The following is a 56956-nucleotide window of genomic DNA, read 5'->3' on the forward strand; positions in this document are numbered from 1 at the left end:
GGCGGCTCCCGTTTCCGTGTCCGACGCCAACGTCGATGTCACCACGGACGGCGGCGCCACGTGGAAGAGCGCCTGGCACCGGGCGAACGACCTGCGCGGCCCGGCACACGTCGACGTACCGCTGCCGATGGCCGCTCACCAGTCCGCCGTGCAGGTGCGGTTCCACCTCACCAACGGTTATCAAGCGTGGTGGCAGGTGGACGACGTCTTCCTCGGCAACCACACATGTGACCCGATCCCGGGCGGTCTGGTGGCCGGAACGGTCACCGACGCCAATACGGACAAGCCTGTTGTCGGCGCGACCGTCGCGAGCGCCGAGAAACCGGCCGAGCACGCGACAACCGCCGCCACGCCGGACGACCCGAATGTGTCCGACGGCTACTACTGGATGTTCTCGTCGCTGACCGGTACGCACGACTTCACGGCGGCGCGGCGGAACTACGCCACGACCACAGCCCACGTCGATGTGGTGGCGGACGCGGTGACCCGGACGCCGCTCACGCTCAAGGCCGGCAGGATCACCATCACGACGGCCGACATCGGCTTGACCGTGCCCTGGCAGGGGAAGGCCGGCCAGGCCGTCACCGTCAAGAACACCGGCACCGCACCGGCCAAGGTGACGTTCGGCGAGAAGGCCGGCGGCACGACACCGTTGACCGCGCACGGCGCGCCCACCATGCGGATCAAGGGCACGTACTCGCCGCTGTTCCTGCCTGACAAGAACGGCTCGAGCCACACGGCGACCAGTGCAGTACCGAACACCTCGGTACCGGCCGACGCGCCGTGGACCTCGATCGCCGACTACTCGGCGGGACCGGTCACGGACAACGGCGTCGTCTCGCTCGGCGGCAAGATCTACTCGGTGTTCGGGACGTCAGGCGCCGATTTCTACCACGGGATGTACGCCTATGACCCGGCCGCGGGCAGCTGGTCTCGGACGGCGGGCCCCGCGGACGGACGCGCGAAGCCGGCGATGGCGGTACTGAACGGGAAGATCTACGCAACAGGCGGCTGGGGAGGCACCGGAAACCCCGACGGCAAGACCGAGGTCTACGACCCCGCGACGAATGCGTGGACGACCGCGGCGACCAACCCCCACGCGCTCGCGGCCTCCGGTGTCGCGGTTGTCGGCGGCAAGATGTACGTCGTCGGCGGCTGCGCCGCGGATTGTGGCGCCACGGACGTCATGGTGTACGACCCGGCCGGCGACTCGTGGAGCCGCGCCGCCGACTACCCCGAGCCTGTGGCCTGGGAGTCGTGCGGCGCGCTCTCCGGCGAGCTCTACTGCGCCGGCGGCGAAACCTCCACCGGCGGCTCGACGCGCCACACGTACGTCTACGATCCGAATGCCGACTCCTGGTCGCCGGCGGCCGATCTGCCCATCGACCTGTGGGGATCGGGGTACACGACGGCCGAGGGCCGGTTGCTGGTCTCCGGTGGTGTCACGGAGCACGGCGCAGTGGTCACCAACCAGGGCTTCGGCTACGAGCCGGCCAGCGACACCTGGACGACCATCCCGAACTCGAACAACGCGGTGTACCGCGCCGGTAGCGCGTGCGGGTTCTACAAGATCGGTGGTATCTCCAGGAACGAGTTCGGCGATCTCCAGCCGCAGTCCGGCGCCGAGGTGTTGCCGGGCATGGCCGACTGCGACGACACGAAGGACGTGAGCTGGCTGACACCGAACCCGCAGACGCTCACGATCGCGCCGGGTGCCAGCGCCACGGTCACCGTGACCGCCGACGCGAATGTTCCGAGCATCACGCAGCCCGGGACGTACACGGCGGCTTTGGTGATCACGCCGAACACGCCGTACGCGGTGCCGAACATCCCCGTGTCGATGACGGTCAACCCGCCGAAGACCTGGGGCAAGATCACCGGGACGGTCACCGGGCCGTCGGCTCCGATGCCAGGCGCCACGGTCCAGATCACCACGTCGGCGGCGCACTACACACTCAGGACCGATGCGAGCGGCCGCTACCAGCTGTGGCTCGATGCCGGAAACCCGTTGCAGGTGATCTGCGCGAACAACGGCTATCAGTCACAGATGACGACTGTGAAGATCAGAAAGGGAGCGACGACAACGTTGAACTTCGCCTTGCAGAAGGCCTAGTTCCGGCCCACCGAGAGGGTCCGGGCGGTGTCACCGCCCGGACCCTGTCGCGCGCCCCGTCGCGGGCCGCCGTTCAGATCCGGTCGGCAAAGAAGCCCACCCCGCCCTTGCCGGAAACCGCGTCCGCCCAGGTCACGCGGCGTGTTCGTACTCGTGGACGATACTCCCAGGCGTTCACGCCTGCGTACGCAGAGGCGGGCGGCCGGTGCCGACGTGGGAAGCCGGCCGGGCCCGCGTCGGGCGGTCCTCGCTGGAATTGGCCGATGCCCTGCCGGCCAAGTACTCGCAGGTCAGAGCCTCTTGCTGCCGCCGGAGAAGCAATGCGGTGTTCCTCAGTGCGCATCCCGTGGTGCGACGAGACCCGACTCGTAGGCGAAGACCACGAGTTGGGCCCGGTCGCGGGCGCCGAGCTTCGTCATCGCCCGGCTGATGTGGGTCTTCGCGGTGAACGGGCTGATCACCATGTGCGCGGCGATCTCCTCGTTGGTCAGCCCCCGTGCGGCCAGCGCACTGACCTCGCGTTCACGGCGGGTCAGGGTCTCGAAGCCGGGGGCCGTGGCCCGGTCGGGCGGCCGGGAGACGAACTCGCCGATCAGCCGGCGGGTGATGGCGGGCGACAGCAGGGCGTCGCCGCGGGCCGCTACACGGATGGCCTGGAGGAGTTCGGCGGGTTCGGTGTCCTTGAGAAGGAACCCGGCGGCCCCGGCGCGCAGCGCGTCGAAGACGTACGCGTCGAGCCCGTAATTGGTGAGGATGACGACGTGGACACCGGCCAGTAGCGGGTCGGCGGCTATCTCGCGGGTGGCCTCGATGCCGCTCATCAGGGGCATCTGTACGTCGACGAGGGCCACGTCCGGGATGTGGTGGCGGGCCAGTTCCACTCCCTGACGGCCGTCGGCTGCCTCGCCGATCACTTCGATGCCGTCCTCGGCGTCCAGCAGGGCGCGGAACCCGGCACGCATCAGGGCCTGGTCGTCGACGATCAGCACCCGGATCGTGTCCTGATGGTTCATACGGTGGTTCCCGATATCAGCAGGGGCAGTTCGGCACATACGGAGAAGCCGCCGTCCGGGCGTGGTGCCGCGGCGAGGGTGCCACCGAGGGCCCTGACACGTTCGCCCATGCCGGTGAGTCCGGTACCGGCGGTGACGGCGTCGCCGGGAGCACCGGGCCCCTGATCGTCGACGCGTACGGTCAGCACATGTTCGCCGTAGACCAGTTCGATGGTTGTCCTGGCGCGGTCGGCGTGCCGGGCCACGTTGGTGAGTGCTTCCTGCACGATGCGGTACGCGGCCCGGTCGACGTCCGCCGGCAGGGGGCGTTCGACGCCTGCCACGGTGACGGTGAGTTCGATGCCCGCGGTACGGGCCCGCTCGACCAGCTCGTCGATGCGGTCCAGCCCCGTGCCCGGCTCCACCACATCGGTGCGCAGTACCTCCAGTGTCGCCCGCAGCTCCCGCATCGCCTCGCCGCTCGCTTCCTGAATCGCGAGCAGTGCCGGCTCCACCTCGCTGCCCCGCTTGCGCGCCAGGTGGACAGCAACTCCCGCCTGGAGCTTGACGATCGAGATGGAGTGGGTCAGTGAGTCGTGCAGCTCCCGGGCGATCCGCAGCCGCTCCTCACCAGCCCGGCGCAGCGCCGTCTCGTCTCGGTTGCGTTCGGCCTCGAGCGCCCGCTGTTCGGTCTGGCGGAGATACGCCTGCCAGTTCTTGTCGATGAGTCCGGTGACCCCGGCGCAGAGGAACCAGCCGAGCAGCAGCAGCGTCCGCTCGACGGTGTCCTGCGCGCCCGGAGCGGCGACGATCAGGACCGTGAAGTACCCGGCGAGGAAGAGGGTGCCCGCGGCGATACCCCACGCGCGTCGTCCGCCGCGCGCCGCCGTATGCACAGCTGCCAGTACGGGGAACGCCGCCCAGCTGCCGGGGTGCGCGTGCACGACGTACCCCAGCATGGAGACGGTGGTGACGGCGAGCACGGCGCGCGGAGCCCACCGGTGCCCGGCAAGGGCCAGGGTGCCCACTGCGACGAGCAGCAGGTCGAATGGGTCCGGCCTCGATGCGGCACAGGCCGCGGCGAGGACCGCCGCCCCGATGGCGACGGCGAGCGCCGCGTCCAGCAGGCGAATCCGCCGGTCGATGTCCCCCTGCATGAGCCGCACCCTAGCTCCCGCACAACAGGCCCGTCATCATCCTGCTGGACGGGCTCCGCGCTACTCCCGGGGTAGTAGTCGCGGCCGACTCCGGTCGTCCGGCATCACCCTCAACTGCCTTCGGGGGTACGACGACCGAGCACGGTGCGGCGGGCGAGCATCGTCGCCATGACCGAAACCTTCCGATACACCTCACCCGAACCGCCGGGAGCAGCGACCGGAGTGGTCGCCGACGTGTACGCGCAGCTGGCCACCGACTTCGGAATCGATCGCGCCACGACCTTCGTCGTCCTGTCCGCCTCGCCGCCCCTGCTGGCCGGCACCTGGGCCGTCATGCGGGAGTCCCTGCTGGCCGGGCAGGCGTCGCGCACCGGCAAGGAGGTGGTGGCGGCAGGGGTGTCGCTCGCCAACCGGTGCCCGTACTGCGTCACCGCGCACACCGTGCTCCTGCATGCCACCGGCGACCACGCGCTGGCCGAGAGGATCGCTCGCGGCGAGCAGCCCGAGGACCCTGCACACCGTCAACTGCTGGCGTGGGGAAAGGACATGAGTACGTCACAGCCGTTCCCGTCCGGGCAGGCACCGGAGTACATCGGGACGGCGCTCGCCTTCCACTTCATCAACCGAATCGTGTCGTCCCTGCTGACGGAGGACATGCTGCCCGGGGGCGCCCAGAAATACCGCCTGGTACGGAGCGTGGCGGGCCGCTCGCTGGCCCGTACGGTCCGCCGCGAACTCGTTCCCGGCGAGAGCCTCGCCCTGCTGGAGACGGAGGGGGCGGCGCCCGGGTGGGCAGCGGACACCCCGATCGGCACCGCGTTCGGCGCGCTGCGTACGGCGGCTCACCTGGGTGCGGGGCTGCTCGGTGACGAGGACGCGGCGCTGGTACGGACATCGGTGGCGGCCTGGGACGGCGTCGCACCGCTCCCCCTGCAGGGAGAGGGGCTGCCGGACCGGGCGGAGCGGCCGGGTGCACGGCTGGCGCTGCTCGCGGCGCGCGCCCCGTACCGGATCACGGACGAGGATGTGGCGGCCTGGCTGGCGCCGCCGTTCACCGATCACTGTCTGGTTCATCTGATCGCGTTCGGCGCGATCTGTGCCGTCGAGCGCATCGAGGCCACCCTCACCACACGGACCGAGGAGCACGCATGACCGTCACCGACGCGTGGAACGGACAGCTCGGCCGGCACTGGGCCGACCATCCCGACCGCTACAACGCCATGGTGGCCCGCTTCGACGAGCCGCTGTTCGACGCCGCGGCGATCGGCCCGGAGGACCGGGTCGTCGACATCGGCTGCGGCAGCGGATTCTCGACCCGGATCGCGGCGCGGCGCGCCCCACGGGGCCGGGTCACCGGCGTCGACGTCTCCGTGCCGCTCCTCGAACGCGCCAGGGCCCGCACCGACGCCGGAGAGTTCCCCTTCGTCTCCTACGAGTTGGGGGACGCACAGGTCCATCCCTTCGAGCCGGCCGGCTATGACGTGGCGATCAGCCGGGGCGGTGTGATGTTCTTCGCCGACCACATCGCGGCGTTCACCAATATCGCGCGCGCCCTGCGCCCCGGCGGCCGGCTGGCGTTCATCTGCCCGCAGCCCCCGTCGCCGGACGGCGAGGAGCGCAAGGCGCTCGGGCTGCTGGCTTCCCTGCTGGGACAGGAGCACGCGGTGGAGAACACCGTGGCGGTGGCCATGGCCTCGCTCTCCGACCCGGAGCGCGTCCGGAAGGTGCTGGGCGCGGCGGGCTTCGAGGAGATCGGCATCGTCCCCGTGACGGGCACGACCCGCTGGGGGCGGGACGCGGCGGACGCGGTGGACTTCTTCGTCTCCCGTACGCCGGGTCTCACCGTCTCCGACGCCACCCGGGCCTCGATGATGGACACCCTGCTGCCGTACGAGACCGCGGAGGGCGTGCTGTTGAGGGCGGGGGTGTGGGTGGTCGGCGCCCGCCTGCCGCTCTGACCGGCGGTGTGTCAGGAGCCCGCGGAGGCCGGTGGCCGGTGCTCGTACCACCGCTGATCGGCCTCCAGCTGGGCCGCCAGGGAGATCAGCAACTCCTCGCTTCGGGACGGGCCGAGCAACTGGGCGCCGACGGGAAGTCCGTCGGGCGTGAACCCGGCCGGGACATTGATGCCTGGCCAGCCCAGCACGTTCCACGGCCAGGCGTACGGGCACGCCTCGGTGATCGCCATATCGGTACGCCAGGCGCTGAGGCCGTCGAATGCGCCGATCCGGGGTGGGGGCGCGGCGGTCGTCGGGGTCAGCAGCACGTCGTACCCGGCCCCGGCCGGGGAGGTCCGGAAGAGCCTGCCGATCCTGCGGTGCTGGCGCACCTCCCGTGCCCTGGCCGCTCGCACCACCCGGCCACCGAGCCGGGTGCCGGTGCGCAGGGCGCTGCGGGTGCGCGGGTCGAGGAGGGCGGGTTCGGGATGGAGCGCGGCAAGTTCGGCGATCCCGGCGGTGGCGCGGGGAACGAAGCCGAGGCCGATCAGCCCGTAGCGCGGCCTGGCCTCCTCGACATGGTGGCCGAGCCGGGCGAGCGCCTCGGCGAGCGCGGTGACGGCCCGTCGTACGGCCGGGTGGGGGGCCGAGCCGGTGAGGGTGAACGGGGGCCGCCAGGCGAGGGCGATCCGCAGCCTGCCCGGGTCGCGCCCCGCGGCTGCCGAGGCGGCGACGGGCGGAGGCCGGTGCAGGTCGTCGGGGTGCGCTCCGGCGACGGCGTCGAGCAGCAGCGCGGCATCGGCGACGGTCCGGGCCAGCGGGCCGTTGACGGTGAGGCCCTGGAAGGCGTCGTGGTGCGGGTGGACGGAGATCCGGCCGCGCTGCGGTTTGATACCGATGAGATGGGTCCATGCGGCGGGGATCCGGACGGACCCGGCACCGTCCGAACCGAGCGCGGCGGGCACCAGCCCGGCGGCGACGGCCGCCGCCGAACCTCCGGACGAACCGCCGGGGGTGTGCCCGGTGTGCCACGGGTTACGGGTGGCGCCGAAGGCGGGGCCTTCGGTGAAGGGCCACTGGCCGAGCTCGCAGGAGTTGGTCTTCCCGACGATCACGGCCCCGGCGGCGCGCAGTCGGCGCACGACCTCGCTGTCCTCGGCGGCCGCGGGCAGATCACCGCGACAGCCGAAGTGGGTGGGCATCCCCGCGATATCGGTGTCGTCCTTGACCGCGACCGGCACCCCGAGCAACGGCAGCCGCTCACCGGCGGCGAGCCGCCGGTCGGCTTCCGCGGCTTCGGCGAGCGCGGACGTGCCACGCAGATGACGGAAGGCGTTGAGAGTGCTCTGGCTCGCTTCGATCCGTGCGAGGACGGCGGACACCTGCTGTGTCGAGGTGGTCCGGCCGTCGGCCAACGCCCGTGCGGTGTCGACCAGTCCGGTCGAATCGCTCGGCTCGGTGAGTTCCACGGCTTCTGCTGAGGACATGGGGTGCCCGCCTCCCGCATATCGGTGCGCGCCCGCACCTGACGGCCCGTACAGACTTACTGGAGGGTAACGAGTGGGGGCGGTCCACTCAACCGATCCACGCGGAGTGCAGGGCGTGGCGGTGAGTGTCAGTGCCGGTTGCTACGTTCTCCGACAACGGGCCGAGGCGGCGCGCAGCACACAACGGGGCAGGTGGGGCCAGTGGGGACAGTCGTCGAGAGGGCGTTCCGGGGAGAGTTCGAGACGCACCTGACGGTGCGTCCCGATGCCCACACCGTCCGCGGCGCGCGCCTGGAGCGCTGGGCCGATCAGCACGGCCTGAAGCTCACCCGCATCGTCCTGGACCGCGGTGCCATGCCCGACCAGCCCATGCTGACCGAGCACGGCCGGGGCACCCTCACCGAGCAGCGCGCCGCCGCCCGGCTCCGGTCGGCCGAACTGCGGGCGGCGGGCTTCTCGGTCGTACGGGTGAAGATCGAGGCGGCTCCATGGAACGAGGACATACCGCGGACGGCGAACGAGGCGGCCGAGCTGTCGCCGGTCTGCCACTTCGAGCACCACATCAAGCTGCTGCTGTCGGGTGAGCCGGAGGTGGCCTCGGCGCGGGCCGTGGCCGAGCGGCACAGCGCGCACCTCTCCCGCAACGCCCGTCGCACGGCCGGGCACGGGCGCCACGAACGGTTCGTCACCCAGCGCTGCCGGGCGGTCGGCCGCCCGGAGGCCCGTGCCCGGCTCGACGCCCTCCTCGGTGCGCTGGCCGCTGCCGGTCTCGAAGTGATGGAGGTCGAGGAGGAGTTCGTGGTGCACGACGACCATCCGGCAGTGGACGCGGGCTGGATCGACGAACGTACCGAGCGATCGGTCGAGGAACGAGGCGAGCGGCGGCCCGAGGTGACGGTATGAGTGCGGCGGACCGGCCGTTCCCCGGCGAGCCGGCATTCCGCGACCCCACCCTCGCACCGCGCTGGCGGACTGCCCGGCGCACCGTTCAGGATCACCTGCTCCGGGTGATCACCGAGTCGTCGTGGGGCGACGGCCTGATCCTGCGCGGCAGTCTGCCCCTCCAGGCCTGGGTGGGCGCCGCTGCCCGGGAACCGGGCGATCTGGACTGGATCGTGCTGGAGCCGTCGGCGGACGACTTCGTCGACCGCCTCGACCCCTATCCGTACGTCGACGGGATCGACGTCGTCCAGCAGTGGCCCGAAGCCGCGGACGGCGCGGCGGCCCCCGAGCTGTGGACGGACGGCGACTGCCACGCCACCGGCGGGGCCCGGCCCTCGCTCGCACCCGACGGACTGCACTGGCTCGGCTCCGAAGCCCTGGAGCCGAGTCCCGACCCGCAGGACGAGGTCGCCGCAGCGCTCAAGGCGGGTCCGCCGCCGCCAGAGGGCATCCGGATCGATCCGGGCGCGGTGACGTCGGACGGCGTGTGGATGTACCGGACGTACGAGACGCCCGGCGTGCGCGTCGTCGTCCCATGGCAGGCGGACGGGCTGCCGCCGGGCGAGCTGCGGATGGACTTCGCGCAGGACGAGCGGCTGCCCGAAGCCCCGGTGTGGACGGCCTGCCCGCGCATCGACGGCGGGCCGCCCATACCGGTGCGCACGGCGAGTCAGGGGCTCTCGCTCGCCTGGAAGCTGTTGTGGCTCTCCGAGGACCGGCAGGCCGAGGGCCGTTCGGCAGCCAAGGATCTGTACGACGCGGTGCTGCTGGCGGAGCACCCGCGGACCCGGTTGTCGCCGCGGCTGCTGCGCACGGTGCTCGGCCCGCACGCGGCCGGCTTCAGCCCGGAGACGGTGCTGGACTGGCTGGTGGACTGGGCGGCGTTCCACGCGGAACACCGGTGGGTGGACGGCGATCCGGACGGGCTGCGGGCGCGGTTGGCCGGTGCGCTCGCCGCACTCCTGGATCGGGCTCCGGAGTGCTGATGACCCGGTCGTCGGTCGGGGACCGCCTCGGGGCCGGTACCTGCGGCGGCGCACGACATCGGCTACCACAGGTACCGGACGCACCTTACGGCTGGACGCTGATCTCGCCGATCCCGGTGCCGAGGCCGGCGCAGTGCGCGGTGGACTGGCCGGACCGGCCCGGGTTGAGAGTGACGTGTTCGCCGTCCACGTCCGGCGACCAACCGCAGACCAGGTGCACCCAGAAGGTCTGCGCCGTGGTGCCGTTGTTCCGGCACAGCGCGTATCCCGTGTAGTCGTCGATCTCGTGCTTACCGGTCTCGCAGGACAGACCGGGCGGCGTCGCCATGGGCGTGACAGCGGTGGCCGTGGTCGCGGGTACCGCGAGGGCGGCGGTCGCCCCCGCGACCACGGCGCCCCGCAGCACGGCCCTGGACACACTCCCCATGGACATCGACATGAACAGCCTCATGTGTCGTTTTTCCCCTTCGCGGTGACGAACTCGGTGCCCCGACACCGTCCCCCACCGTCCGTGACCAAAAACGAGGCAGGACCTCACCCTGCGTACGCGGATGGAGGTCCCGCGCCGAAATCGCGACCGATCCCGGCGCGGCGTACGCTCAGAAGGTCGGACCGCGGACCTGAACGGTCCGACAGCCCCTGCCGAGGGAGGCGACGTGACCGGCCCACACATCGGCATGCCCGCGACCGCCTGGGCAGCAACCGTCGTGCTCGGTCTCACGAGCGGCGGCGTGCTCGGCGCAGGTACTGCGCAGGCGGACGACCCCATCGACACACTCTCCGCCCGGCAGATCGCCGACCGCTCCAGCGACGCCCTGTTGGGCGCGCGTTCCATGCACCTCAGCACCCGCAGTACGCCGGCCGACGGCGGCGCGCCGACGACCCTGGATCTCACCGTGGACCGGGCCGGCAACTGCACGGGGTCGGTGGGCCTCGGCGGGAAGCAGGGGTCCGTGCGGATCGTGAAGCGGGGCAACACTGTCTGGGTCAAACCGGATGCCGACTTCTGGAAGAACCGGGACCCGAGCGTCGGCTCCGCCCTCGCCGCGATTCTGGCCGGGCGCTATATGAAGGGCTCGGCCTCGGACCCGCGGCTGAGCAGCCTGTCGAGCGCCTGCGACCTGGACACGTTCCAGAAGGTGGTCAGCGACAACGCGAAATCCGACAAGGGGACACTGACCAAGGGAAGGAAGACCACACTCGCGGGCGCTCCTGTCGTCCCGCTGGTCCGGACGTGGCACGGTCAGAAGCTGACGATGTACGTCGCGGCCACGGGCAAGCCGTATCCGTTGAGGATCGATGCGACGGGCGGCTCGCCGAAGGCGGACGCGACCGTGGACTTCTCCGCCTTCGACAAGCCGGTGCCCACGACCACGCCGCCGCCGGACGAAACAGTCGACATCAATGCGCAGATGACCCGTGCGACCTGACGGCCGGCCCGCCGCTGAGCACCACGTACAGCACCAGTGAGGAGGTCAGGCCGACCGCCCAGCCGTAGTCCGCGAGCGGCTTCAGCAACGGGATCAGGCCGTCCGCCGGGAACGGGCCCTTGCCGGGGGCCGAGTGGGAGCCGCCGATCGCGAGGATGCCGCCGACGGCGAAGGCCACGACGGCGCGCCAGTTCCAGCCCTGCGTGTACCAGTAGCGGCCGCCGGGGCGGTAGAGGTCGGCGAGGTCGAGGACGGTGCGTCGGACGATCCAGTAGTCGGCGATCAGGATGCCCGCGACCGTACCGAGCAGGCCTCCGACCAGGCCGAGCCAGGTGAAGATGTACAGCTCGGGGGTCTCGGTGAGCTTCCACGGCATGATCAGGACGCCGACGACACCGGTGACAAGCGCGCCCGTACGGAAGTTGATGAGCTTGGGCGCGAGGTTGGCCAGGTCGTACGCGGGTGACACCACGTTCGCCGCGATGTTGACGGAGATCGTCGCGATCAGCACCGTCACCAGGGCGTAGAGCAGACCGAAGACGTTGTCGGTCCTGGCGACGAGCTGGACCGGGTCCCAGATCGCCTCGCCGTACACGGCCTGCGAGCCGGAGGTGACGAGGACCGAGAGGAGCGCGAAGAGGGTCATCGTGGTCGGCAGGCCCAGCGACTGGCCCCAGACCTGGGCACGTTGGCCGGCGCCGAAGCGGGTGAAGTCGGGAATGTTGAGCGAGAGCGTGGCCCAGAAGGCGATCATGCCCATCAGGGACGGGAAGAAGACCGGCCAGAAGTCCGCGCCCCAGCCGAGCTTCGACGGCTGGTCGAGCAGCGGGCCGAAGCCACCGGCCTTGACGGCGACCCAGATCAGCAGCGCCACGGCGCCGACGATGACGAACGGCGCCGCCCAGTTCTCGAACCGGCGCAGGGTGTCCATCCCCCGGTAGATGATGGCGAGTTCGAGCACCCAGAAGAGGCCGAAGCAGAGCCAGAGCGTCCAGGGCTGCCCGCCGATCTCGGAGGCGCTCGCCCAGCCGCCGAATGCCTTCCCGAGCAGGGTGAAGATGCCGACGCCGCCGATCCAGGTCTGGATGCCGAACCAGGCGCAGGCCACCGCGGCGCGGATCAGCGCGGGCAGATTGGCGCCGCGCAGGCCGAAGGATGCGCGGGCCAGAACGGGGAACGGGATGCCGTACTTGGGGCCGGCGTGGCCGGTGAGCAGCATCGGGCCGAGCACGATCAGGTTGGCCAGCGCGATGGTGAAGACGGCCTGCTTCCAGTCCATGCCGAGGGCGACGAGGCCGGAGGCGAGCAGCCAGGACGGGATGTTGTGGGCCATCCCGACCCAGAGCGCGGCGAAGTTGTACGTCGTCCAGTTGCGCCGTTCCAGGGGAACGGGCAGCAGGTCGTCGTTGGTGAAGCGGTTGTCGGCGGGGAAGGCGCCGGGGGCGAGTTCCACGCGTCCTGACAGGTCGGCTATCAGGTCCTGCGATGGGGGCGGCGGAGTCGGCGGGGTGGGTGGGGTGGGTGGGGCTGTCGATGCCATGGCGGCTGGACCCTTCGCTCGGGAGCGGTGCCGTGCGGGGCTGCGAGGCGCGGGGGGATGGCGACGCGGGGGATACGGAGAGGCGGGTCAGGACAGTGCGGGGATGATCTCGGAGCCGTAGGCGTCGATCGTCGCTTCACGCGCGTCGTGCATGTTGTAGACCGCGAACTGGTCCACGCCCAGGTCGCGCAGTGCCTGAAGCTTCTCGATGTGCGCCTCGGCGGGGCCCAGCAGGCAGAACCGGTCGACGATCTCGTCCGGCACGAAGGCGGTGTCCGGGTTGCCGGTGCGGCCGTGGTGGCTGTAGTCGTAACCGGACCGCCCGGCGATGTACTCGGTGAGGGCCTCCGGGACCAGCCCGGAGTGTGCGCCGTACCGGGACACCAGGTCGGCGACATGATTGCCGACCATTCCGCCGAACCAGCGGCACTGCTCCCGGGCATGGTCGAGGTCGTTGCCGACGTAGGCGGGGGCTGCGACGCAGATGGTCACGGCTTCCGGGTCGCGGCCCGCCTCCGCCGCCGCCTCCCGCACCGCCTTGATCATCCATTCGGTGAGGTACGGGTCGGCGAGCTGGAGGATGAATCCGTCGGCCTTCTGCCCGGCGAGGGCGAGCGCCTTCGGACCGTACGCGGCCATCCAGACAGGCAGTTTGCCGTCCTTGATCCACGGGATCTGGACGCTCTGCCCGTCGACGGTCGCCTCCCGGCCCTCGGCGAGGTCGCGGATGACGTCGATGGCCTCGCCGAGGCGGGCCAGGGTGTTGGGCTTGCGTCCGGCCACCCGCATCGCCGAGTCCCCCCGGCCGATGCCGCAGACGGTGCGGTTGCCGTACATGTCGTTGAGGGTGGCGAAGGTGGAGGCGGTCACCTCCCAGGTGCGGGTGCCCGGGTTGGTGACCATGGGTCCGACGACGAGGCGTTCGGTGTGTTCGAGGATGCGGCTGTAGATGACGAACGGTTCCTGCCAGAGCACCGCCGAGTCGAAGGTCCACCCGTAGCGGAACCCGTTGCGCTCGGCGCGGCGCATCAGGCCGACGACGGCAGAGGCGGGCGGGTCGGTCTGGAGGACGAGTCCGAAGTCCATGACAGGTGCTCCTAGTCCAGATACTGGCTGGTGGCGCGAGGGGTGTACATGCCGTGGCCGGCACGGCCCGTGAACTTCCGCTGGTCGATGACGACTTCGCCGCGCGAGAGGACGGTGTCGACCTGCCCGGTGAGCTGCTTCCCCTCGTACGCCGAGTAGTCGACGTTCATGTGATGGGTCTCGGCCGAGAGGGTCTGCTCGGCGTGCGGATCGTAGATGACGACATCGGCGTCGGCGCCCGGCGCGATGGTGCCCTTCTTCGGGTAGAGACCGAACATCCGGGCCGGGGAGGCGCAGGCGATCTCGATCCAGCGGCGGCGGGAGATCCTGCCTTCCACAACCGCCTGATGCAGCAGGTCCATCCGGTTCTCCACACCAGGCATCCCATTCGGGATCTTGGAGAAGTCGCCACGGCCCATCTCCTTCTGGCCGGAGAAACAGAACGGGCAGTGGTCGGTGGAGACGACCTGGAGCTCGTTGTTCCGCAGGCCCCGCCAGAGCGCCTCCTGGTGCTCCTTGGGCCGCAACGGGGTGGAGCAGACGTACTTGGCGCCCTCGAAGTCCGGCTCGGCGAGGTTGTCGGTGGAGAGGAAGAGGTATTGCGGACAGGTCTCGCCGAAGACCGGAAGTCCCTTGTGGCGGGCGGCCGCCAGTTCGGCGACGGCCTCGTCGGCGGAGACATGCACGACGTACAACGGGGATCCGGCGACGCGGGCGAGCTGGATGGCGCGGTGGGTGGCCTCGGCCTCCAGCGCCACCTTGCGGACGTCGCCGTGGTAGCGCGGGTCGGTGCGGCCCGCGGCCAGCGCCTGCTCGACGAGGACGTCGATAGCGATGCCGTTCTCGGCATGCATCATGATCAGCCCGCCGTTGCCGGCGGCCCGTTGCATGGCCCGCAGAATCTGACCGTCGTCGCTGTAGAAGACACCGGGGTAGGCCATGAACAGCTTGAAGGAGGTGACGCCCTCCGAGACCAGCAGGTCCATCTCCCCCAGCGTGGACTCGTTCACGTCAGAGAGGATCATGTGGAAGGAGTAGTCGATCGCGCAGTTGCCGTCGGCCTTCGCGTACCAGGCGTCGAGCCCCTCACGGACCGCGCGCCCCACGGACTGGATGGCGAAGTCGATGATCGTGGTGGTGCCGCCCCAGGCGGCCGCCCTGGTCCCGGTCTCGAAGGTGTCGGCGGCGTAGGTGCCGCCGAACGGCATCTCCATGTGCGTATGCGCGTCGACGCCGCCGGGGATGACGTACTTGCCGGTGGCGTCGATGGTCCGGTCGGCGGTCCAGCTCTCGGCCGCGTCGGTGCCGTGCGCGGCGAGTGCGGCGATGCGGCCGCCCTCGATGAGTACGTCTGCATGGAGTTCGTCGGACGCGGTGATGACGAGGCCGCCGTGGATGACGGTGCGGCTCATGTACCCCTCCTCACTGTGGCGGAATGGGTCTACGCACGTAGACAAAGTGCGTGGTGAAGAACGTAGAAGCGGGTTACCCACTGTGGCAATACCACTGCGGCTAACCGCTGAAGACGTTTCCGTTTCTGGGCATGGCGTACACCGTCGGCCCAAAGCCGACACCGCGTCACGTCGTATACATCGGTGCGTGGATGTGGCGGCCGGTGAGCCGTCCGGCGCGACCCGGCCGGGTCCGGGTGAGCGAGTCCGCCGTCCCCCACGGGGCGAGGCACGCCGGGGCGCCACGACCGGGAAAGGACGACGGCACCCCCGCTTCGGACCGTGTTCAGAAACGTATTCATCGCCTCGGCCGCGGCGTGCAGCCCCCGGGGGACGCCGGATTCAGGCGTCCCCCTTCGGGGTGTCCGACGGATCGCGGCCGGACACTCGCCGCTCGTGATTCCGGGCCGTGCCGGTCGGTCGGGCACCTCACTCCACCGCGTGCAACGCGTCGGCAAGGATCCTCGCGCCCTCCTCGGCCTCGGCGATGGACAGCGACAGCGGCGGGGCGATCCGCAGCACGCTGGTGTTGTGCCCGCCGCCCTTGCCGATGAGCAGCCCGCCCTCGCGGGCCGCTTCGAGTACGGCGGTCGCCGCCTGCGGGTTGGCCTCGTCGGTGCCGGGCTTCACCAGCTCGATGCCGATCATCAGGCCCCGGCCGCGTACTTCGCGTACGCACTCCACTCCGGCGCCGATCGCCCGTAGCCGCTCGATGAGCAGTCCGCCGACGCGTCGCGCGTTGCGCTGGAGGTCGTGTTCCAGGAGGTACGAAAGGTTAGCCAGGCCCGCCGCCATGGTGACCGGCGAGCCGCCGAACGTCGAAATGGAGTTGGCGTCCAGGCAGTTCATGACGTCGGCGCGGGCCACGACACCGCCGATCGACATGCCGTTGCCGATGCCCTTGGCGAAGGTGAGCATGTCCGGCGGCCCGTTCCGGTCGTGCGCCTGCCAGCCCCAGAAGTGTTCGCCGGTGCGGCCCCAGCCGGTCTGCACCTCGTCGGAGATCCACAGGATGCCGTGCCGGCTGAGCACTTCACGGAACGCCGCGAACAGGCCGTCGGGCGGGGAGGTGAATCCACCGACTCCCTGGATGGGTTCGGCGATCAGCGCGGCGGCGCCACGGGTGTGCCCGAGCAGATCCTCCAGATCGGCCACGCACGCCTTGATGAACTGTGCGTCGCCGAGTTCCGCGTACGGTCCCCGGGTGCGGACGCCGCCGTGGACGTACAGCGTCTGCAGCGGGGACAGACTCGTGGGCGACCAGGCCTTGTTGCCGGTGATGGAGACGGCCGAGAACGACCTGCCGTGGTAGCTGTTGCGCATCGCCAGGATCTGGTTCGAGCTGCGGTACGTGGTGGCGAGCAGCAGGGCCGTGTCGTTGGCCTCGGTGCCGGAGGTGGTGAAGAAGACCCGGGCGTCCGGGATGCCGGAGAGCGTGGCGATGCGCTCGGCGAGTTCGACCATCGGCCGGTTGAGGTAGAGCGTCGAGGAGTGGATCAGCCGCCCGGCCTGCTCGCTGACCGCCTTGGTCACTTCGGGCAGGGCGTGTGCGGTCATCGTGGTGAGGATGCCGCCGAAGAAGTCGAGGTAGCGGTTGCCGTCCGCGTCCCAGACATGGCGGCCCTCGCCGTGGGTGAGCTCCAGGGGGTGCCGGTAGTAGAGCGCGAGCCAGTCGGGGCTGACGGCGAGATGGCGGTGGTGCAGGCTGCTCACGGCTCCACCAGTCCTTCGTACGCGTCGGGGCGGCGGTCCCGGTAGAACGCCCACTGCTGGCGCACCTCCTCGATGAGGCCGAAGTCGAGGTCGCGGACCAGGAGTTCCTCCTCCTTGTCGCTGGCAACCTCCCCGACGAACTGGCCGCGCGGGTCGACGAAGTAGCTGGTTCCGTAGAAGTCGTTGTCGCCGTACTCCTCCTGGCCGACGCGGTTGATCGCGGCGATGAAGTACTCGTTGGCGACGGCGGACGCGGGTTGTTCGAGCTGCCAGAGGTAGCTGGACAGGCCCCGCGAGGTGGCTGACGGGTTGTACACCAACTGGGCCCCGTTGAGTCCGAGTTGACGCCATCCTTCAGGGAAGTGCCGGTCGTAGCAGATATAGACGCCGACCTTGCCGACGGCGGTGTCGAAGACCGGCCAGCCGGCGTTTCCGGGCTTGAAGTAGTACTTCTCCCAGAACCCCTTGACCTGCGGGATGTGGTGCTTGCGGTACTTGCCGAGGTACGAGCCGTCGGCGTCGATCACGGCGGCGGTGTTGAAATAGAAGCCGGACTGCTCGATCTCGAAGACCGGCACGACGATCACCATGCCCGTCTCGCGGGCGAGCTCCTGCATCCGCCGGACGGTCGGCCCGTCCGGGACGGCCTCGGCCCAGCGGTAGTGCTCGGGCTCTTGGACCTGGCAGAAGTAGGGGGCGTTGAACACCTCCTGGAAGCCGATGATCTTCGCCCCCTGCCGGGCGGCCTCGCGAGCATGCTCCTCATGCTTGGCGATCATGGATTCGGTGTCGCCGGTCCAGGTCGCCTGGACGAGTGCGGCGCGTACGACGTGGGACATGAGCTGCTCCTTCGACGCGGCGTCAGAGAGCCTCTACGCGATTTCTACGCACGTAGATTTGGTGCATAGGAGGAGAACGTAAGCCCCGCCACACGGCGGGGCAAGACCATCGCCGTGAACCGGCTGAGTCGATCACGTTTCATACCCGTGCGGTCCACACTTTCCAACACCTCACGCCCCGGGTGCACGCTCAGGCCTCAAGGGCTGCGCCGCGCCGCCACCCCGTGTCCGCACCGCATGACACCACCTCGACGGACCGGGCCTCACCGGATGCCCACTAAGGGGCGTCCGCGATGCCCGCGACGCGCAGGGCGTGCACCAGGTCCCACTCCCGCTCCGGTGACACCGCACGGGCGGCGGCCAGCAGTTGCGGAACGAGTTGGCGCGGATCGCCCGCTGCGATCAGGGCCGCATCCTCCGGGGTGCGTACCCGGACGAAGGCGCCCATCAGCGCCTGCGCCTCCGGTTCGAGACCTGCCCGGTCCAGAGCGAGCACGGCGTCGGCGATCTCCGCCGCGGGCCGCGCCACCCCTTGGCGCAGCAGCTGTCCGCAGTCGTCGGTGCGGCCCGCCGCGGCCAGCGCACCGGCTGCGGCGGCCAGCTCGACGGGCGGCAGCGAGGACACCTCCCACAGCAGGGTCGCCCAGTCGGCCGCCAGACCCGACCTGTTCAGTTCCACGGCGAGCAGGGGCAGCCGGTCTGCGGGCCAGCCGGCCGCCTCGCACAGCACGCCATGGGCCTCGCCGCTGCGGCCCTCCGTACGGAGCCGGACGAGCATGTCCACGGCCTCGGTGGCGGCGCGCAGCGCGACGGGGTCCGGGGCGGGTCGGGCGGACGTACGGCCCCGGGCGTCGGCGTCCGCCGCAGTGGGGGCGCCCCCGAAACGGGCGCCGCGCGGGACGGCTGCGTTTGTCGGCGGGACGGGGAGCACGGGGACGGCGAGGGGGGCGTCGACGCCGGTGTCGTCGTCCACCTCGAGTCCGGCGAAGCGGGCGCCGCGCGGCTTCTTGCGCTTGGGGGCGGGGGGCTGTTGGGGCCGGCCGGGGGCGGCGGACGGCGGCCCGGCGGCAGGGGGCTTCCGGGCCGCGGCGGCCCGCTCGCTCCCGGCTGCAGGACCGGGTGCGGTACGCGGGCCGGGCACCCGTGCACTCGCGGGTTCGGCAGGCGACTCCTCCTCCGCCCGGAACCACCCCTGCGGCACGGTCACGGCCGACAGCCGCTTGCGCAGCTCCGTGCAGCGGGCCGAGGCGCGTGCGTGGTCGTCCTGGGCCCATGCCAGCGTGTCCGGATCCGGCGGCTGCGCACCGTTGTTCACCCCGGCCGCACGCACCCGCTGGGCAGCGTATGCCTGCTCGCGGAGCATCAGCTCCAACCGCTCGACGAGTGCCTGCCGTCCGCCCGGCCGCCGGTCGTGGGCGGCGGCCGATGCGGAGTACAGCGCGGCGGCACGTACCGACTCACGCTCCGCGAACCCCGTGCCGCGCTCGACGGCCAGGTCCTGCAGCAGCGACTCCACCACGTCCCACGGCGGGATCTCCGCCCCGTCGAGGCAGGCCCGCATGCCGGCGGGATCGCGTCGGCAGAACACCCCGTACCAGCCGCGCCCCGGGTCGAGCAGGGCTGTGAGGTTCCGCAGGTATTGCGCGAACTCGGCTACTTCTCCAGCAAGTTGATGCACTGTCATCGTCGCCCTCACCCACCGTCGACTGGAGTACTCCAGTCCGCAGGCATTCGACCGCAGGCGTGTTACGGGACGGCTACGCGCACTTTTCGGCGAGGGTGCGGTCGGCGCACCGCCGCGACCGCACGCCCCCGCAGCAGGCCGGGTCAGAAGGTGACGGCGATCCCGATGTGCGGGCGCTTGCCGAGCCGGACGACGGTCGCCGGCCAGTCGACCAGCCAGAACTTCCAGGTGTACTTGCGGGTGAGCAACTGGCGCACCGCACGCGTCCCCGCCTCGTCGAGCAGCCGCGCCGTTCCCTCGGCGCTCGGCGCGCCCTCCGCGATCCGGCCGCGCACATCGCAGACGGTGACGACGACCCGGCTGTCGTTGCGCAGCCGTTTCACCTTCCACGAGTCGGCGCGGGTCCAGACGAACAGCTCGTCGCCGTCGGCCGCCGCCCACACGGGCGTGGCAACGGCGGTGCCGTTCTTCCGGTACGTGGTCAGGCTGACGTACGCGCTGCGGGCGAAGTCCTGCAAGGTCCGGGAAGTCACGGCGGTGACCCTACGCGCCCCGGCGCCGGGAACGCACCTCCCGCGGGTACCGACCGGTCGACGGGCGCGGGCCGCGCCCCTACGGATCCGCGGTCAGCCGGCCAGCGGGACGGCCACGTCCGGTTCCGGGGCGCAGCGGATCAGCAGCTCGTCCATGGAGAGGCCGAGCGCCCCGGCCAGTGCCGCGACGGTGAAGAACGCAGGGGTCGGGGCGCGCCCCGTCTCGATCTTGCGCAGCGTCTCGGCGGAGATGCCGGCGCTCGCGGCGATCTCGACCATGCTGCGGGCGCCTCGTGCCTCGCGGAGCAGTCGGCCGAGCCGTTCGCCGCGCAGGCGTTCTTCCGGGGTCAGAGGCGTTCGTACCATGCCATCAGTCTAGTACTGCCGTTATTCTCATACCGCCGTTATTCTCATACCGCTTTTACCGGTATAGTAATTGGCATGGTTCAGCTCAAGACGGATACATCCATAGAGGCGATGCGCGAGGCGGGCCGGGTCGTGGCCCAGCTGCTGGCAGCCGTACGGCAGGCGGCGGCGGTCGGTGTGTCGCTGCGCGAGCTCGACGAGGTGGCGCGCGACGTGCTGCGCGGGGCAGGCGCCGGGTCGCCGTTCCTGAACTACAAGCCGCATTTCGCGCCGACCCCGTTCCCCGGCGTGATCTGCGCGTCCGTCAACGATGCGATCGTGCACGGCATCCCGGACGACCAGCGGCTGCGCGACGGCGATCTGGTGAGCATCGACGCGGGCGCGACGCTCGGCGGCTGGGCCGGCGACTCGGCGATCAGCTTCACCGTCGGCCGTGCCCGGCCCGCCGACACCCGGCTGGTCGACACGGCCTTCCAGGCGCTGGAGGCGGGGATCGCGGCGGCGGTCGTCGGCAACCGGATCGGTGACATCGCGCATGCGATCGGCACGGTGTGCCGGACGGCCGGATACGGCATCCCGGAAGGCTTCGGCGGCCATGGTATCGGCCGGTCCATGCACGAGGACCCGGCCGTACCCAACGAGGGACGGCCGGGTCGCGGCATGCCGCTGCGGCACGGGATGGTGCTGGCGATCGAGCCCATGCTGATCGGCAGCGGCCGGGACGCGTTCCACCCCGACCGGGACGGCTGGACGCTGCGCACGTCCGACGGCAGCCGGGCGGCGCACGCCGAGCACACGGTGGCGATCACGGATGCGGGACCCCGCATCCTCACCGCGCTCTGACACCGCCGGACAACGCACCCCGAACCAGCTGCGTCAGACGGACTATTGACGCTCCGTCACGGATTTCCGCTCGGCTTCACGACCATCGCCGAACCACCACCTCGCCGGACCTTCTCCGCCGCGGCGATCCACCGCCCGTCCGGCAGCCGCTGCACACCCGTGGCCGCCCCGATCTCGGGGTTGAGCTTGAAGGTATGCCCCAGCGACTCCAGCTCGCTCCGTAGCGGACTGTTCCACAGCTCCGGTTCGAGCTCCGTCGTCGGCGAGTTGCGCTGACTTGCGCGCGGCGCGGCGATCGCGTCGACCAGCGGAAGGCCCCGGTCGACCGTGCCGATGAGCGACTGGAGCACAGTGGTGATGATCGTGGCACCGCCCGGCGACCCCAGAGCCAGCACCGGCTGTCCGTGCTTCAGCACGATGGTCGGCGAGATCGACGACCGCGGCCGCTTGCCCGGACCCGGCAGGTTCGGGTCGTGCACCGCCGGGTCGGCGGGGGCGAACGAGAAGTCCGTCAGCTCGTTGTTGAGCAGATAGCCGCGTCCCGGCACGGTGAGGGCGCTGCCGCCGGTCTGCTCGATGGTCAGGGTGTACGCGACGACGTTGCCCCACTTGTCGGCGGCCGTCAGATGCGTGGTGTTCTCCCCTTCGTACGTCGTCGGGGCGGCCGTTCCACGGTTCGCGCAGTCGGCCGGGTGGCGCGGGTCACCGGGGGCGAGCGGGCTGGTCAGCACCGCATCGTCCTTGATGAGGCACTCCCGCGAGTCGGCGTACCGCTGACTGAGCAGGTCACGCGTCGGTACGTCCTCGAACGCCGGGTCCCCGACCCACCGCCCGCGATCCGCGAACGCGATCCGGCTCGCCTCGATGTAGCGGTGCAGATACTGCGCCTCGGTTGCCCGCGAAAGGTCCGTGGACTCAAGGATGTTGAGGGCCTCGCCCACACTCGTACCGCCGGACGAGGACGGCGCCATGCCGTACACGTCGAGACCGCGGTAGCCGACCTTCGTCGGCGCCCGGCGCACTGCCCGATAGGACCGCAGGTCCGTCGCCGTGAGGTCGCCGGGGCGCACCACCCGGGTCGCCTCCGGGTCGACGGGCGGGTTGCGCACGGTCCGTACGACATCGTCGGCCAGGTCGCCGCGGTACAGCTCGTCTATGCCCTCGCGGCCCACCTTCTCGTACGTACGGGCAAGGTCGGGATTCTTGAAGACGGAGCCGACCACCGGCAGCTGCCCGCCCGGCAGGAAGAGCTTCGCGGTGTCCGGGAAGTCGGCGAACCTGGCCTGGTTGCCCTCCGTCTGCGAACGGAACGTGGAGTCGACGACGAAACCGTCCCGGGCGAGACGTTCGGCCGGCTTCAGCAGTCTGCCCAGCGACTTGCTGCCCCAGGCGTCGAGTGCGGTGCCCCAGGTGGCCGGGGTGCCGGGCGTGCCCACGCCCAGACCGCTGGTGACGGCGTCCGCGAAGGCAAGGGGCTTCCCGTTCTCCAGGAAGAGGGAGGAGTCCGCGCTGCGCGGAGCGGTCTCGCGGCCGTCGATGGTCTCCACGATGTGCTTCTTGGCGTTGTAGTAGACGAAGTAGCCGCCCCCGCCGATGCCCGCCGAGTACGGCTCGGTCACGCCGAGCGCGGCCGCGGTCGCCACGGCGGCGTCGACGGCGTTGCCGCCCTCGCGGAGCACCTCGATCCCGGCGGCCGTCGCGTCCGCGTCGACGCTGGCGACCGCGCCGCCGTATCCCACCGCGACGGGCGACTTGGGCGGTGGCAAGGCCGTTGGCGACGACGAGGACGGTGCGGCCGCGCCGACCGTGACAACAGCGGCGAGCACACTCAAGAACGACACATTCCGTGCGACTGAACGTCGCATGCGCACCTCCAGTGAAGGATCGTCCGCGCAGGGTAACGCCGCCTCACCTGTCTCGTCAGGACCACCGTGAACATGGTCCGGATGACCGCTGGCATGCGCGCCCATGCCCCCTCGTAGCGTGGACTCCGTTATTGCAGGGGAAGTTGGGGTTCATGGGGTCCAAGCAACGGACATACACGCCTGAGTTGGTCGAGCGTGTGGTCGTGGAAGCCCAGGACGCCCTGCACGTTCCCGGCCACCAGAGAGACGTTGGCGTCGATGGCGGCCGGTTCGGTGAGCAACTCGACGTTGAGGCGGCTGGTGAGCGACCAGTGTGACGCCAGAAGCGAGGAAGATCAGCCGGAGGTGTCAGCGGAGGCTCCGGCTTTGACCCGGTGAGCGTACGCGGGTGGCGGGGCCGCGCGGCGCGCAAGCCGCTTGGAGGAGGAGTTGCCGGAAGCCGACGCCAAGTCAGTACGAGGCGGTGTCGCTCTGGGCGATCTCCACAGTGGTGTGCAGGTCGTCGGCGGCGTGCATGGCCGAGTCAGTGGTGGCGGCGAGACAGACCAGCAACGCGACGGCGATCACGCATCGGGAGCGTCGGCCGGACGGCCCGGTGCCCGAGGGTGACTGGAGCAGTGCGCTGACCCGGAGGGGCACCGGTCCGGACGTGGCGGTCAGGACGGTCCTCGGGTGATCGGCGTCCCGCCGGTTGTGCTGGTGCGCGGCGAGGGCTGCGCGGCCGATGGCACGGGCGGCCGGCCGCCGGTCGCCCACTGCGGTGGCCGCGGCCTCGTCGGCCCAGCGTTCCAGCGCGTAGGCGAGTGGTTCGCGCAGGCCCCGCAGGACCGGGTGCAGCGTGGCGGCAAGGTGGGCCACCCCGAGGAAGAGATGGTGGCGCCCTGTGAGATGGGCGCGCTCGTGGGCGAAGAGGGCTTCGCGTTCTCGGGGGTCGAGTGCGCGCAGCATCGCCGCGCTCACCACGATCCGGCCAGGGCTTCCCCGTCGGCCCGGCAGGGCGTAAGCGTACGGGTGGCTGTCGGGGCTCACGGACAGTCCGCCCGCGCTCTCCGGTCCGCCGGCCGTGCTCCACGCCGTGCGGAGTTCTCGCCAGGTCCGGATGGTGAGGGAGACCGTCTTCACGGTACCGAAGGCGAGCAGGGCCGTGGCCGGCCAGGCAGCCGGAAGGGTCAGCCAGGTGTGATCTCCCAGCCAGTGGGGGACAGGTTCTCCAGTGCTGCGAACGGTGCCAGATGAAGCGCCCCGGTGAGGGCGAGCAGGCCGAGGACGGCAGTGCTGCAAGACGCCAGAACCACCGCGCACACAGCCAGCGTCCAAGCGGCGGCACGGGGTGGCAGGACGCCGACGATACGGCGCGCGGCGGGCACCGCCAGGAGCGGGACCAGCAAGGGCAGCCAGACGGCCTAGATCATCCCGGACCTCCCCTTTCGCCCTCGAACAGTGCCCGCAGCCTCTCCTCGTCCTCATCGCTGAGATCGGAGACGAAGAGCGCCAGCACGCTCTCCCGGTCCGCGCCGCGGTCGAGCTCGGCGTGCATGCGGCGGGCGGTCAGCCTGGAGGCGTCCTGGGCGGGCAGATAGGCGTAGCTCCGGCCGGAGCGGGTGCGGGTGACCAGGCCCTTGGCATGCAGGCGGGTGAGGATCGTGGTCACTGTGGTGCGCGCCAGCTTTTCGCCCATGCTGCGCCGGACGTCTCCTGGCGTCTGTGCTGCTCCTGAGGCCCATAGTGCCGCCAAGACGCTGGCCTCCAGTTCCCCGGCAGGCCTTCGCTCTCCGTGCTCCTCGGTCATGGAACTCATTGTCTCAGAACACCGTCTACAGCGAGGTAGACCAACTACATGACCGTGGACGAAGGGGTCGTGGTCGCATGCCCCCTCGCGGCCGGCTCTGCCGGCCCTCGTCGCCCGGGCCTGTCTGTTCGCAGCCCGTGGCCGTCGCCCGGTCGTGACCTGGTCCCCGGCGGCCTGCGGAATCGCCCTGAGCACCCCCTACCTCTTCCCTGCTGACGTACTCCGCGCCGCGCTTCCTCCTTCCGATCTACGCGCTGTTCAGCCTGATCTGGCCTCGGTGGCTGCAACACACACGATCACGCGTGCTCGTGTACGCGGGCCGGGTCCGGCCGCCCCTTGGTACCGGGGAGGCGTGTGCAGGGCGACGTCGCCGGCGGAGTACAGCTCCACCGCGCCGCGACCGCTGCGGGCTGGGCCACAGCACTTACGTCTACAGCCGTGTAGTCTGTCTACAGCGTGTAGACATAGCGGGCGTTCGCGAGAGCGAGCCCTGTGCCACAGCATGTAGACATAGGGGGCCGTCCGCGAGAGCGAGCCCTGTGCCACGCCGCACCGTGGCCTGCCGCCCCGGCGTGCGCGCCGCCGCAGCCGCGGCCGCCCGCCCCTCCCATCCATTTACGAGGTCATCAGGGGAAACGGTTATGGAAGAAGGCGTACCGGACGTCTCCGTCATCGTCATCGTCTACAACGACGCCGCACGTCTGCCGACGGCTGTCGCCTCGGTGCTGAGACAGTCGCACCGCAACGTCGAAGTCGTGATCGTCGACGACCACAGCGACGACGGATCCTTCCAGGCCGCTCGCCTGTTGGCCGCGAAGAACCCCCGGCGGGTGACGGCTCACCGTCTCCCGCGCAACAGCGGCGGCTGCGGCGCTCCCCGGAACAAGGGCATCGAAAAGGCCCGCGGACGCTACGTGATGTTCCTCGACAGCGATGACGTACTGCAGCGCGACGCCTGCCGGAACATGGTCGAAGCCGCAGACGCGACCAAGGCCGACCTTGTCTCCGGACTGTGCGTGCGTGTCCACGTCGGCTCACGCAACCGCAAGGAGGTCGAGTGGTACCCGTGGCTCTACCGCTCCACGCGGACCCTCGAGTCGATACGTGAGGTCCCGGATCTGCTGGCCTTCGACACCCTGTCGACCAACAAGTGCTATCGCCGCGCGTTCCTGGCCGAGGCGGACCTGACGTTCCCCGTCGGCATCCACTACGAGGACCTGCTGTTCTCCGCCCAGGCGTACACGGCAGCGCGCCGCATCACGCTCATCCCCAACCGCGTCTACTTCTGGAACGTCCACGACAACGCCCCGGTGAGGTCGATCACCCACCGGCGCCACGAGATCTCCAACTTCGCCCACCGTATGGAGATCCACCAGCGGGTCGACCGGCTCCTGTACGAGCAGGGCCTGGACGAGGTCCGGTTGCACAAGGACATCAAGTTCCTCAAACACGACCTCGCCCTCCACCTGCGGGACCTTCCGCTGCTGGACGACACCTACCGCCGGGAGTTCGAGCGGCTGAGCGCGGGATACCTCGCCGGGCTGCACCCCCGTGCCTACGAGGAGGCAGAGCCGATCCAGGCCATCTGTGCCTACCTGCTGGCCCGGGGTGACTGGACGAACCTCCTGCCGGCGGCGGACACCCTCACCAACCGCAAGAAGCTCTCCTCCCCCCTCGCCGAACACCAGGGACGCATCTACTGGTGCTCCGACCACCTGGACGACCCCCTGGGCCGGAAGATCCTCGACGTCACGGACGCGGGCTGGCACACCCGCCCACTCGGCAACCTCATCCTGCGCAACCGGCTCACCCGCTACACGGACGACGGCCATGGCACCGTCAACCTGGCGGGCACCGTGATCAACCCCCTCGGACGCTTCGCACCCGGCAGCCGGATCAGTGGTCACCTCGAACTGCGAGCCCGGCGGCGGAGCCTGCAGACCTTCCGCGTCCCCCTGGATGCAGTGCGGCACCGCGAGGACGGGGTCGAATGGGAGGTGGCGGCAGGACTGTCCGGCACACTGCGTCCGCTCGGCGTCATCGACGCCGTATGGGACGCCCGGGTCGTCCTGGACATCGACGGGACCACCGTGCGCACCCAACTCTCGGTCACCGGCCAGGACATCGAGGGCGCCCGCGCGCTGCGGGTCAGGCCGCGGCTGACAAGGCTGGTGGCCGATCGCCTCACTCCGGAGGTGTCCAGCCGCGGGCACCTGAGCTTCGTCCTGCGCGCCCAGGGGCCATCTGCACGGCGTGTAACGGGGCTGCTGGACGCGGGGCTCGCCAGTCGCGGGGGAACCCTCGCCAAGAGCGCCGTCCGCCGCGCGCGAAGGATCAAGAAGCGGGCGAACTCCCAGCCCACCAAGATCCGGGTGTACCAGCAGGTCCTCAGCAGGCTCCCGGTCCGCAAGGGCCTGGTGGTCTTCGAGAGCCATCTCGGGAAGCAGTACAGCGACAGCCCCAGGGCCATCTACGAGGAGATGCGCCGGCGAGGCCTCGTGTTCCACGCCGTCTGGTCACACGCCGCTCCGCAGCCGACGGGGTTCCCGCAGGACGCCACGCTGGTGCGTCGATGGAGTTGGCGGTACTTGCGGGCGCTGGCCCAGGCGGAGTTCTGGATCGACAACCAGGGCATGCCGCTCAAGCTCACCAAGCGCCCCGGCACCACCTACATTCAGACCTGGCACGGTTCCGCCCTCAAGCGCATGGGCTTCGACGAGCCCGCCCACAAGGCCCGCGGCCGGGCGGAGCGGGCGGCGTACCAGAAGGCGCTGGACCGCTTCGACCACTTTCTCGTCCGCTCCGAGCACGATGTGCGGACTCTCGCCAGGGCCTTCCGGCTCCGCGAGGAGGTGCTGCTGCGCAGTGGGTACCCCCGCAACGACGCCCTCGTCACCGCTCGCCGGCGCGAACAGGAGACCGGCTCCGATGAGCGGGGTGCGCTCGCGACGGAACTCGGCCTCCCGGGTGACCGGACCGTCATCCTCTACGCACCGACGTTCCGCGCGGACGAAGCGGGCCGGGTCCAGCCCCTGGAACTCCTCTTCGACGTGGAGGAGTTCGCCGCGCGCTTCGGTGACCGCGTCACCCTGCTGATCCGCTCCCACTACCTGAACCAGGTCGTCCTGCCACCGTCCGTCCAGGGCGCGGTCGTCGACGTCACCGATCACCACGACATCACCCCGCTGCTGCTGGCGGCCGACGCCCTGATCACGGACTACTCCTCCGTCATGTTCGACTACGCGCTGCTGGACCGGCCCATGCTCTTCTACACGCCCGACCACGACCACTACGTGGGCCCCGGTCGCGGCACCTACTTCGACCTGCGCGCGCAGGCACCGGGCCCGGTGGTCACCACGCAGGAAGCCCTCTTCGACGCCGTCGACGACCTGAAGGCGAACGCCCACGACTTCGCCGCCGCCCGGACCACCTTCGTCGACGCCTACGGCGAGGGGGACCAGGGCAACGCCGCGCGCACCGTCGTCGACACCTTCTTCGCCCCGGGAGGCAACCAATGACCACGATCACCGGCGACGCCGCACAGGACGTCCGCGGCCCCGCCCCCGCCACCACCCGGGACGTCTTCTTCGTGTCCAACAGCGTCGACGAGCTGGGTGGGGTGACCACCTGGTCCCACCAGATGGCGCGGCTCCTGCTGGCCCACGGCCACCGTGTCCACATGGTCGGCATCGCCGCCTCCGACGTACCGCAGGACCTGGGCGGGACACTCCCGTACCCCACCACGACCCTCTACGACACCCCGCCGCCCGAGCCCGCCCCGAGCCGTGGCCTGCGCGGCCGGCTCGACCCCGTGGCACGGCGCCGCAACCGCCTGCGGGCGGCGGGCATGCGCGAGCGGGCGGCCGAACTCACCAGGCTCTTCGCCTCGGCCCGGCCCGGGGCCGTCGTCATCGTCACCCAGGTGTGGGCGATGGAGTGGGTCGCGCTCGCCCGCACCCGCGGGCTGACCGTCATCGGGATGAGCCACGAGTCCTACCTCTACTCCCGCTCCACCTCGCGTTTCGCCCGCGTCAAACGGCACTACGCGGACGTCGACCGGATGCTCGTCCTGACCCGCGAGGACGCCGACCTGTGGATCCGGGCGGGGATGAACAACGTCGGCTTCATGCCCAACCCGCTGCCGTTCCTGCCGTCGGCCCCCTCTCCCCGCGCCCGGCCGGTCGTGCTGTCGGTGGGGCGACTCACGGACCAGAAGGGCATCGACATGCTTCTGGACGCCTGGGCCGAGGTCGCCCCGCACCACCCGGAATGGACCCTCGAAATCCACGGGGAAGGAGAGGAGGAGGAGGCCCTCAAGACCCAGTCCTGTGAGGCCGGCCTCGACGGCAGCGTGCAGTGGTGCGGCCGCACGGCCGACGTGCAGGGCGCCCTCAACGGCGGTTCGATCTTCGTCCAGTCCTCCCGTGGTGAGGGGTTCCCGCTGGCGCTGATGGAGGCCATGGCAGCCGGCCTCCCCAGCGTCGCCTTCGACTGCGCGCCCGGGGTACGGGAGATCGTCAATGACGGCCGGGACGGACTTCTGGCCCCCGTCGGCAGCACGAGGGAACTGGCCGCGCACCTGCGCACCCTGATCTCCGACTCGGCCCTGCGCGACCGGATGGGCGACGCGGCACGCGAAAACATCCGTCGCTTCAGCACCGACCGGGTGGTCCGCAGGTGGGAGGAGCTCTTCGCCTTCCTCGACCAGCGTTGACCGCCGACCCCTGTGCCCCGGTTTCCCGGGACGCCCGAGCCCTCACGAGGACATGGACACATCTCCAGGCAGCTCTCCGGACGGCGACCCCGTCGCCCAGGTCAGCATCATCGTCATAGCTCACAACGAACAGGCTCATGTGCGGGCGGCGGTCTCCTCCGCCCTGTGCCAGGGGCCCACGGTGCACGAGGTGATCGCGGTGGACGACGCCTCCACCGACGCCACGGGGGCGGTGCTGGCCCGTATCGCGGCCACGGACACCCGGCTCCGGGTCCTGCGCCGCGAGCAGAACAGCGGAGGCTGCGGAACGCCGCGTAACGACGGGCTCATCGCGGCGACCGGACGTTACGTGATGTTCCTCGACGGCGACGACGTCCTTGCCGAAGGCGCCGTGGCCAAGCTCCTTGCGGCCGCGCACACCAACGACGCGGACGTCGCGATTGGAGCCTGCGTGCGGCGCGAACTGCCCGAAGGCCGGGATGTTCCCTGGCAGCCCCGGCTCTTCCGCACAGCGCGCACCCTCCCGGACCCGGAGGCCGAACCCGGACTGATACGGGACACCCTGTGCGTCAACAAGCTGTACACCCGTGACTTCCTGACGCAGCACTCCATCCGCTTCCCCGAGGGGGCGTTTCGCTACGAGGACTTCGTCTTCAGCGCCCGTGTCCTGGCCGCCGGCCCTCGCTGCACCCTCATCACCGACACGGTCTACGTGTGGCACGTACGGCGGGAGGCGGCCCGGCCGTCCCTCTCGCTGGACCGGGGAGCGGTCACCAACTGGGAGGCGCGGCTGCGCGCCCACCGCGAGAGCGTCGACGTCCTCGAAGGGGGAGGCCGACCCGTCCTCGCGCGAGCGGCCCGGACCAAGTTCCTCGACCACGACCTGCGGATGTACCTCAGGGAACTGCACACCCGCCACGAGGGGTACCGCAGCGACTGGTGGCGGCTGACCCGGGAGTACCTGTCGTCCTTCTCGGAGCGGGAGATCGAGGCGGCACGCGCTCCGTCCCGCTGGTGCGCGCGTGTCGTGCTGGCGGCGGAGGAACCGACCGACCTCACCCGGCTCACGGAACTGGCGGCCAGGCCGGCACGCCTGATCCCTCCCTACACCCGCAGAGACGGACGTGCGGTCTGGACACCCTCCCTTCCCCAGGTCGAATTGGACGGGATCCTTGCCAAGCCCCTGCACCGGCTTCCGGTGACGGTCACCGCGGAGCCCGAACCAGGGCGCCGGAGCAACCTCGTGATCACGCTCCACGACCTCTACGGGCGTCTCGCCTCCGCCACGCCGCGCTCCGTCGTGGTGGACGTCTTCCGCAGGACGTCGCCGGGCCTCTCCTTCCAGCTCACCGGCGAACTGGTGGCCCGACCGCAGGATGGGACCTGGCGGGCCGATCTGCCGTTCGACGTAAGGGAGTTCGCCGACGGGCCCACCGGCGCCGGGAGATCGGCGGCCTGGGACCTGAGGGTGACCGTACGCTTCGACGACGGACGGAAGGTCAGTGCGGTTCCCCGGCTCCCGGAGCGCAGGATGCCGCGGCGGGTCCTCCTCACCCGCCGCGGTCTGCTTCTCCTCCAGCCCTACCGCACGACCAGCGGCGACCTCGCCATCAGGGTGGCCTGGGGACTGCGAGGCGCGGTCGAGGTCGCCGCCGGCCGGCTTCGCCGCTTCCTTCGCCGGTGACGAAGGCGGCCCGCCGGCTGAGAAGCCCCCCTCCACGAGCGACCGTTCAGCCGGGCCCGTCCTCGGAGCCCCGGTCGGCGACGGCCGGTAACGGTACGGCGGCGGCCTCATCGCCCGGGCTCCGCCTCCCCGTCGTGGCCGTGTGCCGAGGGGGGACGGACAACCAGGCGCGCTCCGCCCAGGCCGCCGTCGCCGGGCGGTGGGTCCTCGTCGGCGTAGGCGGTGCCGCCGTGCGCCGTGACCACCTTGCCGACGATGGCGAGACCGAGGCCCGAACAGCCCGCCTCGCGGAAGCGGGCCTCGTCAAGTCGCGTGAAGCGTTCGAAGACCCGGGTGCGGTCGGCGACCGGGATACCCGCGCCGTCGTCACTGACGGTGAGTTCGAGGGCGCCGGACACCCGGAGGGCCACCCCTACCCGTTCCGCGGCCGTGCCTGCGAGCGTTGTCGAGGAGGTTGCGCACCACACGGCGCAGGGCGTCTCCGAGGGCACCCCTCGGGCCCGGTGACACCACCCCCCAGGTCATGCCTTCCAATGCCGTGACAGGGGGACACAGTCATGCGGGGCCCGGAGGCCAGCGGCCCCGTTGCGGGACCGCGAAAAACCTAACGGCGGCCCGGCGATCAGACGGAGCAGCGGGCCGGCCCGATGGATCCATCGGTTCCGGACACCGTCACTGTCGTGCCCTGCCGGGCGCCGCGCTCGTGCGCGACGGTGCAGATCAGCTGCTGCCGGGCGAGTTCGGAGAGCTGGTTGACTGCGGAAGCGATCCGGACCCGTACCCCCTCCTGACTCGTAGTCACACTCACCTGGTCACTACTCATGGGGAGTTCGGTCCGCAGGCCTGCCTCCCTCTCCGCCGGGGAAGGCCCCTTGAACAGCATGGCGAGCTGCTTGCCCCGGCTCGGCCCGTCATCCCCTGTTCCCGAGGACGATGTGGTCGACGGAATGTCGACCTGCCGTACGACGGGGAGCAGTCCGCCCGGGGACGACGGCGAGATGAAGTACAGCACCGTGCCCTGCCGGGCGCCCGGGGCCACCTCCACGGATGCCGGATCACCGACCTGGACCACGTCCGTGGACCGGATTCCGCACCCGGTTGCCAGCAGCACGAAGGGCAGCAGAGCGCCGAGGACCCGCCCTCGCCTCATGCCCCCTCCAACGGAAGCTCGACTGTGAACACAGCGCCGCCGCCTGGCCTGTTGGCGCCGTGGACGGTGCCGCCGTGCAATCGTACGTTCTCCTGCGTGATCGCCAGTCCGAGCCCGCTGCCCGCCGACCGGGTCCGCGCCTCGTCGGCCTTGTAGAACCGGTCGAAGATGTGCGGCAGGACGGCCGGGTCGATCCCGGGGCCGCTGTCCTCGACCTCCGTCACCAGCCAGTCCTCCCCGTCCCGCCGCTCGGTCCGCAGCCGTACCCGGACGGGCTGTGCGCCGTGCCGCAGGGCATTGCCGACCAGGTTGGCCAGGATCACATCGAAGCGGGGCGGGTCGAGCGCCCCCCTTATCCCGTCCTGGAGTTCGGTGGCGACCTGTCCCTCCCAGCGTCTGGCCTGCAGGGTCTTGCGGATCGTCTCGGCGACGTCGACCTCGTCCAGGTGGAGGCCCGCGGCCTTCGCGTCGAAGCGGGAGATCTCCATCAGGTCGTCGACGAGCGTGGCCAGCTTCCCCGTCTCCGCACTGATCAGCCGGACGGCCGCCGCGGTGTCGGCGTTCAGATGGGCCGCATCCTCGTCGAGGACTTCGGTGACGGCCAGCATCCCGGCGAGCGGGGTGCGCAGTTCGTGCGAGACGTCGGAGGCAAAGCGCCGGGCCCGCGCCTCGGCCCGTTGGAGCTCCTCCACGGACTGCTGGAGCTTGGTGGACGATTCGTTGAACGTCCAGGCCAGTTCGGCGAGTTCGTCGGATCCCTTCACCTCGATACGGGTGTCGAGCTCGCCCCGTCCGATTCCGGCGGCGGCCCGGCGCAGGTCACGGACCGGGCGCAGCACGCTGCGGGCGGCCAGCAGGGCCGGCACCAGCGCGATGAGGAGAGCGGGCAGGGCGCCGTCGCGGGCCGCGGTGACCATGGCGTTGACATTGGCCTCCTCGGGGTGGAGCGGCATCACCGCGAAGAGGACGAGACCGGTGCGCTGCGGGCCGCTACCCCGGTCGAACATGGCGGGCATCCCGATCGTCAGCCAGGGCTCGTCGTTCTTGACGACCCGCTGGAACGAGGCGTGCGCGTCGGTGCGGGCAGCGGCGCGCAGTTCGGGTGTGATCACGTTCGAGGTGGACCGGTCCGACGACGAGACCCGCAGGTCCGCATATTCGGCGAAGACGATCCAGGTGTGCGGCTTGCCTTCCCGGGCGAGGGTCTGACACACCTGCTGCAGCTGGGCCGCGTCCAAAGGGAGGGTCACCGTCTGCGCGGTGACCCGGTCCCGGAACTGGGCGACCGCGGTGTCCTGCGCCTGCTGAAGGATCGCGGACCGGGCCTCGCGGTAGGTCAGTGTCGCAGTAGTGATCGCGCTGATCGCCGCCACGAGAAGAAATGCCGATATGAGACGGGTCCGCAGACCGAACCGGGCGCCGAGAAGCTTCATACGAGCGGCCCGAACCGGTAGCCGAAACCGCGGACGGTCTGGATGTACCGGGGGCTGCCCGCCACATCCTCGACCTTCTGCCGCAACCGCCGTACACACGCGTCGACCAGTCGCGCGTCGCCGTGGTAGCTGTGCTCCCAGACGTACTCGAGGAGCTGCTGCCTGCTGAAGACCTGCTCGGGAGAGGCTGACAGATGCAGCAGCAGCTTCAGTTCGGACGGGGCGAGCAGAATCCGCTCCCCCGCCTTGGCGACGGACAACCCGGCACGGTCCACGGCCAGTTCACCGTGGAACTCGATGCCGCTGCGCCCGGCGGGTTCGACGAGCCGCCGCAGCACGGCCCGGATCCTGGCCTCGATCACTTCGGTACGGGCGGGCTTGACTATGTAGTCGTCCGCGCCGGCCTCCAGCCCGACCACCACATCGAAGTCGTCCCCGCGGGCGGTCAGCATGATGATCGGCAGCTGGCTGGACTCCCGTATGCGACGGCAGACCTGGACGCCGTTCATGCCGGGCAGCATCAGGTCGAGGAGGACGAGATCGGGCCGGAACTCCGCCAGCGCGCCGAGTCCCGCCTCGCCGGTCTCCACGGCCCGGAGCTCATGACCGCGCCTTCGCAGCCCGAGCTCGACCCCTTCACGTACGGAGGGGTCGTCTTCGATCAACAGCACACGCGGCATGACACCAGTATCCCAACGATCACTATCAAGCCAACCGGCACAGCCGAGCCGTCCGGCACCATCAAGGACAGAGCGGCCACCGGACGACCCCGGCGCCCCCTACCGCCGCAACCGCCCCCGCCCCGCGGCCAGCACGGCACTGACCTCGGCGAGCCGCAGCGGCCGGGCCAGCGCCCCCACCACCCCCAGAAGCACCATCACCCCCGCTGCCGCTGCCACCACGTCTCCGGCCCCGTCGCATGCGCGAGCCGCCCCGTAACCGAGCGCCCCCGCGGGCACACACGCCACCACCAGCCGCACATGCGCCCACAGTCCGGGCGACCGCCACAACGCAGACCGCCGCTCGCCGGATCCGCCCGACACCCTGCGATGCAGCACATACGCGGTGACCGCGAACCCCGCGAACAGCGCCACCGAGTACGCCGCGGCCATCCCCGTCACCGCCCACCGCGCGGGCAGCAACAGATACGCGACCCCGGACAGCCCCGCGTTGAACGCCGCGATCACCAGGTTCAGAAGGAACGGCGTACGGGTGTCGCCCATCGCGTAGAAGCCCCGGGACAGCACGTACTGCCCGGAGAACGCAATCAGTCCCGGCGCGAAGGCCATCATCATCCCCGCCATCACCGTGATGTCGGCGGCGCCGGTACGTCCGTACCCGAACACGGTCCCCATCACCCACGGCGCGAGCGCGAACAGCGCACCCGCGGCGGGCACCACCACCGCGGCCGTCGTCCGCAGCGCGTACGACACATCGCGACGCACCCCGGCCAGATCGCCGTCGGCCGCCGCCCGGCTCATCCGCGGCATCAGCGCGGTGACGAGCGAGACGGTCACGATGCCCTGCGGCACCACCCACAGCTGGTAGGCGTAGCTGTACGCGGTGTAGCCCGCGCCGCCCGCCACGCCCTGGTCCGCGGCGTGCTGCCCGGTAAGGGTGGAGAGCCGGGTCACCACCCAGTAGGCAACCTGGTTCGTCAGTACCAGCATCACGAGCCAGCCGGCCGACCGCAGTGGCCGGGTGAGACCGCTCCCCCGCCAGTCGAACCGGGGCCGCCAGCGGAACTTCGCGGCCCGCAGCGCGGGCACCAGGGCCAGCGTCTGCACGGCGATCCCGGCCGTCGTCCCCCACCCCAGCAACTGGGCGTGCGCGGGGGTCAGCGTGCCGTCGGAGCCTGTCGCGACGCCCAGATACAGCCCGAACACCGCGATGATCACAAGGTTGTTGAGGACCGGGGTCCACATCATCGCGCCGAACCGGTTGCGGGCATTCAGTACTTGACCGAGGAGCGTGAACAGCCCGTAGAAGAGGATCTGCGGCAGGCAGTAGCGGGCCAGCGCGATCGTGAGCTCCGCCCGCTCACCCGAGTAGGGGGTGTAGACAGCGACGATGAGCGGGGCGCCGGCGACAGCGAGCCCGGTGAGGGCGACGAGGCCGACCGCACAGGCGGTGAGCAGCCGGTCGGTGTACGCGGCGCCTCCGTCGGCGTGTTCCTTGGCGGCCCGCACCAGTTCGGGGACGAACACCGCGTTGAGGGCGCCGCCGATGAGGAGCATGTAGAGGATGTTGGGGACGGTGTTGGCGACCGTGTACCCGTCGGCCTGGAGTCCGGTGCCGAGCGCGGCGACGACGACCGCCGAGCGTATGAACCCGGTGGCCCGCGAGACGACCGAGCCGGCTGCCATGACGACGCCGCTGCGCAGCACCGGCCTCGACCTGTCCGTCGCCTTCCGCTGCTCGTCCTCTGCGACCTCTCCGGCCGCCTCGGTGGCGGTCACCGGCGCGCCAAGTACGCCTGAAACGCGCGGTACAGCGTGTTGTTGGCGGCTCCGCCCACTGATGTCTCCCACTCTCCGAGGGTCTCGACGACCTGTCCGCCGGTACCGAGCTTCCAGCGCAGCAGTCCGAAGGAGCGGTCGTCGGGGTCGAGGGTGGAGGGTACCCCGCGCATGTCGTACTCCTCGGCGCCGAGAGCCAGAGCATCGAGCATCATCTGCCACTGGAGGGCGTTGCTGGGGCGGACCTCGCGGCGGTGGTCGGCGGACGCGCCCGTCTGGTACCAGACCCGCCGCCCGGCGCTGATCATGGTGTGTGCGGCAAGGATCTCGCCTTCGTGGACGGCGAGGCGGAGCTGCATCCGGCCGGGCTGTTCGGCGTTGAGCACGGCGTACTGCCGCTGGTAGTAGGCGAGGGAGCGGCCGAGGCGGAAGCCGTCCCGCTCCTCGGTGATCCGCAGCAGCCGGTGGAACTCGGGCAGTTCGGCCGCACCGCCGACAACGATCCGGACGCCGCACTTCTGGGCCTTGCGGACGTTGCGGCGCCACTCCTGGTTGAGCCCCGCCCACAGGTCGTCGGGGGTGCGTCCGGCGAGCGGCACCTGGAAGACGTAGCGCGGCTGGGCGTCGGCGTCGTTCCCGGCGTCGCCGTCCCCGCCGCACCGGTGCCAGCCGCGTGCCCGGAGCCGTTCGGCGACAACGGTGCCGAGCGGGTCCACCTCGGTCGCCAGGACGTCGCCGACCTTCCGGCGGGGCCCGGTGGCTGCCTTGAGCCGGGCGGTGTCCCAGCGGCGGTACGCCGGCGACGGGCCGATCCGTACGGCGAAGGCACCGGCCTTCCGTAGATGCGCCATCAATGGCAGCAGCCAGCGGTCGATTTCGGGATCGGCCCAGTCGGCCACCGGTCCTTCCGGCAGATAGGCGAAGTATTTCCGGGTGCCGGGGAATTGCCGGTAGAGCACGAGAGCGCTGCCGGCCAATTCACCGCTGTCGCCGTTCCATCCGACCATTTCCGACTTCCATTGATCCTTCACGCCGGCCCAGGACGGATACTGAAGAAAGCTCGCCCCGGCGCGCGCGGTCACACATGCCCGGTGCTCGGCAGCGGTGAGACTGCGTATCCGTAGCCCCTGTTCACCTCTGCGGTCACCGGTCGCGAGCAGCGCTGACATGTCCGTGGCCCTCCCCTGGTTCCGCCCGGCCGACGGCTCGGCGGGCTGCACAGGATGCTCACAGCGGCCTATGACGGGTCCGCGCGGCGAATGTGACCGGACGATGACCGTTGCGCTGCGTTCCTTGTCACACAAGGGAATCCATGGTTTTCCCGGTATTTGCGGAATCTATGGTCGAGTTCATGCCTCTCACCGATGAGAAGCACTGCCATGGAGGTTCTTCCGTTGATCTCTGCATGCCGGCGCATACGCCGCACCGCCTTGTTCGCCCGCCCGGCCCGGCTGACTCTGATCGCAGGCACGGCGGTGTTCGGCGCCGCCCTCACCGCCTGCTCGGGCGCCGCCGCATCGGACTCGGGTTCCGGGTCCGGTCATGATGCCGGGCCCGCCAGGACTCCGGACACCAGGATCACGGTGAACCTCCAGGGCACGAAGGCCGCCGCGGGCAAGCCGGTGACGGTGACGCTGGCCGACGGGAAGCTGAAGACGGTGAACGTGACCGCCGCCGAGGGTGACGCGCTCACCGGCCGGATATCCGGCGACGGCCGGACCTGGACGTCGGACCGGGTCGCCGCACCGGGTACCGAGTACAGCGTCGAGGCCACGGACACCGGGGGCGGCACCGACCGCGCGGGGTTCTCGACCGCCGCGGCCGACAAGGTCAACAAGCTGACGCTCGCCCCCGGCAAGAACACCACGGTCGGCATCGCCCAGCCGCTGTCGATCGTCTTCGACAACCCGGTGAAGGACAAGGCCGCGGTCGAGAGGGGGCTGAAGGTCACCACGTCGAACAACACCGAGGGGTCCTGGGGCTGGCTGCAGGACTACTCCGGCAAGGACAGGATCGACTGGCGGCCCAAGGAGTACTGGAAGTCCGGTACGCGCGTCACGCTCGACGCCGATCTGAACGGCATCGACTCGGGCCCGGCCGGCGGCTGGTTCGTGCGCGACTACGCGACGACGTTCACGATCGGCCGCAACCAGGTGGTCAAGGTCGACCTCGACCGGCACCGGCTGGCGTTGCACCGGGACGGAGAGGCGATCATGGACGTGCCCATGTCGGCGGGCACCCCGGGCGGGGACAAGGCGTCCTGGCGGGGCACGGCCGTACTGATGGCGAAGGAGGGCACGATCAACATGCGCTCCGAGACGGTCGGCCTGGGCGACGCGTACGACAAGATGGTCGACTCGTCGATGCGGCTGACCTGGTCGGGGATGTACGCCCATGCCGCGCCGTGGAACGCCGCGTACTTCGGGGTCGCCAACCACAGTTCCGGCTGTGTGGGGATGAGCGACGCGAACGCCGCGGAGCTGTACCAAAAGGCGCAGGTCGGCGACCCGTTCGAGATCACCGGCGCGGACGCCAAGGGCACGGTCGCAGAGGGCAACGGCTACGGGGCGTGGAATGTGTCCTGGTCCGACTGGCAGGCGAAGAGCGCCCTCAACTGATCCGCGAGTCCGCGACACCTCTGACGCCTCCGACGCCCTGACCTCGCGTCACCGCTGACACCACGTCCAACAATTGTTACGCTCACGAAACTTACCGGGGAGTTACCAACGGTAAATGGCCAGGGTTACCGTCGGGTCACTTTGCACTGACACGCGTGAGGAGTGACCCGTGGGACGTCCGTATCCGGCTCTGCGCACCACCGCATCCATCGGAACCGCCGCCGTCCTGATCGCCGGAGCCGCCCTCGGCGCGGCTCCGGCGGCCGTCGCCCAGCCCCTCGCCGCACCCGCGGCGGCGTCGGCCCCGAGCCTGAAGTTCTACGACATCCCCGGCTCCGGCGGGATCAGGCTCAAGGGCAATGTCTTCACACCCGCCGGTGCGGAGCCGGGCGACAGGCACCCGCTGATCGTGCTGCCCTCCAGCTGGGCGACGCCGCAGATCGAGTATCTCGCGCAGGCACAGCAACTGGCCGACTCCGGCTATGTGGTGGTCAGTTACACCTCACGCGGCTTCTGGCTCTCCGGCGGGAGGATCGAGGTCGCCGGGCCGCCGGACATCGCGGATGTCTCCGCCGTCATCGACTGGGCCCTCGCCCACACCCCCGCCGACCCGCAGCGCATCGGCATGGGCGGTGTGTCGTACGGAGCGGGCATCAGCCTGCTCGCGGCCGGCCACGACAAGCGGATCAAGGCCGTGGTCGCGCTGAGCGGTTGGGCCGACCTCATCGACTCCATCTACAGCGGCCGCACCCAGCACCTCCAGGCCGCCGCACTGCTCGGTGGGGCCGGCCTGCTCACCGGCCGCCCGAGCGACGAACTGAACACGACGCTCGCCGACTTCCTCGGGTCCAACCTGGCCAAGGAGGCGGACATGATCGCCTGGGGGAAGAAGCGCTCCCCCGCCACGTATCTGGACGAGATCAACGCCAACGGCGCCGCGGTCATGATGGGCAACGCGTGGGGCGACACCATCTTCCCACCCAACCAGTACGCCTCGTTCTACGAGAAGCTCAGCGGCCCCAAGCGCCTGGAGTTCCGTCCCGGCGACCACGCCACCGCCGAAGCCACCGGTCTGCTCGGCCTGCCCAACGACACCTGGACCGACGCCCACCGCTGGTTCGACCGCTACCTCAAGGGCGTGCGCAACGGCATCGACCAGGAACAGCCGGTCCAGCTCAAGTCCCGTACGGACAGCGGCTACGAGGGCTACCCGGACTGGAGGTCGGTCGGCGCTGACCGGAAGCGGATCGCGCTGAGCGGTACGAAGAAGATCTACGCGAACGTCGACTCGGGCGCCGACGGCGGCATCGTGATGCTGTCGAACGCCCTCGACCAGTTCGTGAAGCTGCCTCCGGTCGCCTCGATCCCCCTGCTGCCGCGCACCTTCGCAGGCGTCTGGCAGTCCGAACGGTACGGCTCCGCACAGCGCATCCGCGGCACGGCGAAGCTCCACACCACGGTCACCAGCAACAAGGAGAGCGGCACCCTCGTCGCCTATCTCTACGACGAGGGGCCGCTCGGCCTCGGCAAGCTGGTCAGTAACGCCCCCTATACCTTCCACGGACAGACGCCGGGGCGGCCGTTCGGCGTGGACCTGGAGCTGTTCTCCACGGCCTACGACATTCCGGCCGGTCACCGACTTGCCCTGGTCGTCGACACAGTCGACCCGCTCTATATCGAGCACAACCCGGCCGGATCACAGCTGACCTTCTCCTCGCCGGACACGGACCCCTCGTACCTGTCCGTTCCGTTGCGCCAGAAGTGATCACCGGCTGCTGCCGGGCGGGCACCGCTCCTCCAGACCGCTGTACGGCCGGTCTGGGCTACTGCACTCCCGGCAGCAGCGTCTCTGGTTCGGCCGGTGCGACTTCCACGGCCTTCGTCTTCGGGTTGCGCCGCTCCCGCTTGGCCACCCAGGTGGCGAACCAGGAGAGCAGCATGCACATCCCGATGTAGATCGGCGAGATCACCATCACCACGGGGATGAAGGGAAGATCGTAGTCGAGGTTGGACGCGATGAGTTTGCCGGCGTGGAGGAATTCCTCGTACGTGATCAAGTACCCGAGCGAGGTGTCCTTCAACGCCACCACCAGCTGGCTGATGATGGCGGGCAGCATGGCGCGCACCGCCTGCGGGGCCAGCACGAAGCTCATGACCTGCGTCTTGCGCATGCCGAGGGCGTACGCGGCCTCGCGCTGGCCGCGATCCACCGAGTTGATGCCGGTACGGAACACCTCGGCGAGCACCGAGCCGTTGTAGAGGGTCAGTCCGGCGACCAGCGCGGGCAACGGCTGCACCTTCAGCGCCACGAAGATGAAGAAGATCATTACCAGCACGGGCATGGCCCGGAAGAACTCGACGACGAGCGTGGCGAGCCAGCGCACCGCCCGGTGTTCGGAGAGCCGCCCGACGGCCAGGACCGCCCCGAGTGCCAGCGAGAGCACCGCGGCGTACGCGAACGCCTTCAGCGTGTTGCCGAGTCCGCGCAGCAGCAGTTCCTGGATGCCCTTGTACTCGAAGGGTGACCACTTGGCGCTGGTGAACTGCTCGGTGGCGAAGAGCAGATAGATGATCCAGCCGACCAGGGCGAGGATCAGGACCGTGGAGACGATCCCGTACACCCTGTGCCGTTTGCGGGTGACCGGGCCCGGGATGTCGTACAGCGCGGTGGCTTCGGGGGCGTGGGTGGTCATCGGGCGACTCCCCAGCGCTTCTCCATCACATTGAAGAGCGCACTGATGGACAGGGTGATGATCAGGTAGCCGACGGCGATCCAGACGAAGGTCCAAATGATGTTGTAGCCCAGCTCGTTGAGCGTCTTGTAGGTGCCGAGCAGCTCGGTGACGCTGAACGCCCCGGCGATCGCCGAGTTCTTGGCAAGGGCGATGAGCGTCGAGCCGACCGGCGGGATCACCGAGCGGAACGCCTGTGGCAGCACCACGGAGCCCAGCGTCTGTCCGAAGGTCATACCGAGGCTGCGGGCGGCCTCACCCTGGCCTTGCGGCACGGTGTTGATGCCGGAGCGCAGCGCCTCGCAGATGAACGCGGAGGTGTAGCAGCCGAGCGCGAGGACCGCGAAGACCTTGAACGGCAGGACCAGGCCGAAGCGCGGCAGGCCGAGGAGGACGGCGAAGAAGAGCAGGGTCAGCGGGGTGTTGCGCAGCACCATCACCCAGACGGTGCCGAACACCCGGAGCGAGCCGACGGGCGCCACCCGGAACGAGGCCATCACGAAGCCGAGCACCAGCGCCAGGATCGAGGCGAAGACGGTGAGTTCGAGGGTGCCGAGGAACCCTTCGGCGTAGGTCGAGAAGTTCTCTGTCAGTACGTCCATGGTGTGGCCCGTCCCCTCAGGTCGCCGGGTAGCGGTCGATGGGCGGCGGAGTCGGTGTGGGCACTCCGGACAGGCCGAGGGTGGCCTCGAACGCCTTCTTCCAGTTGCCGTTCTTCTCGTTGGCCTCAAGAGCGTCGTTGAGTGCGAACCGCAGCGCGTTGTCGCTGCGCGGTACCCCGATCCCGTACGGCTCCTCGGAGAACGGCTTGCCGACCACCTTCAACTCCTTGGGCGCCTTGGCGGCGAAGCCCAGCAGGATGGCGTCGTCGGTGGTGACGGCGTCGACCTGGTAGGTCAGCAGGTTGTCGACACAGATCGAGTACGTGTCGTAGGCGACCAGGATCGCCTTCGGGTAGTCGGCCGCGATCCGCTGGTACGGGGTCGAGCCGGCCGCCGAGCAGACCGTCCTGCCGGCCAGGTCCTGCGGGCCGTTGATGTCGTGCTCGTCCGTGCGGACGAGGAGCGACTGCCCGGCCATGAAGTACGGTCCGGCGAAGCCGACGAGCTTCTTGCGCATCTCGTTGATGGTGTAGGTGCCGACGTAGTAGTCGATCTGGCCGTTCTGCAGCGCGGTCTCGCGGTTGGCGGAGGCGATCGTCTTGAAGCGGATCGTCTTCGGGTCGAAGCCGAGCGAGGCGGCCATCATCCTGGCGATCTCGATGTCGAAGCCGGAGTAGAGGCCGGTGGCCGGGTCCTTCTCGCCCAGGTACGGCTGGTCCTCCTTGGCCCCGACCCGGAGGTAGCCGCGCTTCTTCGCCTTCGTCCAGGTTTTCGACTCGGGCAGCCGGAAGCCGGTGTCGACCTTGTACACGGGCAGCTGCGCCGGCTTCGGCCCCTTCACCGGAGGGCTGCCTTCCTTGCCGCAGCCGACTGCAACGACGGCCAGCAGGATCCCCGCACAGGCGGCCAGCACTTTTCTCGTACGCAACTGGGGGCCTCCCGTCAGTGCTTGAGGATCTTGGACAGGAAGTCCTTGGCGCGGTCGCTCTCCGGGGCGGTGAAGAACGCCTCCGGGGTGCGGTCCTCGACGATGCGACCGTCCGCCATGAAGACCACGCGATTGGCAGCGGACCTGGCGAACCCCATCTCGTGCGTGACGACGACCATGGTCATGCCATCCCTGGCGAGCTGTTGCATGACCTCAAGCACCTCATTGATCATCTCCGGGTCGAGCGCCGAGGTCGGTTCGTCGAAGAGGAGGGCCTTGGGGTCCATGGCCAGGGCGCGGGCGATGGCCACCCGCTGCTGCTGGCCTCCGGAGAGCTGGGCGGGGTACTTGTCGGCCTGCGAGGCGAGCCCGACCCGCTCCAGGAGCTCCCGGGACCGCGCGTCGCATTCGTCCTTCTTGCGTTTGCGGACCTTGAGCTGGGCGAGCGAGACGTTGGCCAGCACGGTCTTGTGCGCGAACAGATTGAACGACTGGAACACCATGCCGACTTCGGCGCGCAGTTGCGCGAGTCCCTTCCCCTCCTCCGGGAGGGGTCTGCCGTCGATCGCGATATGACCCGACTCGATCGTCTCAAGCCTGTTGATGGTTCGGCAGAGCGTTGATTTGCCGGAGCCTGAGGGGCCGATGACCACCACCACCTCCCCGCGGCCGACGGTGAGATTGATGTCCTGCAGTACGTGCAATGCTCCGTAGTGCTTATTGACGTCCCGCAGCTCGATCAACGGATCGACGGCCATACGCTGCCCTACCCACTTATCGCTGTGTCGAGTTCAGCGCAAACTATCCATCCCGATAAGGGACTTCGCACCCGACACGCATAAATAGTGCATAAGGCGTTTTATTTGGTTTTGGTGGTGGACTATCCTTCGGCTGACTCTGCGTACACCTGTGAGAGCTCGGGGCTGCCGGTCATCGCCCAGTCGAGCCCCGCCTCGACGACATCGATCTCCCGCCCGGAGGTGAGCCGCACCACGGGCTGACCGCTCGGCCAGATGTGCCAGGCCGCGCCCGGGACGTTGCGCACGAGGACGGTGCCGAGATACAGCCCGGCGTCGTTGCCCAGCCAGGGCAGCTCCTCGGGGTCGTCGCGCCAGCGCGGCGGCAGCTGGTCGAGCGCCGTCAACGAGGCCGGTGTGTCGTCGAGTTCCAGTCCGCGCTGCCCCACTCGGACACGCAGCAGCTCACACTCGGCGAGCAGCTCGGCGACGCCCTCCGGGTCGACCTCGACGGCGGCCGCGAGGCCCGCCCCGCGCCTACCGTCGTGACGCTTACGCCAGTTGTCCAAGAAAGGGATGTTCATATCACTCAGGGTCGCATCCCGGCCGGGATACGCACCACAGGGCGCGCGGCCTGTCGTTCGAGGACTGAACCCGGTGCACGCACCCGGCCGCGCGCCGCCGCACGCGCCGTCCGCACGCCCCGCCCGGCGCTGAACGGGCGGGGCGCGGTCCGAGTCTTCGCAAGCAGCCAGCAAGCGGGACAATGACAGGAACCACCGTATCGGCGGCCACTGACAGCACCGCCCGCCCGGGCTCCGGCCGGGCCGGTTAGGATCCACCCCACGCCTACGCGAACGGGGGACCCGCATGGCCGAGGACCACGACGGCATGGTCGTCTACTGGCGGCCCGGCTGCCCGTACTGCATGAAGCTGCGTCTGCGGCTGCGGTTCAGCCGCCTCACCTACACCGAGGTGAACATCTGGCGGGACCCCGAGGCGGCGGCGTTCGTCCGCTCGGTCGCCGACGGGAACGAGACCGTGCCGACGGTGTCCGTGGCCGGCCACTCGATGGTCAACCCGTCCAAGCGGCAGGTGCTGGCCGCGGTCCGGACCCACGCGCCGCACCTCGAGGCGTCGTAGGTCCTCTCGTTCGGATCATGCCGGGTGGCTCGGTCAGGGGCTGGGCGAGGGCGGGTCGCTGACCGTCACCTTCATACCGCCCAGCTCGTCCTCCAGGTCCTTGGCGGCCTCTTTCGTCGCGTCGCCGATATGGGCGTTGAACATGTCCTCGACGAAGCCGGCCAGGACCTTGTTGTCGATGCCCTTGCACTCCGGCGGGACGGTGCCGTCGGCGGTGTTCTCCACGAACCGCTTCTCCATGACGGCCCTGCAGGCCTTCGGATCGGCCTTGGCGGGCTCGTCGCCGCAGCCGGTGAGGACGAGGAGCAGGGCGGCGGCACCGGTGGCGGCTGCGGCGGTGCGGGTACGGCTGTGCATGGTCCCCCCAGGACTTTGCATGATCAGGGCGTCATTCTGCGCCAGGATCAGGCCGTTCGTCACCGGCCGACGGGTCACAGCTCCAGGTCGACGACCACCGGCGCGTGGTCGGACGCGCCCTTGCCCTTGCGCTCCTCGCGGTCCACGTAGCTGTCCTTGACCGCCACCGTGAACGGGCCGTTGCCGTAGACCAGGTCGATCCGCATGCCCTTGTTCTTCGGGAAGCGCAGCTCGCGGTAGTCCCAGAAGGTGTACGCGCGGTCGTACTTGAGCGGGCGCGGCATGACGTCCGACAGGCCCTCCTGGCGCAGTGCGGCGAGGGCGGCGCGCTCGGCGGGGGTGACATGGGTGGCGCCCTCGAACAGGGCCGGGTCCCAGACGTCCTCGTCGGTCGGGGCCACGTTGAAATCGCCCAGCACCGCGAACGGCTGCGAGCCCGCGGCGTCCGCGGCCACCGCCTTCTCCAGGGCCTCGAACCAGCGCAGCTTGTACGCGTAGTGCGGGTGCTCGATCTCGCGCCCGTTCGGCACGTACACCGACCAGAGGCGGACCGGGCCACAGGTCGCGGAGATCGCCCGGGGCTCCTGCACTCCGTCGTAGTCGGGCCCGTCGGGCAGCCCCATCACGACGTCGGACAGGCCGGCCCGGGAGACCAGCGCCACCCCGTTCCACCGGCCCGTGGCGTTGACCGCGGACTCGTAGCCGAGCTCGCGCAGCTCGTCCGCCGGGAACTGCTCGGCCGTGCACTTGGTCTCCTGGATGCACAGCACGTCCGTGCCGGTGCTCTCCAGCCAGGCCAGCAGCCGCGGGAGGCGGGCGGTGATCGAATTGACGTTCCACGTGGCGATGCGCATGTACGTAAACCTAGCGGCTCCCACTGACAGTCGCCGGACCGGCGCCGGTCACAGGCCGGTCGAGTCCCCGGGGGTCAGCCGGCCGTGGTCGGCGCCGCCGAGGCTGCCGATCTGCCGGTCGTAGATCGGGCGGGCGAGATCCGTGAGCAGCGCGTCGTGGATGTCGATCGCCCGGCGCGGTTTGACCTCGCGCACGTAGTCGATGACCTCGGAGATCTTGTTCCAGGGGGCCATCACCGGGAGCATCAGCGTGTCGACGGGGTGGTCGGGGACGGTGAGCGCGTCCCCCGGGTGGAAGAGCGAACCGTCCACCAGGAAGCCGATGTTGGTGATCCGCGGGATGTCGGGGTGGATCACCGCGTGCAGTTCACCGTGCACCTGTACGTCGAATCCTGCGGCGGTGAACGTGTCGCCGTGACCGACGGTGTGCACCCGGCCGGGGAAGGCCGCGGAGAGCTGTTCCGCGACGCTGCGCAGGGTCCAGATCTCTGCGGCCGGGTTGGCCTCCAGGCCGGCCCGCAGCCGGCCCTCGTCGAAGTGGTCGGCGTGCTCGTGGGTCACGAGCATCGCGTCGGCGCCGAGTGCCGCGTCCTGCTCCGAGAAGCCGCCCGGGTCGATGACGAGCGTCCGCCCGTCCTTCTCCAGCCGGATGCAGGAGTGCGTCTTCTTGGTCAGGGTCAGGTGCACAGGGTTCGCAGCGTTCATGGTGCTCATCCTGCTACGGCCGGGGCGTGGTTTCTTCCTGAATCACCGACTGGGCGATGGTGAAGGCGGCGCCCGCAGCCGGTATGCCGCAGTACACGGCGGTCTGCAGCAATACTTCCTTGATCTCGGCGGGGGTCAGCCCGTTGCGCAGGGCGGCCCTGATATGCGAGGCGAGGCCCTCCAGATGGCCGGAGGTGACCAGTGCGGTGAGCGTGACGCAGCTGCGGGTACGGCGGTCCAGGCCCTCCCGGGTCCAGGTCTCGCCCCAGGCGTAGCGCGTGACGAGCTCCTGGAACTCGCCGGTGAAGTCGTCGGACGCGGCCAGGACCCGGTCGACGTGGGCATCGCCGAGCACTTCGCGGCGGACCTTCATCCCCGGGTCGTACGGGTCCGGGCGGCCAGAGGTCACGGTGTCGGGCGCGGCCGCGGCGGGGGCGATCTCCGCGACGGGCAGCACGCGAGCGGAGAGTGCAGGGCCGGTGCCCGGGACGGGGATGGCGGCGAGGGTGTCCTGCCAGCTCGTCAAGAAGTGGGTGACGAGCAGGTCGGTGACGGCGGCGGGCTGCTCGACCGGGGCGAGGTGCGAGGCCCCGGGGACGAGGGCGAGTCGGGCGTCGGGGATGCCCGCGACCAGGGTCCGGGCCTCGGCGGGCCCGGTGACCTGGTCCTCGGCGCCGACCAGTACGAGGGTCGGGACGCCGATGCGGCTGAGTTCGGTACGGATATCGAAGGCGGCGAGCGCTTCGCAGGCGGCGATGTAACAACCGGGGTCGGTGGTGCGGACCATCTGGACGGCCCACTCGACGATGGCGGCCTGGGCGGCGGCGAAGCCGGGGGTGAACCAGCGCTCCGGCGCGCTGCGGGCGATCGGCTCCAGGCCGTTGGTGCGGACGACCACCCCGCGCTGCCGGAACTCGTCGGCGCTGCCGAATCGGGGCGAGGCGGCGACCAGGGCCAGCGAGGCGACCCGGTGCGGATGGCGCAGCGCGAGGTCGGCGCCGATCGCGCCGCCGATGGAGCAGCCCGCGTACCCGAAGCGCTGGACACCGAGACCATCGAGGGTGGCCAGCAGCCGGTCGGAGAGCTCACCGACGGCGGTGACCGGGTGGGCTAGGGCACCGCCGTGGCCCGGCAGGTCGAAGCGGAAGATCCGCCAGTGCTGGGAGAGCTCCGGTATCTGCCGGTCCCACATGTGCCATGTGGTACCGAGTGAGGGACCGATCACCAGGATCGGTGCGTCTTCTGGCCCGTCAAAGCGGTATTGCAGGGTGTTCGATGGTGTCTTGCTCACCCGTCAGACCCTCTCATGCCTCACGAGATCTCACATTGCCGGGGCGAACCCAGCGGCTCTCGTCCCTCTCGGCACGACAGGTGTGGAGGACGGTGTTCGCGCTGTTCCAGTTCTCCACCACCTGGAGCCCGCCGTGGATCTCCCGCCGCAGATCGGGGCCGGTCAGATAGTCGCAGGAAGATCGTGCGCACGGCCCGGCCGAGTTCTTCGTGGGCCTGGTAGGTGGGAACAGCAGGTGGCCGGCCGGGCGGGCCGCCCGTTGCGGGAGACCGCCCGGCCGGACCGTGTGGTTACCGGACGTCGTAGGCGCGGGTGATGGTCTGGGTGACCGCGTTGCCGTTGGCGTCGGTGAAGGTGGCCTTCGTCATGACCTGCTTGCCGGCGGCGCCGGTGTGGTCGAGGACCGCCGTCCACTTGCCGTCCTGCTGCTCGGTCGGCGCCTGGGTCCAGGTGGTGCCGCCGTCGTAGGAGTAGGACAGCGAGGCCGCTGTGATCGCGCCCGCGGTGTACCCGGCGTGACCCTCGACCGACAGGCCGACCTTGATGCCGCTCTGCGCGGGCAGGGTGTTCATGCCGTCCACCGGCAGGTCGTACGCCGGGTGGAGGAGCGGCAGGCCGCGGGAGTAGACGTCGGACTCCCGGTGGGAGCGGAAGCTCCAGGTGGTGTCGGCAGCGGTGGAACGCAGCCAGTTGCGGTCGCCGGTGTAGATCTTCTCCAGGTGCTGGGTGAGCTCGTACGCGGAGTCCTCGTCCGGTACCTCGAACACGCCGTACGGATAGGTGATTCTGCCGATCTCCTCACCGTTGCGCTTCAGCGACATCTTGCCGATGTCGCCGAACGACCCGCCGTAGGTCCAGTGGTCGCCGGAGCCGTCGACCCAGAGCGCGTTCTGGATGCCGAACAGGTTGCCCTGCCGCTCGGCGGCCAGCATCAGGTTGCCGTCGGCGTCGCGCGCCGCGCCCGGCCGCAGGGGGCCGCCGTACCACTCCTCGGCGCTCCGCTGTCCGGCCTTGTAGGTGCGATCGTGGTCCGACATGAACGCGGCAAACGGGAAGCTGGTCATCGCGCCGTGGTACCAGGCGTCGTCGCCGGTCGTGTAATAGGCGGTGCGGGTACCAGGCACGTGGACCGTCTGGAACAGGCTCACGGGAATCCGGGTGTCGCTGCTCCCGGAGGGACGGAGGAACAGCGCGTCGATGTAGTCGGCCTCCTTGCCCATGGCATGCCACGTCTCGGTGACCTGGGCCAGCCGGGAGTCATTCGGCTGGTAGGCCTGGTCGGAGTGCAGCGGGCCCTCGGTCGGGAACGACAGGTTGTAGACGTAGGACGAGCCGTCCTCGGAGCCGGTCGCGCGCCAGGTGGGCCGGAACTCGAAGGTGCCCTTCTGGGCGCGCCCGTCGATGTCCGCGTAGAACTTCTGCACGGCGCTGCCGGCCGTGAGTGTTCCGCTGAGCTGCCAGGTGTCGTCCCACGTGCGGGCGTAGTTCAACGTGGTGCCCCGCAGCGTCGAGGGGCGGTCGGTGTGCAGGCTCAGCTGGTGGGCCTTGCGGGCGTCGAGGACGACGGTGGTGTCCTTGGTGATCCGCATCTGCGGGTGGGCGAGGTAGCTGACCGATTCGGGCTTGTTGCTCGCGTCGGGCGTCGCTACGAAGCTGCTGAGGGCGTAGTCGCCCGGGCGCACACGGTAGGTCTGCTCGGGCGCACCCGCGTTGGTGCGGCGCTCGCCCTCGTCGGAGTCGATGCTGGCGACGTCCAGGGAGGAGGTGCCGGTCGCGGGCTTGCCGTTGCGGTCGACGACCTTGACCCGGAGGGTGACCGTCTCCGGCTGGACGTAGAGGGTGACGGGCACGGAGACGTGCACATCGCCGTCGGTGGCCAGGATCCGGCCGGTGACCGCACCGTACTGGGCGTCCTTCAGACGGGCGGTGGGGTCGATCTGCAGCGGCACCTGAGCGGTGGCCCCCGCCGGGACCGTCACCTTGTTCTCCTCCGGCTTGATGATTCCGGAGGTGACGTCGCTGCCGTCGTTGCCGTGCACACCGCTGAGCTTCAGATGGAGCGTCAGGTCGCTGTCGCTGGTGTTGGTGAAGGGCACCTGCACGGTGGTGCGGTCCGACGCGTCCTGCGGCCAGTTGTAGCTGCCGGCCTGGACAGCCGGCGCGGAGAGCGCCTTCTGGTTCACCGCGCCGAACACGTCAAGCACCCCACCGCCGGTCTGGTCGGCGCCGGCGACCTTGCCGCCGGTGCGGGCGGAGGAGACCAGGGCAGCCTTGATCTGCTGCGCGGTCCAGTCCGGGTGCGCCTGGCGGACGACGGCCGCAGCGCCCGCGACATGCGGGGTGGCCATGGAGGTGCCCGACATCGTCCGGTAGGCATAGACGCCGCGGCCGCCCGCGGCCGCCGCCGAGATATCGACGCCGGGGGCGGCGATCTCGGGCTTGAGGGTGTGGGTGACGGCCACCGGACCGCGGCTGGAGAACTGCGCGGTGGTGTCGTCGCGGTCGACGGCGCCCACGGTCAGCACGCCGGGCACACAGCCGGGCGAGGAAACGGTCTCGGCGCCCGGGCCGGAGTTGCCGGCGGCGACGACGAACAGGGTGTGCTTGCTCTTCGACAGCTCCTGCGTGGCCTGGGCCATCGGGTCGGCGCAGTCGCCGATCCTGGGGTTGCCCAGGCTCATGGAGACGACGTCGGCCTTCTGGTCGACGGCCCACTGCATACCCGCGATGATCCAGGAGTCCAGGCCGTAGCCTGCGTCGTTGAGGACCTTGCCGACGAGCAGGGAGGAACCGGGGGCGACGCCCTTCTTCCGGCCGTCACTGGCCGCTCCGGAACCGCCGACCGTGGAGGCAGTGTGGGTGCCGTGACCCTGCCGGTCGTCGGTGGTCTTGGAATCCGTGAAGTTCTTGGACGCGGCGACCCGGTTCACCAGGTCCGGGTGCTCGGCGTCCACGCCCGTGTCCAGCACGGCGACCTTGGTGCCCTTGCCGTCGTAGCCGGCCGCCCAGGCCTCCGGCGCGTGCACCTGCTTGGTGGACTGGTCCAGCGTGGCCTCGACCTTGCCGTCCAGCCACAGCTTCTTCAGCGTGGAGCCAGAACGTGAGCGGGTGTTGGTGATGTCCTGCCAGAAGGCGGCGGCGGTGTCCTTGCCTGCCTTGAGCGCGACGCCGTCCACAGCGGGGAGGCTCAGGCCCCGCTCGGACCCGCGAGGGGCCGCCGGCGCGCTGTCGGCGACGTTCACACTGTTCCGGTAGGTGGCGATGAGCGGCAGCGTGTCGGTGTGTGTGTCGTCGTATCCCTGGCGGATGAGCCCAGTGACGTTGAACAGCTGCTCGTCGACCTTGCCCTCGGCGATCGCCTGGGAGGCGCCCTCGGGGTAGACGTAGAGGTCCTTGCCCCTCTGATAGGTCTGGACTATCGGCTGCGTGCCGTCCTCGCGGGGCAGCACCGCCGCCGAGCTGTGACCCGACCTGTCCGTGGTCACCAGCACCTTGTCGCCGGTGACGAGCGTGACCGTCACCTGCTTGCCACCCGTTGTTGCGGTCCCGCCGCCGATGATGGGCTTCCCCGAGGCACCGTCAGGCGGTGTATCCGCCGCCCCGGAAGGCGTGACCACCGTGACGGCCAGGACTGCGGCGGTCGCCGTGCCCAAGGCCATACGCGTTATGGAACGCATGAATCTCCCTATTCGAGCCATGAACGTCTGCCAAACTGCGGCTGCAGCCTGGCAGACGTGTGGCTTGAGTGGGGATGCCTCGCGTGACGGGTTTCCCGCATGGCGGATTTCCGTCACGCGGTTACTTCCATCGGCTCGGTGGGACTTCGGACCTGACCGGTGGGGTTCGCCCGGCCGGAACGGCGATCCCGGTCGGGGACTGCCGGCCCGCCCGCGCCCTGCACCCCGTCGAGGTCACCGCCAACCGGTCGCCGGCGTCGTCAGCGGGCTCACCGTCGTCGTACCCGCGCCGCCGCACCCGTGCATGTCTTCAGTCAGAATCACGTCCCACCGGCGGTGAAGCAGTAACCCGCCAGGAGTTGGCGGCCGCCCTCGCTCGGCGACCATCAAGAGACAAAGGCTCCCCGGCCCTCAGGCCGAGGAGGAGGTCAAAGCCAGCCCGCACGTGCGGCGTGCCATCCGAGTTGCAGGCGCGAATCCGCTCCGGCCAGATCCATCAGACGGCGTGTCCGCCGCTCCACGGTACGTATGGACAGGCCGAGTTGGGAGGCCGCCCGCCGGTCGGAGATCCCTGCCAGCAGCAAAGCGAGAACCTCCAGTTCCCCCTCGGTCGGCTGCTGATCGCCTGCCGGCTCCGCACGCACACCCGTGACGGTGGTGTACAGCGGCCGGGCCTGGGCCCATTCCTTCTCGAACAGATGGACCAGGGCAGTCAGCAGGCCGCTGCGGTGCACCACGATCGCGCTCGGCTCGCCGCCGGAGTCCGCCATGTCCAGTGGCACCATGGCGCGCTCCCGGTCCGACACGACCATCTTCAGCGGCAGCGAGTCGACCAGGCGAAGCTCGATGCCCGCCGTGATGCCCGCCCGCGCATCCTTCGCCATGCCGGGACCGTCGAGATAGTCCTTGGCAGCCACGACCCGGAAGTCGACTCCGCGGTCCAGCGCGGAACTCTCCGACATGTCGGCGTCCTCGCGCGGCACCGCTATGGGCTCGCCGACGAGGAACACCAGCAACTCCCGCTGGGCGCCGCGCTGCAGTTGGTGAAAGCGGTGCGCCACCTGCTCCACGCCGACGACCACCTCCACGACGCTGCCCGCAGGGTGCGCGGCGGTACTGCGGTACTGCTCGGTCAGCATCGAGAACGCGGTCTCGGCCCGGTGCAGTGCGTTGCGCTGCTCGACAAGGAACGGGGCCAGGGCCACTGACGGGGGTGTGAGCCGGTAGCGGGCGAGCCGGCGACCGGCCTCACAGTCAGCCGAGTCAGGTGTCCCGCTCCCGGCCTCGCCGGCGACCGCCACCAGGCCACGTGTCGTCAGGTCGAGCAGGATGCGGGTGATCTCGGCCTTCTCGAGTCCGGTCTGCCGGGCGAGGTCCTGCGCAGAGGCTGTCGGGCGGGCCAGCAGTGCTGTGTAGATGGCCTCTTCAGCCGGTCCCAGTCCCAATGCCTGCAGCATCCAGCTCCCCCTCGGGCGGCCGCCGTGTCTGGACCTTGGCGCAGCTCGGGTGCACCGAGCAGGTTCTTCCCGGCCGAACCGTATCCCACTGTCAGGATGTCGGGCTGCTGCCTGTTGTGCACGTCATCTGGGACACCCGGACCGGCCTCCCGGGTATGAGACACCTCGCACGGAGGCTTCCGCGACATGGCCCGTCCGCACCCAGCGACATCGAATGCGACCGGGTCGAAGGAGTGCACGGGCCACGCACCCTGCACGTAGTGCTGGTCACCGCACACGCGACATCGTCCGGCGGGGCGCAGCTCACCCACGGCCGGGCCTGCCTAACGTACGCGGAGTACACCACCTGCCCGGGAGGTCCCGTGCCCCATAAGCGCCCGAAGACACTCGCGCGTCCCTTCGAGACCATCGAACCACCGCGCAACGCCGAAGTAATGATCCGCGTGGCGTCAGTGACCTTCCTGGTGCTGCTCCTCGGTGCCCTGTCCGAGTCCCCGGTGTGGCTTCTCGGGCTCCTTGTATTCCTGCCGGGGACGGCGTCCGCGCTGTGCACCGTACGCCAGACGAAGTTCGTGTCTGCATGGATCACGCTTGTGGTCATCGTCACCATGCTGGTCCGGCACGGTGACGGGCGGTCGTGGCTCGACAGGACCCTCATGATGCTGCTCACCCTCGCCCTGGGCGCGGCCTCCGTCTACGCCTGCCACCGTCGCATCCGCCGCGAGCACGAGATGCTGCGGCTGCGCTCCACCGCTGCAGCAATGCAGCGCCACATCCTGCGCCCTCTGCCTCTGCTCACCGACGACGTCCTGGTCGACGGCGTGTACGAGCCCGTACAGGAGGACCGGCTCATTGGCGGCGACATCTACGACGTCGTCGTCTCTCCGTGGGGAACCCGGGTTCTGATCGGCGATGTCCAGGGCAAGGGCCTACCCGCGGTCGGCGCCGCGTTCGCCGTCATCGGCGCCTTCCGTGAGGCGGCCCATCGAGAGCCCACCCTGACCGCGCTCGTCGATGCCCTCGATGCCTCTGTCGTACGGCACAACTCCTACGCCGCACAGACCGGCGACGACGAACGGTTCGTCACAGCGCTCATCGTCAACATCGACGCACACGACGAGGTACAAGTCATCAACTGCGGACACATTCCGCCGCAGTTGCTGCACAACACCACAGTCATCACGCCGTCCCTCGGCTCCGGCGTCCCCCTCGGTCTCGCCGAGCTCGCCGCCGAACCCGCAACCGTCGACTGGTTCACCTTCCCACCCGGCGCGACGCTGCTGCTGACCACCGATGGGCTCACCGAGACCCGCGACGCCGATGGCACGTTCTACCCCGTCACCGAACGCCTCACCGAGCGCGTATCTCTCTCCCCCACCGACCTGCCGCACGCCCTCTACGACGACGCGCGCGGGTTCGCCGGAGAGGGCGGCCAGCACGACGACGTCGCGATCCTGTCCGTCCGACGGTCACCGTTCCGCTGAGTGCATCACGGAGCGCATCACGCAATCGACCGTTACGCCCGCGGCCTACGGGACGCGCTGCGAACCAGGCCAGCATCTCAGGTTGGGTGATGGCATCCTCGGCGCTCACATCAGCGACATGAGCCCCTGGAGTGGGCGCACGGCTCCTCCCGCCCAGAAGCGGGCAGGAGGGAGTGCGAGAAGAGCGCGGCCGGGCGTCAGACGGACACGTCGGACAGGACTCAGCTGAGCTCGCGGATGAACTCTTCCGCCCGAGGCCATTCGCCGTAGCCGGATGCAGGGTTGAGGTGTCCGACCGGGCCGAGATCCACGAGACTGCTCCCCCATGCCCGGGCGAGATCGGCGACGCGATTGAAATCGGCCAGGGGGTCGTTCGTACTCGCCGCGACGATACTGGGGAAGGGCAGGGTTGTCCGCGGCGCAGGCAACCAGCCGTTTTCACGCAGGGCCTCCGGAGTGGGGTAGCCCTCGGGCAGCGGCGTGCCGAAGTCCGGCGGCGCCGCCAGCAGCGCGCCCTTGACCGGACGCCGGTGTCGTTGTGCCCAGTGCGCGGTGGTCATCACTCCGGCGCTGTGGGCGACCACTACGACCGGCCCGGAGATGTCCGCGTTCGAGGGCTGAGAGCGCCCTGTAGACCTCCGGTCAGGGGGTCGCCGCAGATACGACATATACGACAGGAGATGCCGGATCGGTCATGTCGACGGTGATGTCCTGGGTGGGGCGCGGGTCCTTGTTGGTGTGGGTGGTGCCCGCCCAGTCGACGCCCTGGCCGAAGTGCCAGCCCGCGATCTTGGTGTCGCGGGCGCCGACGGTGACGTCGCCGTCGGTCAGGGCCGCGCGGCTGGAGCCCAGACGGGACAGGAAGCGGTCGAGCCCGGAGGACGACGTACGGAACTGCACGTACATCCGGCTGGCCTTCCAGTTGTTCGTCTCGTAGTACTGGACGTCCACCGCGTCGCCGGGAATCGGCACCTCGAAGATCCGGCGCTGCATCCGGGACGGCCAGCCCTCGCGGAGCCCCTGCGCGGAGGCCTCGGCCTCCTTGTCCTGTCCGGAGCGACGGCTCTGGCCGGCGGAGATCAGCAGATAGCCGGCCGGGACGCCGATCAACAGGACGATGATGGTCGCCGTGATCAGGCGTCGCCGGATCATCCGGCGCCGGTCCTCCGGGGGCCGTCCGCCGCCCTCGTCGGGCGGCGAGGACTGGCGCGGCAGGACGGGACGCTCTGCTGTGGTCATGTTCTGGGGATCCCTAGGAGGTGCGGGTGTTGCGGGTCGACCGGATGGTGCTCGCAGCCTGGTCGTAGATCTGCGCGTACCGCTCGTACCGCTCGACACGACGGCGGTTGGTGCGGCGGAACCGGCGGGCGACCAGCCGGGCCAGGTCCGCGGCGCCGACCATACCTGCCTCCGGGCCGAGTTCCGCCTTCGCGATCCGGGCCTCGGGGCGGTAGCCACGGCCGGTGAGGTGGCGCTTGAAGGCATCCCTGGCGGGACCGATCAGCAGGTCGTCGGCGGCGCTGACACCGCCTCCGATGACGAAGCAGGAGGGGTCGAGCGCGGCGGCCAGATTGGCGATGCCGACACCGAGCCACTGGCCGATGTCCTGGAGGAGCTCGATGCACATCGCATCGCCCTCGCGGGCCAGTTCGGTGATGAGCGGCCCGGTGATGTCGGGGATGTTCCCCTTGACCCGCTCGATGATGCCGTGGGCGACGGGCGAGTCGGCGGCGGCCAGCTCCCTGGCCTCGCGGACGAGGGCGTTGCCGGAGCTGTACTGCTCCCAGCAGCCGCGGTTGCCGCACGGACAGCGGTGCCCTCCGGGCACCACCTGCATGTGGCCGAACTCACCGGCGACCCCGTACTTGCCGCGCTTGACCTGACCGTCCTCCAGAATCGCGCCGCCGATGCCGGTACCGAGCGTGATCATGACGAGATGGTCCTCGCCGCGGCCCGCGCCGAACCGCCATTCCGCCCACGCCGCGGTGTTCGCGTCGTTGTCCACCATGACGGGGACGACCAGGCGGGAGGCGAGGGCGTCACGGAGGGGTTCGTCGCGCCAGGCGAGATGCGGGGCGAACAGCACCTTGGAGCGGTCGGCGTCGACCCAGCCCGCCGCGCCGATGCCGACGGCGTGCACATCGTGCCGGTCGGAGAGGTCGAGGACCAGCTCGACGA

The 56956-nt window shown here is 70.1% G+C and carries 49 protein-coding genes and 2 pseudogenes (2 of these 51 cut by a window edge); 14 read left to right on the forward strand and 37 right to left on the reverse strand.

Annotated features, from left to right (window positions below):
* Window positions 1-2113, forward strand: partial view of a carboxypeptidase regulatory-like domain-containing protein gene (locus ACWCP8_RS11495; RefSeq protein ID WP_451115585.1) — the 3' portion only. It extends 1964 nt beyond the left edge of the window; the window shows 2113 of its 4077 coding nt (coding positions 1965-4077); its start codon lies beyond the left edge, outside the window; its stop codon occupies window positions 2111-2113.
* A 332-nt stretch (window positions 2114-2445) separates the two neighbouring features.
* Here the strand turns inward: ACWCP8_RS11495 and ACWCP8_RS11500 are convergent, their stop codons facing one another.
* Window positions 2446-3126, reverse strand: a complete 681-nt coding sequence (locus ACWCP8_RS11500; RefSeq protein WP_352265135.1) for a response regulator transcription factor — start codon at window positions 3124-3126, stop codon at window positions 2446-2448.
* Window positions 3123-4262 carry a sensor histidine kinase gene (locus ACWCP8_RS11505; protein WP_352265133.1) on the reverse strand — a complete coding sequence of 380 codons (1140 nt, stop codon included), beginning with the start codon at window positions 4260-4262 and terminating at the stop codon, window positions 3123-3125. Before ACWCP8_RS11505 ends, ACWCP8_RS11500 begins: the two co-directional genes overlap by 4 nt.
* Window positions 4263-4430: 168 nt before the next feature.
* Between ACWCP8_RS11505 and ACWCP8_RS11510 the strand changes: the two genes are divergently transcribed.
* Both ACWCP8_RS11510 and ACWCP8_RS11515 read left to right on the forward strand, forming a co-directional pair.
* Window positions 4431-5414: a carboxymuconolactone decarboxylase family protein gene (locus ACWCP8_RS11510; RefSeq protein WP_451115587.1), complete on the forward strand. Its 984-nt coding sequence runs from the start codon at window positions 4431-4433 to the stop codon at window positions 5412-5414.
* Window positions 5411-6220 carry a class I SAM-dependent methyltransferase gene (locus tag ACWCP8_RS11515; RefSeq protein WP_355997418.1) on the forward strand — a complete coding sequence of 270 codons (810 nt, stop codon included), beginning with the start codon at window positions 5411-5413 and terminating at the stop codon, window positions 6218-6220. The genes ACWCP8_RS11510 and ACWCP8_RS11515 overlap by 4 nt, the downstream gene beginning before the upstream one ends.
* Before the next feature lie 11 nt (window positions 6221-6231).
* Here ACWCP8_RS11515 and ACWCP8_RS11520 read toward each other — a convergent pair whose 3' ends face one another.
* Entirely contained in the window at window positions 6232-7686 is a 1455-nt protein-coding gene (locus ACWCP8_RS11520; RefSeq protein WP_451115590.1) for an amidase, read from the reverse strand.
* Between the two features lie 201 nt (window positions 7687-7887).
* Between ACWCP8_RS11520 and ACWCP8_RS11525 the strand changes: the two genes are divergently transcribed.
* Window positions 7888-8589 carry a hypothetical protein gene (locus ACWCP8_RS11525; protein WP_451115592.1) on the forward strand — a complete coding sequence of 234 codons (702 nt, stop codon included), beginning with the start codon at window positions 7888-7890 and terminating at the stop codon, window positions 8587-8589.
* A complete protein-coding gene (locus ACWCP8_RS11530; protein ID WP_451115594.1) occupies window positions 8586-9614 on the forward strand; it encodes a nucleotidyl transferase AbiEii/AbiGii toxin family protein in 1029 nt (342 codons plus the stop codon). The genes ACWCP8_RS11525 and ACWCP8_RS11530 overlap by 4 nt, the downstream gene beginning before the upstream one ends.
* 85 nt (window positions 9615-9699) lie before the next feature.
* On the opposite strand, the gene ACWCP8_RS11535 is transcribed toward ACWCP8_RS11530, so the two are convergent.
* Window positions 9700-10053, reverse strand: coding sequence for a hypothetical protein (locus ACWCP8_RS11535; protein WP_352265178.1), 354 nt, complete (start codon window positions 10051-10053; stop codon window positions 9700-9702).
* 217 nt (window positions 10054-10270) lie between these two features.
* On the opposite strand from ACWCP8_RS11535, the gene ACWCP8_RS11540 reads away from it, so the two are divergent.
* Window positions 10271-11044, forward strand: coding sequence for a hypothetical protein (locus ACWCP8_RS11540; RefSeq protein ID WP_451115596.1), 774 nt, complete (start codon window positions 10271-10273; stop codon window positions 11042-11044).
* On the opposite strand, the gene ACWCP8_RS11545 is transcribed toward ACWCP8_RS11540, so the two are convergent.
* From ACWCP8_RS11545 to ACWCP8_RS11580, 8 genes are all read right to left on the reverse strand, one after another.
* Complete coding sequence (locus ACWCP8_RS11545; RefSeq protein ID WP_451115598.1) at window positions 11016-12584, reverse strand: NCS1 family nucleobase:cation symporter-1; 1569 nt, start codon at window positions 12582-12584, stop codon at window positions 11016-11018. The genes ACWCP8_RS11540 and ACWCP8_RS11545 overlap by 29 nt on opposite strands.
* Before the next feature lie 87 nt (window positions 12585-12671).
* On the reverse strand, window positions 12672-13670 hold the full coding sequence (locus ACWCP8_RS11550) for a TIGR03842 family LLM class F420-dependent oxidoreductase (RefSeq protein ID WP_382833066.1): 999 nt from the start codon (window positions 13668-13670) through the stop codon (window positions 12672-12674).
* 11 nt (window positions 13671-13681) lie between these two features.
* Window positions 13682-15082, reverse strand: coding sequence for a dihydropyrimidinase (hydA, locus tag ACWCP8_RS11555; protein WP_328625602.1), 1401 nt, complete (start codon window positions 15080-15082; stop codon window positions 13682-13684).
* 468 nt (window positions 15083-15550) lie between these two features.
* Window positions 15551-16834 carry an aspartate aminotransferase family protein gene (locus tag ACWCP8_RS11560; RefSeq protein ID WP_451115600.1) on the reverse strand — a complete coding sequence of 428 codons (1284 nt, stop codon included), beginning with the start codon at window positions 16832-16834 and terminating at the stop codon, window positions 15551-15553.
* On the reverse strand, window positions 16831-17673 hold the full coding sequence (locus ACWCP8_RS11565; RefSeq protein ID WP_267000278.1) for a nitrilase-related carbon-nitrogen hydrolase: 843 nt from the start codon (window positions 17671-17673) through the stop codon (window positions 16831-16833). Before ACWCP8_RS11565 ends, ACWCP8_RS11560 begins: the two co-directional genes overlap by 4 nt.
* Before the next feature lie 277 nt (window positions 17674-17950).
* A complete protein-coding gene (locus tag ACWCP8_RS11570) occupies window positions 17951-19357 on the reverse strand; it encodes a hypothetical protein (RefSeq protein ID WP_352265115.1) in 1407 nt (468 codons plus the stop codon).
* A gap of 143 nt (window positions 19358-19500) precedes the next feature.
* Window positions 19501-19890 (reverse strand): PPOX class F420-dependent oxidoreductase, encoded by a 390-nt coding sequence (locus tag ACWCP8_RS11575; RefSeq protein WP_451115603.1) that lies wholly within the window; start codon window positions 19888-19890, stop codon window positions 19501-19503.
* 93 nt (window positions 19891-19983) lie between these two features.
* Complete coding sequence (locus ACWCP8_RS11580; RefSeq protein ID WP_030916728.1) at window positions 19984-20256, reverse strand: helix-turn-helix domain-containing protein; 273 nt, start codon at window positions 20254-20256, stop codon at window positions 19984-19986.
* Between the two features lie 75 nt (window positions 20257-20331).
* Here ACWCP8_RS11580 and map point away from each other — a divergent pair, with 75 nt between their 5' ends.
* Window positions 20332-21099, forward strand: a complete 768-nt coding sequence (gene map, locus ACWCP8_RS11585) for a type I methionyl aminopeptidase (protein ID WP_451115606.1) — start codon at window positions 20332-20334, stop codon at window positions 21097-21099.
* Between the two features lie 56 nt (window positions 21100-21155).
* Here the strand turns inward: map and ggt are convergent, their stop codons facing one another.
* The 4 genes and pseudogenes from ggt to ACWCP8_RS11605 form a co-directional block, all read right to left on the reverse strand.
* Complete coding sequence (gene ggt / locus ACWCP8_RS11590; RefSeq protein WP_451115608.1) at window positions 21156-22964, reverse strand: gamma-glutamyltransferase; 1809 nt, start codon at window positions 22962-22964, stop codon at window positions 21156-21158.
* A gap of 188 nt (window positions 22965-23152) precedes the next feature.
* Window positions 23153-23257, reverse strand: a pseudogene (locus tag ACWCP8_RS11595) (ABC transporter substrate-binding protein); the annotation flags it as partial.
* 157 nt (window positions 23258-23414) lie between these two features.
* A complete protein-coding gene (locus ACWCP8_RS11600) occupies window positions 23415-24086 on the reverse strand; it encodes a M56 family metallopeptidase (RefSeq protein ID WP_451115610.1) in 672 nt (223 codons plus the stop codon).
* 286 nt (window positions 24087-24372) lie between these two features.
* Complete coding sequence (locus ACWCP8_RS11605; protein WP_352265107.1) at window positions 24373-24753, reverse strand: BlaI/MecI/CopY family transcriptional regulator; 381 nt, start codon at window positions 24751-24753, stop codon at window positions 24373-24375.
* 641 nt (window positions 24754-25394) lie between these two features.
* Here ACWCP8_RS11605 and ACWCP8_RS11610 point away from each other — a divergent pair.
* The 3 genes from ACWCP8_RS11610 to ACWCP8_RS11620 are packed head-to-tail and all read left to right on the forward strand — an operon-like array spanning window position 25395 to window position 31151.
* Window positions 25395-28271 carry a bifunctional glycosyltransferase/CDP-glycerol:glycerophosphate glycerophosphotransferase gene (locus tag ACWCP8_RS11610; protein ID WP_451115612.1) on the forward strand — a complete coding sequence of 959 codons (2877 nt, stop codon included), beginning with the start codon at window positions 25395-25397 and terminating at the stop codon, window positions 28269-28271.
* Window positions 28268-29467 carry a glycosyltransferase gene (locus tag ACWCP8_RS11615; protein WP_451115614.1) on the forward strand — a complete coding sequence of 400 codons (1200 nt, stop codon included), beginning with the start codon at window positions 28268-28270 and terminating at the stop codon, window positions 29465-29467. The genes ACWCP8_RS11610 and ACWCP8_RS11615 overlap by 4 nt, the downstream gene beginning before the upstream one ends.
* Window positions 29468-29519: 52 nt before the next feature.
* Complete coding sequence (locus ACWCP8_RS11620; protein WP_451115616.1) at window positions 29520-31151, forward strand: glycosyltransferase family 2 protein; 1632 nt, start codon at window positions 29520-29522, stop codon at window positions 31149-31151.
* A gap of 107 nt (window positions 31152-31258) precedes the next feature.
* Here the strand turns inward: ACWCP8_RS11620 and ACWCP8_RS11625 are convergent, their stop codons facing one another.
* The 6 genes from ACWCP8_RS11625 to ACWCP8_RS11650 form a co-directional block, all read right to left on the reverse strand.
* On the reverse strand, window positions 31259-31642 hold the full coding sequence (locus tag ACWCP8_RS11625) for an ATP-binding protein (protein WP_451115618.1): 384 nt from the start codon (window positions 31640-31642) through the stop codon (window positions 31259-31261).
* A 131-nt stretch (window positions 31643-31773) separates the two neighbouring features.
* Entirely contained in the window at window positions 31774-32301 is a 528-nt protein-coding gene (locus ACWCP8_RS11630) for a hypothetical protein (RefSeq protein ID WP_451115620.1), read from the reverse strand.
* Complete coding sequence (locus tag ACWCP8_RS11635) at window positions 32298-33734, reverse strand: ATP-binding protein (protein WP_451115622.1); 1437 nt, start codon at window positions 33732-33734, stop codon at window positions 32298-32300. The genes ACWCP8_RS11630 and ACWCP8_RS11635 overlap by 4 nt, the downstream gene beginning before the upstream one ends.
* Complete coding sequence (locus ACWCP8_RS11640) at window positions 33731-34414, reverse strand: response regulator transcription factor (RefSeq protein WP_352265095.1); 684 nt, start codon at window positions 34412-34414, stop codon at window positions 33731-33733. Before ACWCP8_RS11640 ends, ACWCP8_RS11635 begins: the two co-directional genes overlap by 4 nt.
* A 99-nt stretch (window positions 34415-34513) precedes the next feature.
* Window positions 34514-36193, reverse strand: a complete 1680-nt coding sequence (gene murJ, locus ACWCP8_RS11645; protein ID WP_451115624.1) for a murein biosynthesis integral membrane protein MurJ — start codon at window positions 36191-36193, stop codon at window positions 34514-34516.
* Window positions 36190-37362 (reverse strand): lipid II:glycine glycyltransferase FemX, encoded by a 1173-nt coding sequence (locus tag ACWCP8_RS11650; protein ID WP_451115626.1) that lies wholly within the window; start codon window positions 37360-37362, stop codon window positions 36190-36192. Before ACWCP8_RS11650 ends, murJ begins: the two co-directional genes overlap by 4 nt.
* Window positions 37363-37587: 225 nt before the next feature.
* Between ACWCP8_RS11650 and ACWCP8_RS11655 the strand changes: the two genes are divergently transcribed.
* Both ACWCP8_RS11655 and ACWCP8_RS11660 read left to right on the forward strand, forming a co-directional pair.
* On the forward strand, window positions 37588-38811 hold the full coding sequence (locus tag ACWCP8_RS11655; protein ID WP_451115628.1) for an Ig-like domain-containing protein: 1224 nt from the start codon (window positions 37588-37590) through the stop codon (window positions 38809-38811).
* Window positions 38812-38980: 169 nt separating this feature from the next.
* Window positions 38981-40576 (forward strand): CocE/NonD family hydrolase, encoded by a 1596-nt coding sequence (locus ACWCP8_RS11660; RefSeq protein WP_451115630.1) that lies wholly within the window; start codon window positions 38981-38983, stop codon window positions 40574-40576.
* 58 nt (window positions 40577-40634) lie between these two features.
* On the opposite strand, the gene ACWCP8_RS11665 is transcribed toward ACWCP8_RS11660, so the two are convergent.
* From ACWCP8_RS11665 to ACWCP8_RS11685, 5 genes are all read right to left on the reverse strand, one after another.
* Window positions 40635-41504, reverse strand: coding sequence for an amino acid ABC transporter permease (locus ACWCP8_RS11665; protein ID WP_355997358.1), 870 nt, complete (start codon window positions 41502-41504; stop codon window positions 40635-40637).
* Complete coding sequence (locus ACWCP8_RS11670; RefSeq protein WP_267000303.1) at window positions 41501-42145, reverse strand: amino acid ABC transporter permease; 645 nt, start codon at window positions 42143-42145, stop codon at window positions 41501-41503. The genes ACWCP8_RS11665 and ACWCP8_RS11670 overlap by 4 nt, the downstream gene beginning before the upstream one ends.
* A 16-nt stretch (window positions 42146-42161) precedes the next feature.
* Window positions 42162-43073 carry a glutamate ABC transporter substrate-binding protein gene (locus tag ACWCP8_RS11675; RefSeq protein ID WP_355997354.1) on the reverse strand — a complete coding sequence of 304 codons (912 nt, stop codon included), beginning with the start codon at window positions 43071-43073 and terminating at the stop codon, window positions 42162-42164.
* 14 nt (window positions 43074-43087) lie between these two features.
* Window positions 43088-43831 (reverse strand): amino acid ABC transporter ATP-binding protein, encoded by a 744-nt coding sequence (locus ACWCP8_RS11680; RefSeq protein WP_352265086.1) that lies wholly within the window; start codon window positions 43829-43831, stop codon window positions 43088-43090.
* A gap of 122 nt (window positions 43832-43953) precedes the next feature.
* Window positions 43954-44394, reverse strand: coding sequence for a DUF6278 family protein (locus ACWCP8_RS11685; RefSeq protein ID WP_352265084.1), 441 nt, complete (start codon window positions 44392-44394; stop codon window positions 43954-43956).
* 286 nt (window positions 44395-44680) lie between these two features.
* Between ACWCP8_RS11685 and ACWCP8_RS11690 the strand changes: the two genes are divergently transcribed.
* Complete coding sequence (locus ACWCP8_RS11690; RefSeq protein WP_030916780.1) at window positions 44681-44953, forward strand: mycoredoxin; 273 nt, start codon at window positions 44681-44683, stop codon at window positions 44951-44953.
* A gap of 33 nt (window positions 44954-44986) precedes the next feature.
* Here the strand turns inward: ACWCP8_RS11690 and ACWCP8_RS11695 are convergent, their stop codons facing one another.
* The 7 genes and pseudogenes from ACWCP8_RS11695 to ACWCP8_RS11725 all read right to left on the reverse strand — a co-directional run bounded on the left by ACWCP8_RS11695 (window position 44987) and on the right by ACWCP8_RS11725 (window position 53294).
* Window positions 44987-45310: a hypothetical protein gene (locus ACWCP8_RS11695; RefSeq protein ID WP_352265083.1), complete on the reverse strand. Its 324-nt coding sequence runs from the start codon at window positions 45308-45310 to the stop codon at window positions 44987-44989.
* A 74-nt stretch (window positions 45311-45384) separates the two neighbouring features.
* Entirely contained in the window at window positions 45385-46164 is a 780-nt protein-coding gene (locus ACWCP8_RS11700) for an exodeoxyribonuclease III (protein ID WP_352265081.1), read from the reverse strand.
* A gap of 48 nt (window positions 46165-46212) precedes the next feature.
* Window positions 46213-46869, reverse strand: coding sequence for an MBL fold metallo-hydrolase (locus ACWCP8_RS11705; RefSeq protein ID WP_326606442.1), 657 nt, complete (start codon window positions 46867-46869; stop codon window positions 46213-46215).
* A gap of 13 nt (window positions 46870-46882) precedes the next feature.
* Window positions 46883-48160, reverse strand: a complete 1278-nt coding sequence (pcaDC, locus tag ACWCP8_RS11710) for a bifunctional 3-oxoadipate enol-lactonase/4-carboxymuconolactone decarboxylase PcaDC (RefSeq protein ID WP_451115635.1) — start codon at window positions 48158-48160, stop codon at window positions 46883-46885.
* 85 nt (window positions 48161-48245) lie between these two features.
* Window positions 48246-48387: pseudogene (locus ACWCP8_RS11715) on the reverse strand (Tn3 family transposase); the annotation flags it as partial.
* Window positions 48388-48450: 63 nt separating this feature from the next.
* Window positions 48451-51837, reverse strand: coding sequence for a S8 family peptidase (locus ACWCP8_RS11720; protein WP_451115637.1), 3387 nt, complete (start codon window positions 51835-51837; stop codon window positions 48451-48453).
* Between the two features lie 428 nt (window positions 51838-52265).
* A complete protein-coding gene (locus ACWCP8_RS11725; protein ID WP_352265075.1) occupies window positions 52266-53294 on the reverse strand; it encodes a helix-turn-helix domain-containing protein in 1029 nt (342 codons plus the stop codon).
* A 362-nt stretch (window positions 53295-53656) separates the two neighbouring features.
* Here ACWCP8_RS11725 and ACWCP8_RS11730 point away from each other — a divergent pair, with 362 nt between their 5' ends.
* The gene (locus ACWCP8_RS11730; RefSeq protein WP_451115640.1) at window positions 53657-54778 is read left to right on the forward strand and encodes a PP2C family protein-serine/threonine phosphatase; all 1122 of its coding nucleotides are present in this window, start codon (window positions 53657-53659) and stop codon (window positions 54776-54778) included.
* A gap of 221 nt (window positions 54779-54999) precedes the next feature.
* Here the strand turns inward: ACWCP8_RS11730 and ACWCP8_RS11735 are convergent, their stop codons facing one another.
* The 3 genes in view from ACWCP8_RS11735 to ACWCP8_RS11745 are tightly spaced (at most 13 nt apart) and all read right to left on the reverse strand, a layout consistent with a single transcriptional unit that may run on beyond the window.
* The gene (locus ACWCP8_RS11735) at window positions 55000-55446 is read right to left on the reverse strand and encodes an RBBP9/YdeN family alpha/beta hydrolase (RefSeq protein ID WP_451115642.1); all 447 of its coding nucleotides are present in this window, start codon (window positions 55444-55446) and stop codon (window positions 55000-55002) included.
* The gene (locus ACWCP8_RS11740; RefSeq protein WP_352265069.1) at window positions 55421-56017 is read right to left on the reverse strand and encodes a hypothetical protein; all 597 of its coding nucleotides are present in this window, start codon (window positions 56015-56017) and stop codon (window positions 55421-55423) included. The genes ACWCP8_RS11735 and ACWCP8_RS11740 overlap by 26 nt, the downstream gene beginning before the upstream one ends.
* Before the next feature lie 13 nt (window positions 56018-56030).
* Window positions 56031-56956, reverse strand: partial view of an ROK family glucokinase gene (locus tag ACWCP8_RS11745; RefSeq protein ID WP_352265067.1) — the 3' portion only. It continues 238 nt past the right edge of the window; 926 of the gene's 1164 nt are visible here — the last part of the coding sequence; its start codon lies off the right edge, out of view; its stop codon occupies window positions 56031-56033.

Source organism: Streptomyces sp. NPDC002206 (genome assembly GCF_053593595.1).

Excerpts from the sequence above, each read along its gene's own strand:
- ACWCP8_RS11500 (WP_352265135.1), bottom strand. The coding sequence starts at position 3,126 with ATGAACCATCAGGACACGATCCGGGTGCTGATCGTCGACGACCAGGCC.
- ACWCP8_RS11505 (WP_352265133.1), bottom strand. The coding sequence starts at position 4,262 with ATGCAGGGGGACATCGACCGGCGGATTCGCCTGCTGGACGCGGCGCTC.
- ACWCP8_RS11510 (WP_451115587.1), top strand. The coding sequence starts at position 4,431 with ATGACCGAAACCTTCCGATACACCTCACCCGAACCGCCGGGAGCAGCG.
- ACWCP8_RS11515 (WP_355997418.1), top strand. The coding sequence starts at position 5,411 with ATGACCGTCACCGACGCGTGGAACGGACAGCTCGGCCGGCACTGGGCC.
- ACWCP8_RS11520 (WP_451115590.1), bottom strand. The coding sequence starts at position 7,686 with ATGTCCTCAGCAGAAGCCGTGGAACTCACCGAGCCGAGCGATTCGACC.
- ACWCP8_RS11530 (WP_451115594.1), top strand. The coding sequence starts at position 8,586 with ATGAGTGCGGCGGACCGGCCGTTCCCCGGCGAGCCGGCATTCCGCGAC.
- ACWCP8_RS11535 (WP_352265178.1), bottom strand. The coding sequence starts at position 10,053 with ATGTCGATGTCCATGGGGAGTGTGTCCAGGGCCGTGCTGCGGGGCGCC.
- ACWCP8_RS11545 (WP_451115598.1), bottom strand. The coding sequence starts at position 12,584 with ATGGCATCGACAGCCCCACCCACCCCACCCACCCCGCCGACTCCGCCG.
- ACWCP8_RS11550 (WP_382833066.1), bottom strand. The coding sequence starts at position 13,670 with ATGGACTTCGGACTCGTCCTCCAGACCGACCCGCCCGCCTCTGCCGTC.
- hydA (WP_328625602.1), bottom strand. The coding sequence starts at position 15,082 with ATGAGCCGCACCGTCATCCACGGCGGCCTCGTCATCACCGCGTCCGAC.
- ACWCP8_RS11565 (WP_267000278.1), bottom strand. The coding sequence starts at position 17,673 with ATGTCCCACGTCGTACGCGCCGCACTCGTCCAGGCGACCTGGACCGGC.
- ACWCP8_RS11570 (WP_352265115.1), bottom strand. The coding sequence starts at position 19,357 with ATGACAGTGCATCAACTTGCTGGAGAAGTAGCCGAGTTCGCGCAATAC.
- ACWCP8_RS11580 (WP_030916728.1), bottom strand. The coding sequence starts at position 20,256 with ATGGTACGAACGCCTCTGACCCCGGAAGAACGCCTGCGCGGCGAACGG.
- map (WP_451115606.1), top strand. The coding sequence starts at position 20,332 with ATGGTTCAGCTCAAGACGGATACATCCATAGAGGCGATGCGCGAGGCG.
- ggt (WP_451115608.1), bottom strand. The coding sequence starts at position 22,964 with ATGCGACGTTCAGTCGCACGGAATGTGTCGTTCTTGAGTGTGCTCGCC.
- ACWCP8_RS11605 (WP_352265107.1), bottom strand. The coding sequence starts at position 24,753 with ATGACCGAGGAGCACGGAGAGCGAAGGCCTGCCGGGGAACTGGAGGCC.
- ACWCP8_RS11610 (WP_451115612.1), top strand. The coding sequence starts at position 25,395 with ATGGAAGAAGGCGTACCGGACGTCTCCGTCATCGTCATCGTCTACAAC.
- ACWCP8_RS11615 (WP_451115614.1), top strand. The coding sequence starts at position 28,268 with ATGACCACGATCACCGGCGACGCCGCACAGGACGTCCGCGGCCCCGCC.
- ACWCP8_RS11620 (WP_451115616.1), top strand. The coding sequence starts at position 29,520 with ATGGACACATCTCCAGGCAGCTCTCCGGACGGCGACCCCGTCGCCCAG.
- ACWCP8_RS11630 (WP_451115620.1), bottom strand. The coding sequence starts at position 32,301 with ATGAGGCGAGGGCGGGTCCTCGGCGCTCTGCTGCCCTTCGTGCTGCTG.
- ACWCP8_RS11635 (WP_451115622.1), bottom strand. The coding sequence starts at position 33,734 with ATGAAGCTTCTCGGCGCCCGGTTCGGTCTGCGGACCCGTCTCATATCG.
- ACWCP8_RS11640 (WP_352265095.1), bottom strand. The coding sequence starts at position 34,414 with ATGCCGCGTGTGCTGTTGATCGAAGACGACCCCTCCGTACGTGAAGGG.
- ACWCP8_RS11650 (WP_451115626.1), bottom strand. The coding sequence starts at position 37,362 with ATGTCAGCGCTGCTCGCGACCGGTGACCGCAGAGGTGAACAGGGGCTA.
- ACWCP8_RS11665 (WP_355997358.1), bottom strand. The coding sequence starts at position 41,504 with ATGACCACCCACGCCCCCGAAGCCACCGCGCTGTACGACATCCCGGGC.
- ACWCP8_RS11670 (WP_267000303.1), bottom strand. The coding sequence starts at position 42,145 with ATGGACGTACTGACAGAGAACTTCTCGACCTACGCCGAAGGGTTCCTC.
- ACWCP8_RS11680 (WP_352265086.1), bottom strand. The coding sequence starts at position 43,831 with ATGGCCGTCGATCCGTTGATCGAGCTGCGGGACGTCAATAAGCACTAC.
- ACWCP8_RS11685 (WP_352265084.1), bottom strand. The coding sequence starts at position 44,394 with ATGAACATCCCTTTCTTGGACAACTGGCGTAAGCGTCACGACGGTAGG.
- ACWCP8_RS11690 (WP_030916780.1), top strand. The coding sequence starts at position 44,681 with ATGGCCGAGGACCACGACGGCATGGTCGTCTACTGGCGGCCCGGCTGC.
- ACWCP8_RS11695 (WP_352265083.1), bottom strand. The coding sequence starts at position 45,310 with ATGCACAGCCGTACCCGCACCGCCGCAGCCGCCACCGGTGCCGCCGCC.
- ACWCP8_RS11700 (WP_352265081.1), bottom strand. The coding sequence starts at position 46,164 with ATGCGCATCGCCACGTGGAACGTCAATTCGATCACCGCCCGCCTCCCG.
- ACWCP8_RS11705 (WP_326606442.1), bottom strand. The coding sequence starts at position 46,869 with ATGAACGCTGCGAACCCTGTGCACCTGACCCTGACCAAGAAGACGCAC.
- ACWCP8_RS11720 (WP_451115637.1), bottom strand. The coding sequence starts at position 51,837 with ATGCGTTCCATAACGCGTATGGCCTTGGGCACGGCGACCGCCGCAGTC.
- ACWCP8_RS11725 (WP_352265075.1), bottom strand. The coding sequence starts at position 53,294 with ATGCTGCAGGCATTGGGACTGGGACCGGCTGAAGAGGCCATCTACACA.
- ACWCP8_RS11735 (WP_451115642.1), bottom strand. The coding sequence starts at position 55,446 with ATGTCGTATCTGCGGCGACCCCCTGACCGGAGGTCTACAGGGCGCTCT.
- ACWCP8_RS11740 (WP_352265069.1), bottom strand. The coding sequence starts at position 56,017 with ATGACCACAGCAGAGCGTCCCGTCCTGCCGCGCCAGTCCTCGCCGCCC.